Origin of the sequence: Leclercia sp. G3L, from assembly GCF_021117075.1 — a bacterium.
Taxonomy (GTDB): domain Bacteria; phylum Pseudomonadota; class Gammaproteobacteria; order Enterobacterales; family Enterobacteriaceae; genus Enterobacter; species Enterobacter adecarboxylatus_C.
The window spans coordinates 57672-114512 of record NZ_CP088263.1; the positions used below are offsets into that span (position 1 = coordinate 57672).

The 56841-nt window shown below is 53.6% G+C and carries 51 protein-coding genes and 13 pseudogenes (1 of these 64 cut by a window edge); 32 read left to right on the top strand and 32 right to left on the bottom strand.

Translation table 11 applies throughout. The features are described 5' to 3' along the window. Nucleotides 1–119: 119 nt before the first annotated feature. Nucleotides 120–1273, top strand: a pseudogene (locus tag LRS40_RS00325) (IS3 family transposase). Between the two features lie 48 nt (nt 1274–1321). Here LRS40_RS00325 and LRS40_RS00330 read toward each other — a convergent pair. The 3 genes from LRS40_RS00330 to ampH all read right to left on the bottom strand — a co-directional run bounded on the left by LRS40_RS00330 (nt 1322) and on the right by ampH (nt 5352). Continuing rightward, on the bottom strand, nt 1322–2179 hold the full coding sequence (locus LRS40_RS00330) for a class A beta-lactamase LAP-2 (protein ID WP_012477595.1): 858 nt from the start codon (nt 2177–2179) through the stop codon (nt 1322–1324). A gap of 64 nt (nt 2180–2243) precedes the next feature. Then, nucleotides 2244–3974 (bottom strand): penicillin-binding transpeptidase domain-containing protein, encoded by a 1731-nt coding sequence (locus tag LRS40_RS00335; protein WP_032623598.1) that lies wholly within the window; start codon nt 3972–3974, stop codon nt 2244–2246. Nucleotides 3975–4191: 217 nt separating this feature from the next. Continuing rightward, nucleotides 4192–5352 (bottom strand): D-alanyl-D-alanine-carboxypeptidase/endopeptidase AmpH, encoded by a 1161-nt coding sequence (gene ampH / locus LRS40_RS00340; RefSeq protein WP_032635084.1) that lies wholly within the window; start codon nt 5350–5352, stop codon nt 4192–4194. Between the two features lie 275 nt (nt 5353–5627). On the opposite strand from ampH, the gene LRS40_RS00345 reads away from it, so the two are divergent. After that, the gene (locus tag LRS40_RS00345; protein WP_022650051.1) at nt 5628–6497 is read left to right on the top strand and encodes a LysR family transcriptional regulator; all 870 of its coding nucleotides are present in this window, start codon (nt 5628–5630) and stop codon (nt 6495–6497) included. A gap of 8 nt (nt 6498–6505) precedes the next feature. On the opposite strand, the gene LRS40_RS00350 is transcribed toward LRS40_RS00345, so the two are convergent. From LRS40_RS00350 to LRS40_RS00360, 3 genes are all read right to left on the bottom strand, one after another. Beyond that, complete coding sequence (locus tag LRS40_RS00350; RefSeq protein WP_022650052.1) at nt 6506–7012, bottom strand: DUF6622 family protein; 507 nt, start codon at nt 7010–7012, stop codon at nt 6506–6508. A gap of 78 nt (nt 7013–7090) precedes the next feature. Continuing rightward, complete coding sequence (locus LRS40_RS00355) at nt 7091–7576, bottom strand: helix-turn-helix domain-containing protein (protein ID WP_022650053.1); 486 nt, start codon at nt 7574–7576, stop codon at nt 7091–7093. A gap of 138 nt (nt 7577–7714) precedes the next feature. Beyond that, complete coding sequence (locus LRS40_RS00360; protein ID WP_022650054.1) at nt 7715–8518, bottom strand: MBL fold metallo-hydrolase; 804 nt, start codon at nt 8516–8518, stop codon at nt 7715–7717. 364 nt (nt 8519–8882) lie between these two features. Here LRS40_RS00360 and LRS40_RS00365 point away from each other — a divergent pair, with 364 nt between their 5' ends. The 3 genes from LRS40_RS00365 (at nt 8883) to LRS40_RS00375 (ending at nt 11757) form a co-directional block, all read left to right on the top strand. After that, nucleotides 8883–10430 (top strand): cyclic diguanylate phosphodiesterase, encoded by a 1548-nt coding sequence (locus LRS40_RS00365; RefSeq protein ID WP_022650055.1) that lies wholly within the window; start codon nt 8883–8885, stop codon nt 10428–10430. Nucleotides 10431–10549: 119 nt separating this feature from the next. Beyond that, entirely contained in the window at nt 10550–11182 is a 633-nt protein-coding gene (locus LRS40_RS00370; protein ID WP_022650056.1) for a LysE family translocator, read from the top strand. 179 nt (nt 11183–11361) lie between these two features. Then, nucleotides 11362–11757, top strand: a complete 396-nt coding sequence (locus LRS40_RS00375) for a hypothetical protein (protein ID WP_022650057.1) — start codon at nt 11362–11364, stop codon at nt 11755–11757. A gap of 164 nt (nt 11758–11921) precedes the next feature. Here LRS40_RS00375 and LRS40_RS00380 read toward each other — a convergent pair whose 3' ends face one another. From LRS40_RS00380 to LRS40_RS00390, 3 genes are all read right to left on the bottom strand, one after another. Then, entirely contained in the window at nt 11922–12089 is a 168-nt protein-coding gene (locus LRS40_RS00380; RefSeq protein ID WP_154591405.1) for a hypothetical protein, read from the bottom strand. Between the two features lie 13 nt (nt 12090–12102). Beyond that, on the bottom strand, nt 12103–12672 hold the full coding sequence (locus LRS40_RS00385) for an AAA family ATPase (protein WP_022650058.1): 570 nt from the start codon (nt 12670–12672) through the stop codon (nt 12103–12105). Nucleotides 12673–12887: 215 nt separating this feature from the next. After that, nucleotides 12888–14015, bottom strand: a complete 1128-nt coding sequence (locus tag LRS40_RS00390; protein WP_022650059.1) for a multidrug effflux MFS transporter — start codon at nt 14013–14015, stop codon at nt 12888–12890. A gap of 101 nt (nt 14016–14116) precedes the next feature. Between LRS40_RS00390 and LRS40_RS00395 the strand changes: the two genes are divergently transcribed. Then, nucleotides 14117–14902 (top strand): helix-turn-helix domain-containing protein, encoded by a 786-nt coding sequence (locus LRS40_RS00395; RefSeq protein ID WP_022650060.1) that lies wholly within the window; start codon nt 14117–14119, stop codon nt 14900–14902. Between the two features lie 714 nt (nt 14903–15616). Here the strand turns inward: LRS40_RS00395 and LRS40_RS00405 are convergent. The 9 genes and pseudogenes from LRS40_RS00405 to vapB (LRS40_RS00445) form a co-directional block, all read right to left on the bottom strand. Then, nucleotides 15617–16693, bottom strand: coding sequence for an IS110 family transposase (locus LRS40_RS00405; protein WP_000227969.1), 1077 nt, complete (start codon nt 16691–16693; stop codon nt 15617–15619). 224 nt (nt 16694–16917) lie between these two features. After that, nucleotides 16918–17831, bottom strand: a pseudogene (locus LRS40_RS00410) (IS3 family transposase); the annotation flags it as partial. 203 nt (nt 17832–18034) lie between these two features. Next, the gene (locus LRS40_RS00415) at nt 18035–18451 is read right to left on the bottom strand and encodes a type II toxin-antitoxin system VapC family toxin (RefSeq protein ID WP_000754566.1); all 417 of its coding nucleotides are present in this window, start codon (nt 18449–18451) and stop codon (nt 18035–18037) included. Then, complete coding sequence (vapB, locus tag LRS40_RS00420) at nt 18448–18678, bottom strand: type II toxin-antitoxin system VapB family antitoxin (RefSeq protein WP_001261276.1); 231 nt, start codon at nt 18676–18678, stop codon at nt 18448–18450. The genes LRS40_RS00415 and vapB (LRS40_RS00420) overlap by 4 nt, the downstream gene beginning before the upstream one ends. 548 nt (nt 18679–19226) lie before the next feature. Further along, nucleotides 19227–20654 carry a phosphotransferase gene (locus LRS40_RS00425; protein WP_231311747.1) on the bottom strand — a complete coding sequence of 476 codons (1428 nt, stop codon included), beginning with the start codon at nt 20652–20654 and terminating at the stop codon, nt 19227–19229. Continuing rightward, complete coding sequence (locus LRS40_RS00430) at nt 20635–21558, bottom strand: ATP-binding protein (protein WP_333022934.1); 924 nt, start codon at nt 21556–21558, stop codon at nt 20635–20637. Before LRS40_RS00430 ends, LRS40_RS00425 begins: the two co-directional genes overlap by 20 nt. Further along, a complete protein-coding gene (locus LRS40_RS00435; RefSeq protein ID WP_231311749.1) occupies nt 21558–23396 on the bottom strand; it encodes an AAA family ATPase in 1839 nt (612 codons plus the stop codon). Before LRS40_RS00435 ends, LRS40_RS00430 begins: the two co-directional genes overlap by 1 nt. A gap of 186 nt (nt 23397–23582) precedes the next feature. After that, a complete protein-coding gene (locus LRS40_RS00440) occupies nt 23583–23993 on the bottom strand; it encodes a type II toxin-antitoxin system VapC family toxin (RefSeq protein WP_231311750.1) in 411 nt (136 codons plus the stop codon). Continuing rightward, a complete protein-coding gene (gene vapB, locus LRS40_RS00445; protein WP_231311751.1) occupies nt 23990–24220 on the bottom strand; it encodes a type II toxin-antitoxin system VapB family antitoxin in 231 nt (76 codons plus the stop codon). The genes LRS40_RS00440 and vapB (LRS40_RS00445) overlap by 4 nt, the downstream gene beginning before the upstream one ends. Between vapB (LRS40_RS00445) and LRS40_RS24730 the strand changes: the two are divergent. The 4 genes and pseudogenes from LRS40_RS24730 (at nt 24177) to LRS40_RS00460 (ending at nt 26739) form a co-directional block, all read left to right on the top strand. Further along, a pseudogene (locus tag LRS40_RS24730) lies at nt 24177–24678 on the top strand (hypothetical protein). The gene vapB (LRS40_RS00445) and the pseudogene LRS40_RS24730 sit on opposite strands and share 44 nt — an antisense overlap. Nucleotides 24679–24821: 143 nt before the next feature. Continuing rightward, nucleotides 24822–25172 (top strand): hypothetical protein, encoded by a 351-nt coding sequence (locus LRS40_RS00450; RefSeq protein WP_000493378.1) that lies wholly within the window; start codon nt 24822–24824, stop codon nt 25170–25172. 50 nt (nt 25173–25222) lie between these two features. Continuing rightward, a complete protein-coding gene (locus LRS40_RS00455) occupies nt 25223–25966 on the top strand; it encodes a hypothetical protein (RefSeq protein WP_000129823.1) in 744 nt (247 codons plus the stop codon). Then, a complete protein-coding gene (locus LRS40_RS00460) occupies nt 25963–26739 on the top strand; it encodes a site-specific integrase (RefSeq protein WP_000015958.1) in 777 nt (258 codons plus the stop codon). The genes LRS40_RS00455 and LRS40_RS00460 overlap by 4 nt, the downstream gene beginning before the upstream one ends. A 57-nt stretch (nt 26740–26796) precedes the next feature. On the opposite strand, the gene LRS40_RS00465 is transcribed toward LRS40_RS00460, so the two are convergent. Then, complete coding sequence (locus LRS40_RS00465) at nt 26797–27054, bottom strand: hypothetical protein (RefSeq protein WP_000764642.1); 258 nt, start codon at nt 27052–27054, stop codon at nt 26797–26799. A gap of 128 nt (nt 27055–27182) precedes the next feature. After that, a complete protein-coding gene (locus tag LRS40_RS00470) occupies nt 27183–27287 on the bottom strand; it encodes a hypothetical protein (protein ID WP_032409716.1) in 105 nt (34 codons plus the stop codon). A 529-nt stretch (nt 27288–27816) separates the two neighbouring features. On the opposite strand from LRS40_RS00470, the gene LRS40_RS00475 reads away from it, so the two are divergent. Continuing rightward, complete coding sequence (locus tag LRS40_RS00475; protein WP_004118283.1) at nt 27817–28683, top strand: replication initiation protein; 867 nt, start codon at nt 27817–27819, stop codon at nt 28681–28683. A gap of 176 nt (nt 28684–28859) precedes the next feature. Here LRS40_RS00475 and LRS40_RS00480 read toward each other — a convergent pair whose 3' ends face one another. Then, nucleotides 28860–29129: a hypothetical protein gene (locus LRS40_RS00480; protein WP_000339857.1), complete on the bottom strand. Its 270-nt coding sequence runs from the start codon at nt 29127–29129 to the stop codon at nt 28860–28862. Nucleotides 29130–29543: 414 nt separating this feature from the next. On the opposite strand from LRS40_RS00480, the gene LRS40_RS00485 reads away from it, so the two are divergent. Together LRS40_RS00485 and LRS40_RS00490 are read left to right on the top strand one after the other, a co-directional pair. After that, nucleotides 29544–30749, top strand: a complete 1206-nt coding sequence (locus LRS40_RS00485) for an AAA family ATPase (RefSeq protein WP_000368714.1) — start codon at nt 29544–29546, stop codon at nt 30747–30749. Continuing rightward, nucleotides 30749–31723 (top strand): ParB family protein, encoded by a 975-nt coding sequence (locus LRS40_RS00490; RefSeq protein WP_000064119.1) that lies wholly within the window; start codon nt 30749–30751, stop codon nt 31721–31723. Before LRS40_RS00485 ends, LRS40_RS00490 begins: the two co-directional genes overlap by 1 nt. Before the next feature lie 81 nt (nt 31724–31804). Here the strand turns inward: LRS40_RS00490 and LRS40_RS00495 are convergent, their stop codons facing one another. Together LRS40_RS00495 and umuD are read right to left on the bottom strand one after the other, a co-directional pair. After that, nucleotides 31805–33076, bottom strand: a complete 1272-nt coding sequence (locus LRS40_RS00495) for a Y-family DNA polymerase (RefSeq protein ID WP_001754953.1) — start codon at nt 33074–33076, stop codon at nt 31805–31807. Beyond that, complete coding sequence (gene umuD / locus LRS40_RS00500; RefSeq protein ID WP_000776034.1) at nt 33076–33507, bottom strand: translesion error-prone DNA polymerase V autoproteolytic subunit; 432 nt, start codon at nt 33505–33507, stop codon at nt 33076–33078. The genes LRS40_RS00495 and umuD overlap by 1 nt, the downstream gene beginning before the upstream one ends. Nucleotides 33508–33912: 405 nt before the next feature. On the opposite strand from umuD, the pseudogene ltrA reads away from it, so the two are divergent. The 4 genes and pseudogenes from ltrA (at nt 33913) to LRS40_RS00520 (ending at nt 39122) form a co-directional block, all read left to right on the top strand. After that, nucleotides 33913–35400, top strand: a pseudogene (gene ltrA, locus LRS40_RS00505) (group II intron reverse transcriptase/maturase). A 151-nt stretch (nt 35401–35551) separates the two neighbouring features. Then, nucleotides 35552–36249 (top strand): IS1-like element IS1X3 family transposase gene (locus LRS40_RS00510; RefSeq protein WP_223229472.1). Its coding sequence is split into 2 segments (ribosomal slippage): nt 35552–35801 and nt 35801–36249, totalling 699 coding nucleotides; the frame shifts between segments, so codons are not numbered across the junction. Nucleotides 36250–36258: 9 nt separating this feature from the next. Next, a pseudogene (locus LRS40_RS00515) lies at nt 36259–36567 on the top strand (replication initiation protein); the annotation flags it as partial. A gap of 1586 nt (nt 36568–38153) precedes the next feature. Beyond that, nucleotides 38154–39122 carry an IS5 family transposase gene (locus LRS40_RS00520; RefSeq protein ID WP_030005799.1) on the top strand — a complete coding sequence of 323 codons (969 nt, stop codon included), beginning with the start codon at nt 38154–38156 and terminating at the stop codon, nt 39120–39122. A gap of 139 nt (nt 39123–39261) precedes the next feature. Here LRS40_RS00520 and stbA read toward each other — a convergent pair whose 3' ends face one another. Next, nucleotides 39262–39648: a plasmid stabilization protein StbA gene (stbA, locus tag LRS40_RS00525; RefSeq protein ID WP_001039464.1), complete on the bottom strand. Its 387-nt coding sequence runs from the start codon at nt 39646–39648 to the stop codon at nt 39262–39264. A 580-nt stretch (nt 39649–40228) separates the two neighbouring features. On the opposite strand from stbA, the pseudogene LRS40_RS00530 reads away from it, so the two are divergent. Further along, nucleotides 40229–40462, top strand: a pseudogene (locus LRS40_RS00530) (transposase); the annotation flags it as partial. A gap of 32 nt (nt 40463–40494) precedes the next feature. On the opposite strand, the pseudogene LRS40_RS00535 reads toward LRS40_RS00530, so the two are convergent. Continuing rightward, a pseudogene (locus LRS40_RS00535) lies at nt 40495–42246 on the bottom strand (Tn3-like element TnAs1 family transposase); the annotation flags it as partial. 3 nt (nt 42247–42249) lie between these two features. On the opposite strand from LRS40_RS00535, the gene LRS40_RS00540 reads away from it, so the two are divergent. Together LRS40_RS00540 and LRS40_RS00545 are read left to right on the top strand one after the other, a co-directional pair. Next, nucleotides 42250–42642, top strand: a complete 393-nt coding sequence (locus LRS40_RS00540; RefSeq protein WP_001351729.1) for a cysteine hydrolase family protein — start codon at nt 42250–42252, stop codon at nt 42640–42642. Nucleotides 42643–42779: 137 nt separating this feature from the next. Beyond that, nucleotides 42780–43664, top strand: coding sequence for a DMT family transporter (locus LRS40_RS00545; protein WP_000058717.1), 885 nt, complete (start codon nt 42780–42782; stop codon nt 43662–43664). A gap of 31 nt (nt 43665–43695) precedes the next feature. Here LRS40_RS00545 and tet(A) read toward each other — a convergent pair whose 3' ends face one another. Further along, a complete protein-coding gene (gene tet(A) / locus LRS40_RS00550; protein ID WP_000804064.1) occupies nt 43696–44895 on the bottom strand; it encodes a tetracycline efflux MFS transporter Tet(A) in 1200 nt (399 codons plus the stop codon). 105 nt (nt 44896–45000) lie between these two features. On the opposite strand from tet(A), the gene tetR(A) reads away from it, so the two are divergent. Continuing rightward, entirely contained in the window at nt 45001–45651 is a 651-nt protein-coding gene (gene tetR(A) / locus LRS40_RS00555; RefSeq protein WP_000164043.1) for a tetracycline resistance transcriptional repressor TetR(A), read from the top strand. 31 nt (nt 45652–45682) lie between these two features. On the opposite strand, the gene LRS40_RS00560 is transcribed toward tetR(A), so the two are convergent. Beyond that, on the bottom strand, nt 45683–45925 hold the full coding sequence (locus tag LRS40_RS00560; protein WP_000844627.1) for a transposase: 243 nt from the start codon (nt 45923–45925) through the stop codon (nt 45683–45685). Between the two features lie 202 nt (nt 45926–46127). Between LRS40_RS00560 and dfrA1 the strand changes: the two genes are divergently transcribed. The 6 genes and pseudogenes from dfrA1 (at nt 46128) to LRS40_RS00590 (ending at nt 50384) form a co-directional block, all read left to right on the top strand. Then, nucleotides 46128–46601 carry a trimethoprim-resistant dihydrofolate reductase DfrA1 gene (dfrA1, locus tag LRS40_RS00565; RefSeq protein WP_000777554.1) on the top strand — a complete coding sequence of 158 codons (474 nt, stop codon included), beginning with the start codon at nt 46128–46130 and terminating at the stop codon, nt 46599–46601. A 703-nt stretch (nt 46602–47304) separates the two neighbouring features. Beyond that, nucleotides 47305–47652, top strand: coding sequence for a quaternary ammonium compound efflux SMR transporter QacE delta 1 (locus LRS40_RS00570; RefSeq protein WP_000679427.1), 348 nt, complete (start codon nt 47305–47307; stop codon nt 47650–47652). Then, nucleotides 47646–48485: a sulfonamide-resistant dihydropteroate synthase Sul1 gene (sul1, locus tag LRS40_RS00575; RefSeq protein WP_000259031.1), complete on the top strand. Its 840-nt coding sequence runs from the start codon at nt 47646–47648 to the stop codon at nt 48483–48485. The genes LRS40_RS00570 and sul1 overlap by 7 nt, the downstream gene beginning before the upstream one ends. A 127-nt stretch (nt 48486–48612) precedes the next feature. Then, entirely contained in the window at nt 48613–49113 is a 501-nt protein-coding gene (locus LRS40_RS00580) for a GNAT family N-acetyltransferase (RefSeq protein ID WP_000376623.1), read from the top strand. Nucleotides 49114–49433: 320 nt separating this feature from the next. After that, nucleotides 49434–49502 (top strand): annotated as a pseudogene (locus tag LRS40_RS00585) (EAL domain-containing protein); the annotation flags it as partial. Nucleotides 49503–49619: 117 nt separating this feature from the next. Then, entirely contained in the window at nt 49620–50384 is a 765-nt protein-coding gene (locus LRS40_RS00590; protein WP_001389365.1) for an IS6-like element IS6100 family transposase, read from the top strand. Between the two features lie 139 nt (nt 50385–50523). Here LRS40_RS00590 and LRS40_RS00595 read toward each other — a convergent pair. Next, nucleotides 50524–50589: pseudogene (locus LRS40_RS00595) on the bottom strand (EAL domain-containing protein); the annotation flags it as partial. A 135-nt stretch (nt 50590–50724) separates the two neighbouring features. Here LRS40_RS00595 and LRS40_RS00600 point away from each other — a divergent pair. The 5 genes and pseudogenes from LRS40_RS00600 to LRS40_RS00620 all read left to right on the top strand — a co-directional run bounded on the left by LRS40_RS00600 (nt 50725) and on the right by LRS40_RS00620 (nt 53569). Next, nucleotides 50725–51261, top strand: coding sequence for a recombinase family protein (locus tag LRS40_RS00600; RefSeq protein ID WP_019725122.1), 537 nt, complete (start codon nt 50725–50727; stop codon nt 51259–51261). 11 nt (nt 51262–51272) lie between these two features. Beyond that, nucleotides 51273–51979: pseudogene (locus LRS40_RS00605) on the top strand (IS6-like element IS26 family transposase). A gap of 5 nt (nt 51980–51984) precedes the next feature. Next, on the top strand, nt 51985–52125 hold the full coding sequence (locus tag LRS40_RS00610; protein WP_001044210.1) for a hypothetical protein: 141 nt from the start codon (nt 51985–51987) through the stop codon (nt 52123–52125). A gap of 485 nt (nt 52126–52610) precedes the next feature. Then, nucleotides 52611–53348, top strand: coding sequence for a recombinase family protein (locus LRS40_RS00615; protein ID WP_001446887.1), 738 nt, complete (start codon nt 52611–52613; stop codon nt 53346–53348). Next, nucleotides 53345–53569, top strand: a complete 225-nt coding sequence (locus LRS40_RS00620) for a hypothetical protein (protein WP_000743213.1) — start codon at nt 53345–53347, stop codon at nt 53567–53569. The genes LRS40_RS00615 and LRS40_RS00620 overlap by 4 nt, the downstream gene beginning before the upstream one ends. A gap of 17 nt (nt 53570–53586) precedes the next feature. Here the strand turns inward: LRS40_RS00620 and LRS40_RS00625 are convergent, their stop codons facing one another. The 4 genes and pseudogenes from LRS40_RS00625 to LRS40_RS00640 form a co-directional block, all read right to left on the bottom strand. Next, a complete protein-coding gene (locus LRS40_RS00625; protein ID WP_338130773.1) occupies nt 53587–53907 on the bottom strand; it encodes a LysR family transcriptional regulator in 321 nt (106 codons plus the stop codon). Nucleotides 53908–53934: 27 nt separating this feature from the next. Continuing rightward, a pseudogene (floR, locus tag LRS40_RS00630) lies at nt 53935–55152 on the bottom strand (chloramphenicol/florfenicol efflux MFS transporter FloR). Between the two features lie 174 nt (nt 55153–55326). After that, a pseudogene (locus tag LRS40_RS00635) lies at nt 55327–56049 on the bottom strand (DUF3363 domain-containing protein); the annotation flags it as partial. Nucleotides 56050–56283: 234 nt separating this feature from the next. Then, nucleotides 56284–56841: pseudogene (locus LRS40_RS00640) on the bottom strand (IS91-like element ISVsa3 family transposase); its annotated part runs 807 nt beyond the window's last position; the annotation flags it as partial.

Sequence of the window (56841 nt, forward strand, 5' to 3'; positions counted from 1 at the left end):
CTATATCTCCCTACACTTGGAAGAGGGCTAGACTGGCCCCATAGATCACCAGACACTTCGACTCTCTTAAAATAAGAGGTAGTCTTGGAACTATGTTTAATACCAGTCAGAACGATAAGATGGTTGAAGTGTTATCAGGACCTGAGCGGCGTCGGCGTCGTACACCGCAGGAAAAAATTGCCATTATTCAGCAGACTATGGAGCCCGGTATGACCGTGTCTCATGTCGCGCGCCTGCATGGCATCAATGCAAACCAGATATTCAAATGGCGCAAGCAATATTAAGACGGTTCACTGACGGCTGTTGCATCGGGCGAGGAAGTGGTGCCGGCCTCCGAACTCGCTGCCGCCAATAAGCAAATTCGCGAACTCCAGCGCCTTCTGGGCAAAAAGACGATGGAAGCCGAGATACTCAAAGAGGCCGTGGAGTTCGGCCGGGCAAAAAAATGGATTGCGCATGCGCCCTCGTTGCCTGGGAACGACGAATAAGCGACGTTTGCAGAAGTCTTGGCGTGTCGCGTGCGCAGTTGAGCATTCGGGTTCACCGGCCATCTGACTGACAGGATCGCAGACGGCAGCCCCGTTCTGACGATACCACCGTATTGTCCCGGATAAACATGGCGGTGGCTGACCTGCCGACGTATGGTTATCGCCGTGTGTGGGCGCTGCTGCGACGGGAGTCGGAGCGGGACGGCCTGCCTGTGGTTAATGCAAAGCGGGTGTATCGCATTATGAGAACGCATAATCTGCTTCTTGAACGTAAACCCGCTGATCCTTGCCGTAAGCGGGCCCATAAGGGGCGCGTAGCAGTAGCGGAAAGTAACCGGCGCTGGTGCTCAGATGGCTTTGAGTTCCGCTGTGATAATGGCGAAAAGCTGCGGGTGACCTTCGCGCAGGACTGCTGCGACAGGGAGATCATTGACTGGGCAGCGAGCACCGGAGGCTATGACAAAGAAACGGTGCAGGATGTCATGCTGGGTGCGGTGGAAAAACGCTTCGGAAGGCAGTTGCCAACAGTGCCGGCGTTCGCCCGGTTGCTGGGACTGGAGCCTTGTACGACAGCAGTGCGAAGCCCGGAAAGCAATGGCATAGCAGAAAGCTTCGTGATGACGATAAAACGGGACTACATCAGCATCATGCCGAAACCGGACAGCGAGGCAGCGGTGATGAATCTGGCGGTGGCGTTCAGTCATTACAACGAACATCATCCGCATAGTGCACTGGGATATCGCTCACCACGGGAATATATACGCAGGAAGTTATCGCAACCGTAAGAGAGCAAAAACGTCTGGATATATAGGGTCAAATCCACTGTAAATATATTACCAGTTCTTAATTACTGAATCTCCGATCCCTGCAATATGCTCGTTGAGTTCATTCATAGATGAATGAGTATTTGTAATATACAGGACTACTATACGAGATGGCTTGCCTCCGGGGCCCAACAGTGCAACGATGCCCCGAGATCCGTGATCACCTGCTCCTGTTTTATCCGCTATCATCCAGCCAGCTGGCAGTACAGAGCGGAACAGAGGCCCGCCGACTTTATCTTCCTGCATCCAGCTTATTAATTTTTTTCGAGATTTTTCTGTAAGTACACTTTCGTTTAACAATTTTTGTAGCGTTTGAGCCATCGCTGCCGGAGTGGTGGTATCACGCTCATCGCCAGGCTTCGCCTCATTAAGGCTGGGTTCGTGTCGATCAAGCCTTGTATAACTATCACCAGTGCTACGCAGAAAATGAGTTAATCCCTCCGGCCCGCCAATAGTTGATAGCAATAAATTTGCAGCAGTGTTATCACTGGTGGTAATGGCAGCATTGCATAACTCAGAAACCGTCATTCCATCTGCAATGTGCTGACTGGTTAGTGGAGAATAGTCGTCCAGGTCATGCTTATTATAGGTAATTCGGCGTTCAAGTTGTTCAAGCCCTTTATCAACACGTACTAATATTGCTCCACATAACAAAACTTTGAATGTGCTCATCATAGGAAAACGTTCTTCACGGCGATGACTACTCAGAACCTTCCCGGATAAAAAGTCTATTTCAGTAAAACCAACCCGACCTTTGATATGGTCTTCTGTGCTTTGTATTGTATCAGTAACATTGACTGGTGTAGATAATGCTGGAGTACACATTCCAGCCAGTAAAGAGATTATAATAAGGCGGATCTTTTTCATATTAATATCCTTTTTAAAATTAAGTTAAGTAATAATAGATAAATAATGAGTAAACAGGCTCTGTTCAGCCGGACTGTCGGTGTACCACCGGAGCACGTAAAGCATCCGGTGCAATCTTCAGCCGGGTAAGCACCGGACCGATAATCTGGCCGAAGACAGGCGCCGCCACTGAGCCACCAAAATGCTGTCCCGCTTTGGGATTGTTAATAACCACAACCAGTGCCACTTCAGGACGGCTCGCCGGCGCGACGCCTGCCGTATAGGTAATATGCCCCCCGTCATATTTTCCACCGGCACCTAACTTCTCTGCGGTTCCGGTTTTTATTGCCAGACGGTAGCCCGGTACAGCTGCCCTTACGCCACTTCCGCCGGGTAACACATCACTTTCCATCATTCTGATTACAGCATCGGCAAGCTTCGGGTCCGCCACCTGCTCACCGTACACCGGCGCGGATAACCGTGTAACGGATAACGGATGATAAACGCCACAGGCCCCGAGAGTGGCATAGGCTCTGGCTAACTGGAGCGGGGTTACCCGGAGGCCGTAGCCAAAAGCGAAGGTGGCGCGCTCAATATCAGCCCATCGATGGCGACTGAACGGAAAGTAACCAGTACTTTCACCGGGAAGGCCCAGCCCTGTCGGTTTTCCCAGCCCGAAGGATGAATACGTTTTTACCAGCGCATCCGAAGGCATCGCCAGGGCAATATGTGAAACTCCGGTATCACTGGATTTCTGAAGTATGCCGGTCGGCGTCAGCGCCGGCCAGTATCCCACGTCCCGGATAAGATGGCCGTCAACCCTGAACGGCCTTGTGTCAAGAAGCGTGCTGCTGCTGATAATATGGCGGCGCAGGCCTTCAAGAATGACGAAGGGTTTAACCGTTGAACCCGGCTCAAAGCTGTCATTAATCGCCACGTTACGCATTTCAGCGGAAGTGGCACCGGAAAAACGGTTGGGATTAAACGACGGATAGGATGCCATAGCCAGAATTTCGCCGGTGTTTACGCTGACAAGCACCGCAGCGCCTGACTGGGCGTGATGTTGCTCGACCCCCTCCCTTAACCGGCTGTAAACAATATACTGAAGCACACTGTCAATACTCAGCCTGATCGCCGGTGCAGTTTCCGGAGCGTCATACTGGATCACGCTGATGACGCCCCCCCTGGCGTTTTTGCGTATTTTTTTCACCCCGAAGTCCTTTCTCAGAACGGTGTTAAAGCTCTGCTCAATACCACTCAGCCCTCTATTTTCGGCACCGGTCACACCAATGAGCGAGGCTGATGCCTCACCCAGCGGATAGTAGCGATTTTCATTGTATTTCTGACTTATGCCCGGCAGATGCAGCTGTGACACGGCCCTGGACAATGACAGGGGCGACTTTTTCTTCAGAAACAGGAATTCCTTGTCCGAATTATCTTGAATAGTTCTGCGAAGTTCCTCAGGCGTGATATCCAGCAAGTCGGCCAGAAAAGCCCATCTGGCTTCCGCGAAGTCCGGATGAGCGGCAGCGATGCGTTTTGGATCAGCAATGATGTCACGTGCCGGCACGCTCATGGCGAGAACAACGCCGTAACGATCGGTCAGGGTTCCGCGCTGTGCTGGCAGTGCAAGTGTCCGTACGGATCGACGGTCAGCCGCATTTTCCAGGACAGCGTGGTCAAAAAGCTGAAGTCCGGTGAGCCTGGCAACCAGCACGATAAAGATTAATGCGATACCGGCAAGAAGAATATTATATCTGACGTTGCTGAATCCCTTCTCAGGTGATGACGGGCGAATACTTTGTTTATTTTTCATCGCGGAGTTTTTTATCATTTTCGCTGGAGTCTGCTCCCCTTGCAGCAGGCTGCCTTACAGAGCCTCATGCTGCAGGGGAGCAGAAAAAATCGACGCCAGAAGCGGTATATTCAGTGCAGGTGTAATTCTGCGTGGAACCGGGTTCTGGCGAAAACCGGCCATATTTCCGCTCACAGCGCCCGGTCTTTTGCTGAGTCAGATGCTGCCAGCCGACCCGTTATGAAGCCGGACTGACGCGTTCCCCGTGAGCTGCTTTTAACAGGAGCGGGATAAGGCTGTTCGTTTCACGCGTTAAGGTTGAGAACATATCCAGATCCACTTTTGTCACAGAGACAAAGATCCCCGTTTTCTCGCCGGGCACCAGAACCATATAACTCATAAAACCGCCGCCGCCGCCGGTTTTTTGGATCATTACCGGGGAGTCAACCGAAGGCCGGATAAAGACCCAGCCCATTCCCAGCCCCTGCGCTTTCCCGGCTAAATCCAGACCCGTAATGGATTTAAGTTGCTGTCTCTGTACATACATGGCCTGCTGAACGGCCCTGAGCGCTGGCTTATCAGAATGACGGATATTCAACAGATGCTGCATCCAGCTCGCCATGTCCCTTGCGGTGGAATACATCCCGCCGTTGCCGGCGGCTGCCGTCGTGTCCGTGCAGGGACCGGCAGGATCGATGCCAGAGCCTTCCATGAGCCGCTGACACTGAGCCCCGTCAGGCTGGGTGGTGGTGTCTTTCATACCCAGCGGGCCCGTCACATTTTCCCGCATAAGCTGCAGGTAGGGTTTTTTACCGGCAGCTTCCATAGCATCGGCCAGCAGATCGTATCCGACATTAGAGTACTGCGCCTGTTCCCACGGCGCGGTCAGGGTCGGCTTCTGATTCAGCCAGCGCCAGCGGGCAGGCCTGTCCGGCCAAGTGAACGGAGCTGCGCCGGCAGGAGCCTGGCCCGGGATAAGCCGCGGCAGCCCGCTGGTATGTGTGGCAAGCGAAAGCAGGGTAACGGGATTTCCATGGCTCACCTCAGGGACCGTCATCCCCGGGGGAGCATATTTCTGAAGCGGGTCGGTCAGCCCGAGCGCTCCCTTATCGGCAAGCTTAACCAGCAGCTCTGAGGCCAGAATTTTTGACATAGAGCCGACCCTAAGCAGCGAGTCGGGCGTAGGGCTGGTATGGTTGCCTTTAGCCGTTTCACCATAGGCGTGATACGTCACCTGACCATTCTGAATAATGGCCATGACCATAGCCGGAGGATTAGTGTCATGAAATATCTGTGCAGACTTCTCAGCAATTTGCTGCTCGGTGGTCAGCTGGCCAGCATTGACATAACTGGCGGCCAGCAGAGTGGCCACGGCCAGAAACAGTGATTTTCTCTTCATCCGGAATTACCTTAAAGATGTTTTTTAGCGAGCTGAGTACCGAAAGACTATTGAATGCTTTTGGATGTATTCAAAATGTTGTTTCGCAGGCAAACGCGAATGATACTCAGACAGAAATAAAAAGTTAAAATACGGTTTAATTAATATTCAGTGGCGCAATAAATTAATAACAAATATGGCTCACCGGTCAGGTGAGCGGGATTATGTTGATAATCCGGAATGCTGGCAAACAATAAGAATTTGTATTAATTTAAAGAAAATCTAAAGGATGTGCTATGCGAAAAAACCCTCCCCTGAAAGCCCTCAAATCTTTTGAAGCTGCCGCCAGGCACCTCAGCTTTACCCGGGCCGCGAAAGAGCTGTTCGTTACCCCAGCCGCCGTCAGCCAGCAAATAAGAATTCTTGAGGAGCGTCTGGGTATCACGCTTTTCAGACGACAGTCCCGCAGCCTGGAGCTCACAGAGGAAGCCGCGATCCTCTATGACGGACTGCACGAAGCGTTCCGGACTATAGAAAATATTTATCATCAGTTTGAAGGCGGGGAATATAAGGAAGTCCTGACGCTGGGCTGTGTAGGCACGTTTGCCCTTGGCTGGCTTGAGGCCAGGCTGGGGCGTTTCCAGACGCTTCACCCCCATGTGGATGTCCGTCTGCGTATTAACAATAATATCGTCAATATTGCTGCAGAGGGGCTCGATCTGGCTATCAGGTTTGGTACCGGGATATGGCCCTCAACCAATAATGAAAAAATATTCGACGCGCCGTTTGGCGTGCTGTGCGACCCAGAAATGGCCGGACGGCTTCGTGCACCCCGGGATTTGCTGAACGAAAGGCTGCTTCGTTCTTACCGGATGAATGAATGGGAAGACTGGTTTCGTGAGGCCGGGGAGGACGTCGCCGGCATCAGCGGTACGGTCTATGACTCGTCAGGACTGATGATCCAGACCGTCATACATACCGGCGGCGCGGCGCTGGTTCCCCTGAATATGTTTACACGGGAGCTCACATCCGGGCAGGTTGTGCAGCCCTTCGAAACGGTTGTCAATGCCGGCAGCTACTGGCTGACATATTCAAAATCCAGAATCATACGCCCCGTAGTCAGAACCTTCAGGGCCTGGCTTCTCAACGAAGCTCATAGTGATTAAACTATCGGTCAGACAAGTCTTTTATTGTACCACGGGAGAAAAATCCTTAACGTGCCTCCCCAGAATACACCATCAAACAGTCCGGTGAGCCCACCCATCAGCATGCAAAAACTCGCTGACGCCGCAAGACCGGGCTGCAGGAAGATGGCTGAAGTAAGAATGAATTTTGTACAAAAAGTAATAACAATCATTCCCAGCGTCAGCGGCGTCCCGGCCCTGATAACCCTGCCCGGGTTGCCTGAATCCTGCAGGGGAGGTTGTGATCCCCACATCCAGTAGCCGAGTGCTCCTCCCGCGAGTAATCCTGCGATCATCATGGTGAGACTTACCCCTGCCCTTTCTGTTTCAGTCATAATTCCGTAGCCTCCCCAGACAAGAAACACTACCGGGAGCAAAAAAAGCCGTCCGGTTTTCATTTCCCTGTCATAAAGGGCGGTAAAACCACGACGAAGTAAAAAAGCCAGCAGGAGCCAGACCCAGATCGGTACATGACTGAAAAATTCAGACAGGTTCATGGTTTTTCCTTTCCGTTTATTGATGATTACATTTAGCCGTAGAGAATTGCTCCAGCGTTTTACTTGATTGACCCCAGGTTATTTTCCTTTTTTTGTGCCCGGACGGAGGAGATTATTCAACCTGCGCTGTTGCCATGACTTAAGCCGATCGTGAATAACAAACACCCTCAGCCCCCTGAACATAACAAGGCTGCCCCATATGGCGGTCACAACGAGGGACCAGTAGCTTTCCGGAGTCAGCAGATAGTTGATAACCATCATTGCGGTACATGTCAGAAGAGCCGTTGCGAGTATCCGCCAGAACGTCATTTCCCGGGCAACCTGGGCTCTGGCATCACTGATACGTTCATCCAGCGCGTTGACGGCATCCCCGTCCTCTTCCGAGAGCTCAGATACGCTGACGTCAAAGGCAGAGGCAAGCGCACTCAACGTTTCAAGACCAGGTTTCTGCCCTTTTTCAGTGCGCTGAACCGTTCTGACAGAAAGCGAGGCGACTTCTGCCAGCTGCTCCTGAGACCAGGCCTTCTTCAGGCGAAGGGCTTTCACTTTCTCTGCGACGGTCATCGATAACCTCATGTATGTTTGTAGCGGCTAAGATATTCGCATTTCCTGCCCGCACCGTAAACGACACGGGCCTGACAGAAAGACGACACAAGGGCGACAGACGCTGCCTGAATGACGGGATAAGCCTGTATCACAGACTTACTCTTCAAAAATAACGGTATCTCCGCACGCTACAGGATGCGTATTCCTGAGCCACAGTTTTCCCCATCTTCCGGTGCAGTGGCAGCCCAGAACATGCTCAGGTGCGAGCTCACGCAAAAATGCTTTCAGCCTTATCAGCCTGAGCGGTGACGCTGCCCGCAGATGAAATCCCCCGATAAGGGCGTAGACGCGGTTTTCTCCCGTAATGTTCACGCAGTGGCGAACGGTGTTCTCCAGCCCACGGTGGCCACACCCGGTCATAATGACCAGCCCGCGGGACGAGCGCCAGATAAGTGCGCCTTCGTCAGACACATAATCAGGCGTGGCGTTCCTGTAATCGGTATAACCCCAGGGCTCCGGGCTTTCCACGGGGATTTCACCACTCCAGACAAAACGTCCCGCCACGACGCGCGGGGTTTTGCTGTACTCCACGTCAAGACCGCAAAAACGCTCCACGACCGAAAGTTTCTTAAGAGGAATGACCTTTCCCGGCAGCCTGACAGCGGCATACCTTTCCCGTAATACTCCGGGATGACAGATAATCCTCGTCCCTGGGTCAAGAGACGTTATTCCGCCGCTGTGATCGTAATGCCCGTGTGATAATACAACCGCGTTCAGATCTGTCAGCGGCTCGTTGATTAGCCTGGCGTTGTGAGCAACGGTTTCATCCGGGCCGGAGTCAAACAGTATCCGGCTCTCTCCGTCGTCCAGGAGGATGGAGAGGCCTGCACGGGACTGCATTCCTGCAGCCGCGTGAGGCGACAGATGGTTTTCGACCAGAATGGTCATTTTGAGTGCCACAGGTCAGTTCTCCCTTAGCGGTTAATTACCCCATTGTCCCGACAGCAGCGCTGTTACGTGTTTCAGGGCGGCATTTTTCTCACTGCAGCAGATAAAGAGTTATCAGCATGCCAGCCCGCCACATCATGCTCCCCGATAGCAGCCAGATTTCAGCAGTGACAACGAAAATGAGTGATGCTGTCAGAACGATATCAACCCGGTTAAAAAAATAATTAACCTCTTTAAAATCTGCGCTTATATTCATTACAGAGTACATCCCGCTGCGTGCACCTGCTTAAATAACCCTGAAACGTAAAGGGATTAATGATTATCACGTCACTAAACAGTGATAGTGTATTCATGGAAAGACCCCAAAGGACGAATAATGAAATTACGAAAAAGGGCGCTGGCTGCCGGAATTATCGTACCCGCAATCCTGGCTACACTGCTGTCGTCAGGGATGGCCTGGCGCCAGCTGAGCAGGGACACGTCCGTGACGGCAGACATACTGATGAGCCAGGTCGACCACATCACGTCCATTGCCCGCCATGCAAGCCTGGTAACCGCCAGGCTCGCCACTCAGCCCTGTGAAAGCGTCCTGCAGCAGATGACGGAGAACGGCGCCCTCACGCCCTACATCCGCAGCACCGGGCTTATACGGGATGGTAAAGTAATCTGCTCCTCCGTGACCGGAGCCAGACAGCAAAGTGCCGATGAGATTTTTGGTGTTGCCGTTTCAGTACCCACAGGGAAGATAAACGTTATCGCCACGGAGGGGACCAGCAGCGTGCCCGGGCACGTGGCTGTTATCTACGCTTATGGCGCCGGCAACCGGACGACGGCATTCAGCGTGGTGGATGCCCGATACGTTACGGACCTGATGGACTCCCTGGATGATGAGAATCATTCGGTTCAGCAGCTCAGGTTCAGTGATGGCCCCGTCATTTCCGGGCAGGAGAAAATCTCCCCACGTGTGAAAGTGTTCACAGCTGAGTTCCACTCTGCCGCGAGTCAGGCGCAGCTTCAGGTTCTTACACCGACGCTGTCGCTTCGCCATTACATCCTGCGTAATCTGCTTTTCCTCGGTCCCCTGTCCCTGCTACTGACCCTGGCCATGCTGTACATGTGGCATCGCTGGGATTCTAGAAAGATGTCTCTGGCGGAAGAAATCAGGAAAGGGATGGCAGACGGCGAATTCAGCGTGCATTACCAGCCGGTCTGTGACACCGCGACTGGTGCCTGCTCCGGCGCCGAAGCCCTGATGCGCTGGCAGCGTACTGACGGTAGAAGCATTTCACCGGTGGTGTTTATCCGGGCCGCTGAAGAGGAAGGTCTGATTGTCAGCCTGACGCAGCATCTCTTCAGCCTGATAGAAGACGATGTCAGGGCATGGCAGGTGACTGACCCCTTCCATCTGGGCGTGAATATCGCAGCCCCTCACCTGACGGACCGGTCGTTTACCGCTGACGTACTGAGACTGTGGGTTTCTCTCGATCCCGCTTTTCGACTGGTGCTGGAAATTACCGAGCGCAGCCTGGTTGAGGACACTGAAGCGGCATCAGCGAAACTTCATGAGCTACGCCAGAAAGGCTGTCAGGTGGCCGTGGATGATTTTGGTACGGGCTACTGCTCGCTGAGCCTGCTTCAGAGCCTGCCGGTGGATTACCTGAAAATTGACAAAATATTCATCGACAGCCTGACGTCGGCCGGTGCGGACACGCCGGTACTGGACACCATTTTGGGCCTCAGCAGACGGCTGGGGCTGACCACCATTGCCGAGGGCGTAATGGCCGCACATCAGGCTGAATGGCTGATAAAAAATCAGGTACCTTACGTTCAGGGTTATTATTATGCCAGACCCATGCCGGCTGCCGCGTTTTATCAGTGGTACCGGGAGCAGGGCGTGAGACTGAAAGACGACGTTATTGCGTAAGATCAATATTAACCGGATTTTCGCCTGTTTATGTCATGGCGTTGATGTTACATGTATCTCCTTCTTTATATTTTGAATGAGTGATGTCACACCATTTTCTAACTTCAGCCGAGGTCAGCATGATTATTTCCAGCCTGATAGCGATTGCCACCGTTCTGACAATGGGGGTTATCAGCCCGGGTCCCAGTTTTATCTATGTCGCGCGGAATGCGGTCGTCCACTCCCGACGCCACGGGCTTGTGACCGCTCTCGGTACCGGCGTGGGCGCTGCCATTTTTTCGCTGGCCGCCATGCTCGGCCTGCAGAAGCTGCTGCTCATGGTTCCGGAGCTGTTCATGGTGCTGAAAGTTGCGGGCGGGGCCTATCTGTTATGGCTTGCTGTTAAAATGTTCAGGGACGCAACCCGGCCTCTGTATCTGGCGCTTGACGGCGATAAAAATGACGGCAGGACGCTGATGATGACGTTCCGGGATGGCTTACTGACGCAGCTCAGTAACCCTAAAACAGCAATCATTTTTGCATCGATCTTCAGCGCCCTGCTGCCTGAAAATATCCCGGCCCTTTTTTATGTCGCGATCCCGCTGATGAGTTTCCTGATTGATTTTGGCTGGTACGCGATCGTTTCGCTCTGCCTGTCCTCCGAAAGACCGCGCAGGGCTTATCTTCGTCTGAAAACCTCAGTCGATCGGGCATCATCCGCGGTTCTGGCAGCACTGGGTATGCGGCTGATTTATTCCTCCTTTGTTAAATAACAGGACCAGACTGCTTTACCTGTCAGCAGGGTAAAAAGGCTCATAACTGATGAAAAATTTCACAATGCAGAAAGAATGAACTGCAACCTGTGAGATATTTGCCCTGCTTTCCTCAGATTGTCAGGGCTTTTTTTGCGCGATTTAATCAGATTAAAAAGTATCTGTAAGGAATTGATGTCATGATGAAAAATATTTTAGCTGCATTAACTGTTTTCATATCGTTTTCGGCAATGGCTGAGAAAAGGAATATACACAATGAGTGCTCCTTTAGAGCCGCTACGCTTTCGGATATGGTGGCGCTGTATAAAGAGAGGCAATGCAGCAAAAATCAGGCTAAGCAGTTCATCCATGAGGTGGCGACCGGTGAAACTCAAACTCTCAACAGCTGTATCCCAAAAAGCAGATACAAAAACCCAGACTTCATTGATGGCAATAACTTTGAAAAGTGGTCTGATTCTTTAATTGAGAAAATATGGTCCAATACAATGAAAGGCCCTGACAACTACGGTACTTTTATGGATGCGTGCATGAAAAATCCTGACAAGTATATCGGCGGTCAGTGGCTCTACAAATGACATGTGCAGGTTCAATTCATCGCTGAGGGCACATCGGCTAAACCAGCACCGTATATGGTGTCAGTAACCATTGCTGGCGTAGATAAGGCTGGATGACACAATCCAGTCAGTAAGGGGATGATCATGAGAGGATTTTTTAACAGATTAATAGCAACCTTTTAAAGTTAAGTTTGTGTGATAACAAATAAATTCTGAACAAAAAGGATCTGTTCAGCCGGACGGTCCGGTACAACCTTCATCCGGATAAGTACCGGACCGATAATCCGGTCGAAGACTGGCGCCGCCACTTGAGCCACCAAAATACTGTCGCGCTTTCGGATAGTTATAGCCATAACCAGCACCACCTCAGGAGGGCTCGCCGTGGTGATGCCTGTCGTACAGGCTGGATAAAATAATTTCAGCCCGCTCTTCCGGCCCGCAAAGCGGTAACCTGATGAGGTTATAGCCGCATCTGCCGTAGGCCTCAGCCATTGCATGGTACGTCTGAACCGCTTCCCCGAATGACTGCTTACGCTCCGTATCCTGTACGTAGATGTCTTCCCATGGCGGCGCGATGAACACGGTATGAGCATACCGGAACAGTTCAGTCGCTCTCTTCATATGGGGCGGCACCGGCAGATTACAGAGCGTAAGATAGCCAACTATATCCGGCAGCCCACGGTCAAAGAAAAATGGCGTTTCGCTTTGAGCAGCTTCATGCCACGAGCGTAACTCCCAGTTCAGCATCAGCCCGGCGAAAGCTTCCCTGTCCTTCCAGGGCAGCGCATTTCCGCCGATCGCCACCTGGTTCCGTATGATTGCGCGTCCGGCCTCAGCTGCCGTCGGATAACCTTTTGCGCGCAGGGAATTCAGCAGCGTGCTTTTACCTGACCCCGGTCCGCCGGTAATAATAATTCTTTGGTTTTCAGAATACATAAAAGCGTTCCTTTTCGGAAAAAACAACACACTGATGTTGGATACTTCATAATGAAAAGATGAAGACATCATTATACCGGTGCCCTACAGATAGCCTGCAAGCAACATTTTGCACCACTGATTTCCGTTCCCTGCAGATAAAACGTGTCGTCGTGTCTCACTTAATATATCCACGACGCCCGGGCTTTGCATTACAGGCGCTTCCGCCTGTCGGTTCACCCACGTGACACACTGCACAAAAGAGACATAGCAGCACAGATTGTCAGAACCAGTCCCAGTTGCTGCACCATGCCGGCGAGCCCCAGCATCATTCCCAGTAATAAGTAATAGCTCAAGCCGAATAATGCTCCCGCAGCTCCGGTCTGTTCGCGATAACGGTGCAGCGCCTGGCTCAACACGTTGGGTATCGCTATGCCATAGGCAATTACAGTTCCGGCTACCGGTATAAGTATCCACGCCGAGTGCTGCAACCACCAGGCAGCAACACCGGAAAGCAGAGCCAGTGTACATGCATGACGTACCAGCTGTTCCGGTGTTATACCGGTTGTTAACAGTCTCCGGTTCAGGAGGCTGCCCGAGAGTGAAGCAAGTGCCAGTAATATCCCCGTCCATCCGAATGCCCTGGAGCTCCACCCCAGCAGCCTGAAAAGAAACGGAGCCAGGCTGTAATAACTGAACAACATTGTATTCAGCAGGGCTACGAGTATTGCATTTTTCCAGAGCATACCGTCCCGGATCATGCGGGACGCCAGACCGCTCCCCCGGATTCTGAGCGTGTTCTCTGGCCGCGTTTCCGGCAGTAAAACTGCTGCCAGTATTAGCAATATTATCGCCAGTGATGCCAGAGCAATAAATACGCCGGTATGGCCGTACAGACTTACCAGCCAGCCTCCACTTACCAGACCGAAAACCGGACTCAGTGCAAGCGCCGCTCCCATGACGGAAAAGACGCGGGCCAGTGAGGTTGATTCATAACTGTCCCTCAGCATGGTCTGCACTACAACAGACCCGGCGGCAGCACCCGTGGCTGCCACCATACGGGCCAGCAGTAATACGCTAAAATCGGTGGACACAATTGCCATTACAGATCCCGCTCCGTAACAGATGAGTCCAGCCATGATGGCCGGACGTCGTCCGAACCAGTCACTCAGCCAGCCCCACAATGCCACTCCGGCAGCAAAGGAGAAAAAATAGACTGAAAGCGTCTGAGCAGCACGCTCGCTGCTTACCTGAAAAGATCTGGCGATATCTGGCAACGCAGGGCTGTATATAGTTTCTACCAGTTGTGGAAACATAATAAGCAGCGTCAGCAGCCACAGGGGAGGGCGAATAATACTATTCATAACAATATCCAGAGAAACAGAAAACTGGAGGGCATTATTGCTGAGACGATAATGTCTTATTATAATAATAAGGACTTTAAATACTAAATATCAGACATTTTATGAAAATTAGCCCCGACGATAGTTTCGATCCGGATAGTTTTAGTGAGCCGGTAATCGGAATTGCGTCCGATTTAGGTGTACACGATTCAGGACAACACAGTCACCTTCGTCATCAGCTGCTCTTTTCAGCGTCGGGGAGCATCACAATTGAACTTGAACAAACCCTGTGCCAGCTTCCCCCCCGCCGAGCAGCCTGGATCCCTGCAGGAACAATTCATCGCGCCATGATGCGTGGTGTGCTGGCCTATCGTTCCCTCTACTTTTCAACCACGCTTCCGTTATCTCTACTGCCACTGCAAATAGTCGAGGTTAATCCCCTGTTTTTTGAAGTCATAGAACGAATGGCATTCTGGCCATGGGGAATGCTGGCAGAGCAACAGGCCAGTCTCATTAACGTTTTCTGTGAAGAAATACAGACTGCACGCACAGAAAACTGGACATTACAGCTCCCCTCAGACGCTCGCCTGAACTTATGGCTGGATGGAGTACGTACGGGCGAATTACCCCCACGCCTTGGCCAGTTGTCCCAACAGATTGGTGCATCTGAGCGCACGATAAGCCGGGTCTTTATCAGAGATACCGGAATGAATTATCAGAACTGGCGGCAGCAGTGGAGGCTGCTAAAGGCAATGGAAATGCTGTGTGACGGATGGCAGTTAAGCTATGTGGCGCAACAGCTGGAATTTGTCAGCGACAGTGCATTCATCACGTTTTTTCGACAGCATACAGGTACGACTCCAGCACGTTATTCACTTAAGAATATTGCTGAAAAAAGTCCCCGCTGACGGTGATAAATCAATAAAAAAACAATATCCTAAGTTTTTGTATTTTCTATTAAGGTCGATTTTTGACCTCAACGTACAATAATTTTCGATATCCAAACTGGCCCCAATAAATGCGCCGAAGGCGCATGAAGGCGCCCTCTGTCGCTGAATACTGCACCTCCGTAAATGGCGCCGTAGCCCGGCGCAGCCGGTATCAGTTTTGATAGGTTCCACCAATCCATCACTTCGCCCTGCTAAGCCATAACCCGCAGACAGGCGGCACAGGAAATGATGTGCGCCGTCGGAGTGGTCACGACAAGGCTTCGCCGCAGTCGGGGCGTATCTCCGCGTTAGCGGGCCGTTAGGACCGCTTACGGGCGTGTTGCACAGGGTCTGCCGGAGGTGTGAATTAAAGCGGCTCGGGTTCTAGTTACAACACCCATCATTAAAAGCGACACTACTCCCGGCCTTCGGCCGGGGGCGGCGGCGCTTTTCAGTGGTGGGGAGGGGCTCCTGGCTGGCAAACCGGCGCCGGTTTTATGATGAATTTTCATTTGAATGCTGTAACTAACTTGGTTCTCCGGTTGGGGCCCGTCGCGCAGCGATGGGAGCTCTCTCTAGCGCGCGCGGTATTCCTGCACCGTCTGGGTGAAATCAGGGATCGTAAACCGGAAAATCAGAGCTACCGCGCCAGTGGACTGACGCTGCTGACAGCAACTGACGCCCTTCTAAGAGTCAAGCTGTTATCGGGATACTGTTGATCCGCCTGTTTTGATTGCGCAGTAACGTGTAAACTTCGCGGGAGATATATCGCTTTAGACAGCGTATCGCTTCCATTTTTGTATGTCCTTCGGCTACACGCCTGGCGACATATTCCTTTGTTTTTGCGTCAGTTCGTAAGCGTCCGATGGCGATGATGTGAAGTGCACTATTTGCAGCACGATCTCCACCACGATTAAGTCGGTAACGGTTCGTTTTTCCAGAAGAAACGGGGACCGGGCTGACACCACACAGTGCCGCAAATCCTGATTCTGATCTTAACCGTTGAGGATTGTCTCCGGCAGTGATCAGCAACTGTGAAGCGCTTTCGTATCCGATAGCATTACGTTTAATCAGCTCAGGTGCCAACTCGTCGACAATTGCCGCAATCATGACATCCAGATCAGCGATTTCGTCATGTAACTCGAGATAGCGTCGGGCAAGGGACTTTAATGAAATGCGATAAACGTTGGTTACATTGCGGTATTCACTGGCATCAGGTCTCCAGGAACCCAGGGTCCTGATGAGCTGCATGCGCGTCATATTTCTGAGCTGTTCACGTAATTCATCCGGGGCAGAGATAATATTTGAATGGATAATCTGGAGAGCGACTCTGCGGGCTGATATTGCTGTTTTTCGGCAAGTTTTTAATACCCGCAGGGACTCAATCATGCCATCACGCGTTTTGGGAGTAACTGTCCTGATGCCTGAGAATGCTGCATGAGCGGCACATTCAGCATCAATTGTGTCACTTTTACCCCGTTTGCGTCGCTCCATCCGGTCTGGAGCAGTCACCTCAAGAACTTCTAACCCGGCGTTCTGAAAATAACGAAGCAAACCGGAACCATAGGTACCTGTGCACTCAACACCAATTCGCTTTAATGTCCCAAACGAGGTCATCCATGCCAGCATCTGCCGGTAACCTTGTCGTGTTGTGGAGAAATACTGAGTCCCAAGGACTTTATTGTTCTGATCTACGACAGCGGCAACGTGCAAATCTTTATGTGTATCCACGCCACCCACAACGGCAGCTTCGGTAACTTTATCAACCATGACAGAGCTCCTGTGAGGAAACAGAGTTGAATCTCCAGACAGATAACCCGGACAGGACAGTAACGAGACAAGCCGTCAGGCCCTTCTTGAGTCACGCGCATCGGTGAGGAGATGCCTCGCATGAAGGCGCTTCCGGCAACCGACGGGTCCAGGGCAGGACACAAAAGGTCGATCGCTGTGTGAGTCAGGATGCGGGAAGGTCTTCACTGCATCAGTAATCACACCAATCTGGTTAAACGGCAAACTAAGTGGTGGTAAAGACTGACATCGGCATTATTACTATCGCTGTGCACAATGACGTTTTCTTCAGGTTTACGTCGCCAGACCGCCATCAGCAGCGCATCCAGTGCCAGCTCGCGCGACAGTGTCGGCTTCATCGACCAGCCCACCACATTACGGGCAAAAAGATCGATAACCACTGCCAGGTACAGCCAGCCCTGCCAGGTGCGGATGTAGGTGATGTCGGTGACCCACACCTGATTGGGCTTCACTACAGTAAATTCACGCCGCACGTGATTAGGCGCTATCAGTGACGGTCGTCCCCGGCTCCCGCGTGGCACTTTATAACCATGTATAGCCTGAATCCTGTTTTTCCTCATGATTTTGGCAACCCGGTTTCTGCTGCACACTTCGCCAATTTCGCGAAGATCGCCATGAACCCTGCGATAACCGTAAACTCCACCACTCAGCGTATAGGAGTCGCGGATGAGTTCCAGCAGTCGCTGGTTATCCTTTTCTCCGGCAGATACAGGGTTATGGAGCCAGACATAAAATCCGGCACGGGCAACCTTAAGGACCCGACACATTGTAACGATCGACCAGATTTCACGGTGATCGTTGATAAAGCGATACTTCAGTCGGGCTCCCTTGCAAAGTACCGCGCTGCCTTTTTCAGAATATCCCGCTCTTCCTCAGTGCGTTTAAGCTGTGCTTTCAGCCTGAGAATTTCTGTTCTGGCATCCAGTAAATCCTGTGCCTGCTGTCCACTGTTGTCAGGCTTAACAGCCCGGAGCCATTTATATAGGCTGTGCGCCGACACGCCGAGCCGTTCAGATACTTCAGCAATAGAATAGCCCCGCTCGGTGATCTGGCGGACGGCCTCTTCCTTAAATTCAGGGGTAAAACGTGATGTGCCCATAGACTCCTCCTATGCTCAAACTATAGGGCAGATTTGTCTACGGGCTCGGGGTCACTCCATTAAGTGATAACAGGTGTCTGGAAATATAGGGGCAAATCCAGTCGGGAGGATGCGTGATCTGATCCTTCAACTCAGCAAAAGTTCGATTTATTCAACAAAGCCCATTCATGTCTGTCGTCTCCGTCACGGAAATTATTACGGGATTATTTCACCCAGTCTTCCAGCACCAGGCCCGGGACCCGCGCAAACTCTCTCACATTGTTCGTCACCAGGATGGCGCCCGCCGCGATGGCGTGCCCGGCAATGGCCGTGTCATTCGGGCCGATCGGCGTCCCGGCTAGGCGCAGCGCCACCCGGATGTCCGTCGTGGCGTCCACCGCGGCGCGGTCCCAGGGCAGGACGGCATCGAGGCGCGCGCAGAACGCGTCGACCAGCTGAATATGGCGCGGCGAGGCCTTCGGGCCGGTGGCGCCGAAGCGCATCTCGGCATACGTCACGGCCGAGACCACAATGCGATCACCGCGCAGCACCGCCTGCTCCAGGCGCTTCAGCACCGCTGCCGGCTGCTCGCGCATGATGAACGAGCAGATGTTGGTGTCGAGCATCCAGGTTTTCTTCATGGCTCAAAGCGTCCTTCATCGCTGACCACATCCTCACGCTCCGCCATAAAGTCCGGATCGGCCCTGTCCAGCTGCGCGAACGAGCCCCAGGTCGGCCGGACGGGACGCAGAATGATGCTGTCCCCTTCCCGGACGATCTCCAGCTCGCTGACGCCATCAAAATCCAGGTCCCGGGGCAGACGGATGGCGCGGTTATTGCCGTTTTTAAATATCGAAACTGTGCGCATGGTTTTTCCTCATATGCTGAGTGTGCCAGGGAGTATTCCCGCATAGGTGAAGTATATGCCTGCAAGCCCGGCTTGTATAGGTGTTACATATGCAGATGGTAGGTATATGCGTATGTCTTACCTATGCAGATGCCTTACATATGGGTATGTTGAGCCTATACGGGTTTCTCTCTTTTTCCGCGTAGATCCGAAAAAAGGCAAAGTCGGATCCTCACTGAAAAGCCGGTTGAATGCGATTTTGGCGAGGTCTAATAGGAAGGATTACTGCAAGGGACTATCGTCCGGTATGAGCGAAATGCGGACATTGCTTACAGCGTTATGTATTAATCAACGGGGAGAAGGTCACCGCACGCACGAGATTGTGAGTTGCTAGTGTAAACCGATAATCTAAAGCTACTCTGTTGGGGAGGTGTTATGGCGCATGTTCGAAGTAAATAAATCTTAGGGGCTCATCGCCCCTAATATGTTTTCAAAGTCACGAATATACGAAGGCGATGAATACCTAAAATTTAACGCAATCGAATTTTTATGAATGTTTCATATCCGGCTCAGCTCCCCGTTTGGATAGCGTCAACAATTCGTTTTACAAGCACAATAGTCTCATCAGCGCTAACTGTGTCATATTTCAACTGCCTCAATGCGAATGCGTAGCCAGCAGCTAGAACAGATTTATCGTCACCACTTATGTCATAAGCCCAGTCTCGACAGTACTTAATCACCTCTTTAAAAGGATTCTCTTGGCAATACTGATCAATGTTCGGCCAATTTTTTATGAAGGGACGTATCTCATGAGAAATTTCTGATACTACACAGTCAGGATGGAAAATAAGGCTCATCTCTAAGGTTATTGGGTCGAGGCCTGTGTACTTTAAACCGACATCACCAAAATCAATTAGGATTGGAGTTCCAGTCTGATTAACAAGAACATTACCACCATGCAGGTCTCCGTGAATGCACGATTCGAAAATATTCACGTAAATCTCCTCAATACCTTTTATATCTTCGATATCATACTGAGTCGCTAGTTTATTAAAATCAGCATCATCTAATTTAGCCCTTCTAATTTCACCGATTTTAACTCTTGACACTTTTCGCGCAGTAGACCAACGATCCATGCTACTGCGAACCTTTTTAATCACATCTACAGCCTTACATGGATCATTCCGGACAACCTGAAATAAGGTGTCTGTATAACCCTCAGCGAGAGTATAGAAGATTGCGCTATACTCTCTAAGCCCCTTGTCCATACTAAGTAATAAAGGTGTAAATGTATTCATAGGCATAAGTCTAACGTGCCGCGCATATGACTCATTTTCTTTTTGGATCTTTGATGACAATCCCAGTTTGGCTACGAATACACCTATTACATTTAAACGATCATCGCGCACTTCGATTCTGCCGACCAACGATCCAGATAGCCCACTCAATGGATAGTAGACCCCATCAAATCCACCCATGCTTCTTACAAAGCTTTGCAGTGCTCGCTCTTGCCCTCTTCCGAAAGCTATCTTTTTACCTCGGGTATTTATAGCTGTAGCATTTACGGATAATACCTCTTTATAAACTTCTGACAATTCCTTCATCAGCTCTAGGGTTTCATCTTTTCTAAAGTATAGAACGGTAGAGAATTCTCTTACCGCCCCCCAGAGTTTTATCTTTTCTCCGTGTCTTAAAAGGCTCGTAGCAAAACTATCCAGTTCGGAACCAGTGAGAATATAAATAGGGGTACCCGGCATTAATCGTTGCACAGAGTAAAAAAGCTGTTGCCCATTTTCTACGACCTTCTCAAGCCCGGACGGTACGCTTGGCAGGCAAAGATCGAGAATAATAAGATCGTAATAATTTTTATCTAAAAGAGCTTCTGCTGAACTGGAGTTATCGACAACGACCCAAGCTATCTCAGGAAACTTGTCTTTTACAGCAGAAACAAGTGTGTCAGCGTAAGATGAGTTATCTTCAACGAATAATATTTGCATAATCCCTATACCATCTTAATTCGAAACGTGCTCCACCTTCGGCTTTGTTTGAGACGTAAACGTCCCCTTCCATAGAGCGCATTGATAGCTGTGCAGTAGCTAGCCCATAACCGAAATGCCCATCCTTATTTGATGCTCCAAGCTTCAACGCTTCCTCAGGGTTTCCCGAAAATCCTGGGCCGCAATCAAGAATGACAAGCCAATTCTCAGCTCCAGCAGGACCCCAGTTTATTAAAATTTCTGCTGGGTTGAGCCTTGAAAATTCCCTAACTGCTTCGACTGCATTCCGGATTCCATTATCTATAGCCAAACCTAACGAATCCCGATCCGCCTGGACCATATAAGGTTTGATACCAGCAACACGTAACACTATGTTTTCATGGCTAATGTTCAGGGATTCAATACATTCCGTGATAAGCTCTGAGAGATCGAATTCATTAAACGATGGAGTAGCTGCCGCTTTTTTTAACTTTCCGACAGCGTCTAGCAGGCCACTCAAACGTTCTACACAATGTTTGGTTTTTGAGGTTTCATAAGCGTCGAACTCCATTGCTGCGACTAGACGCAGAGACCCTATGAGCGGAGAAAACTCATGCAGAATTGTTCTGGAAACTTCGTCTACAGCCTGCGCTCGGAGATCTTTAAGAAGCCGATCCGAATTGGTATCCATAACGTATTCTTCTGTGCTAGCTTCACTAATCTCTTTTTTAGGTGGCCCAACCTGTAATCTTTCAATAGCGCGCTCAAGCGCTCTTTTTACCCATCTAGCATTTTCTTTCGAAAGTGCTAGCATCAACATAGTCGCATCAGTTGGCTCCGCAGCATTGGTGAAAAAGCGTGCTGCCTCGAGTCGTTCATCTACTGATGAGCTCATGAGTGAAGTAGTTGCTTGTTCACGATCCATCACAGCGAATTATCTTCGTAAAACTTTGCTCTGGTAGCAAACGCAATGGAACCACCCTCCATCACGTTTGTGATAGCGTTTACGGCTTGAGGGTGATTGAGAGGTTTATTTACCTGTACAAATCCATTTCTTCCATCAGAAGTCAACTCAATTATCAAGTCCGCTTCTCCCAAAACCGGAATATTGGCATTATGAGTAGACAAAATTATTTGTCCGATTCCTTTACGGGCATTTAACGTTTTTATTATTGTATTAGCCACAAATGCATTATCTAAGTGGTCTTCAGGTTGATCAATTATCAGTACTCTTTCAGAGTGCTGTAAAACTATAGATAGTATTACTGTGCAGCGCTGTCCAGCAGAGAGTGTTGAAACTTCTTTATAGTCGACACCATCAAGAAGATACATATTTACATCATCTTCAATGTCGCAGGTTAATATATCTGCAAGCCCAAAGTCACGAAGCTGTGCTAGTACCCGAGCAGCCCGCTCTTTAGGTATACTCACAAGGTCTGCCAACTCTTCGAAATCAGCCTTATCTACGATCGCCACTAATTCACGGGGACTAATATTTTCTGAAATCTTTAAGGCCAAGTCATTATACTTTATACCACTTCCTTTGAGCGCATCAGTTAAGGCTTTGGAATACTCACTTAACTGTGAAAATTGCGCAATATCAACTTTAATATAAGGTGTAAGGGCCAAATTGATCTTCTCTGTTACTTCACTCCGGAGGGTGTAGCGTTTAAGGCGAATATCTTCAAGCTCATTTGCAGTCTCATCACGTCGTTTGCGTAGCGCGTCTAGTCTTCTACCTCTTTCATCCAAGAGGCTTTGGCGGATATTTATTTGAGATAATTGTGATTTAATTAAAGAAATATTGCGGCTTAACGCTCCGGTACCTTCGGAGACCTTATCAAGTTCAAGGCGCAATACCCGAGATTTACGCTCGACTTCGAGATTTTGAGTAGTTATCTCTTCCTGCCGTTGCTTACAAATATGCTCAATTTGTTGAAAACTTTTCGATACCTCAGCAATTCTTGAAATAGCAAAGTCATAAGACCCGCGAAGATCCGCAACCGGATCATTTTCTGGCTCACCATTCCAAGCATCTGGACCATAGTTTTCAAGAAGCAAATTATCTAAGGTCATTCCCCATTCGGAAGCATGTTTTCCGAATCTCGCGATGATATCCTCGCGAGCAGAGGCTGTAGCAAGTTCTTCTGTGAGCAGTGATAACTCATATTGTTTTATGGCTACCTCATCTGAATTTCCCTGAAGGTCCCGAAGCTGTCGTTCAAAATCAAGCAACTGTGATCTAAGGTTCGGAACTTTACTAACCTCCTCAGACAGTGAAGCAATCTCCGCCTCCATGGCTAAAATTTCTTTATAAATGCTCTTTAGAGAACTAATCACCTCAGCTTCTGTCGCAGACATAATGTTTCGACCATGGATAAATCCATCAATCAATGACAAGCGACCAGCATCACTAAGCCCCAGAGTCTCGACTTCAGTTTGAGACAAAACTATTGGCGCAACGAAACTAGCAGTAGACCGTGGTTTGTCGTCGTCAGCTGTGCGTGAAATGGTGATATCATCCACCAGATCATTTAGCACGACAGTCACCTCTCCCCCATCCAGTATCGCTCTGGCATGGTCGAATGAGCGGTTTTTTGCCTCGGTAGTGTGGCTACGAGCTGCTAGAGCATACCTGATTAACTCTATTACTGAAGTTTTTCCAGTCCCCCTAGCGCCAATGATCACATTAAGACCTTTGGAGAATTTGAGATCCAAACCATCCAAAAAACCACCTTCGATTTGTAGCCGCTCGATGTCCATTGAAAAGCTCCTGTAACAAAAAATTAGACTCGTTTACTAACTTTAACTACCTGCTTAATCAATCGAATATACCCTGAATTCAGACGCGGACCCACTGTGTTAACTTGCTCTGCGTAGATTAGTAAGTTCCGATGTCAGCAAAGTCCGCTTCTGGCACAAAGCGGACATTCATTGTTCTTTCTGCCGTCAGCTAAGGCATTCTTCCAGCGTCAGGCCCGGCACCCGCTCAAACTCTCCCCCCTTCCCCGTCACCAGGACGGCGCCGGCGGCAATGGCATGCCCCGCAATCGCCGTGTCGTTAAGGCCGATCGGCGTCCCGGCGAGGCGCAGCGCCACCTTAACGTCCGTGGTGGCGTCCACTGCGGCGCGGTCCCAGGGCAGGATGGCATCGAGCCGGGCGGCAAAGGCATCCGCCAGCTGCTGAGTGGCAGGGCCTGACGCCCGGGCGGCCAGAGAAATTTCGGCCCAGGTGATGGCGGAAACCACAATCCGATCGCCGTCCAGGACCGCCTGCTCCAGGCGCTTAAGTAAAGCTGCCGGCTGTTCGCGCAGGATAAGCGCGCAGATCCCGGTGTCGAGCATATAGGTCTTCTTCACAGTTCAAAACGTCCTTCGTCGCTGATAACGTCCTCACGCTCTGCCATAAAGTCCGGGTCTGCTTTTTCCATCTGCGCGAACGAGCCCCAGGTCGGCCGGACGGGACGCAGGATGATGCTGTCTCCTTCCCGGACGATCTCCAGCTCGCTTACCCCCTCAAAATCCAGATCGCGGGGCAGACGGATGGCGCGGTTGTTGCCATTTTTAAAAATGGATACGGTTCTCATGATTCTCTCCCGGGTAAGTGTGGATATGTGGCGCATATCCGGAATGGGGTTCATTGCACCGGGTGTGTGCATATGTTCAGTATAGGCAGATGTAGTGCATATGTATAGGGGATGCATATGCAGATGGTAAGTATATGCGTATGTCTTACCTATGCAGATGCCTTACATATGGGTATGTTGAGCCTATACGGGTTTCTCTCTTTTTCCGCGTAGATCCGAAAAAAGTAAGTTCCGGATCTGATTCAGCCCCGCCGGCGCGCAGCGGCCCGGAAACACAAGATGTAGCGGTGTTTCCAGCTGTCAGTGACCATATATGTTGTGCCCCTCCCCTGCCCCGTGACCGGCCGCTCACCACCCTGAAAGGGCGCTGTGGTTATTCCGTGTGCGTGGTACACTTCCGGAAACTGTGGAATAACATAAAAGTCGGATCCGGCCAGAGCGGCCGTCAGGTAATTTAATTACGTTGTTATATGGCTGCTTATTATTTTAGTATGTGAAAATCACTCTCGTGAAAGTCACTGTCGCGACAGAGTGGCACTCATCTGACGATGATTGAGGTGTGGTAAAATTGCACGGCTAACTATTCAACTGAGGAAAGGACATGTTTACTGCATTCAATGAGAGAAATGATTTCAGTTATGCTTTTGAAAAAATCCGTAATGCGATTTCCGCGCCAGGAGAAAATAATCTTTATGCTGCAACAGAATTAGGTCTTGGCATTCTGCTCCGTAAATACGAGCAGTTTCGCCAGGAACTGGATGCGGCCGGTGAGCTGGGAAACTGGGAATATGATCTCGATACCTACAATCACTGTATTGCGGTGCTGCAACGTTACTTCACCGGCAATCCATCCGGACTGACAGAACGTGATGCCCGGATTTACAGCCATTACCTGCAGACTGAGCACAAAAGGTTTGTGAAACTGGCTGAAGAGCTGGCTGCCGGCCGCTGACTACGGACAGAGGGCGGGATTTCTCAGGAATATAAAGGGGTAAATGATCAATGACTGATATACAGGCCGCAACTGAGAGTATAGTTGCTGCGACATCCCATCCGGTTTCCGTACAGCTGATTAATCAAGGGGCGGGGATCTGGGGAAACGTGGCAACCGGGCTTATCACTGGCCTGCTTACTGGGGGTATAACACTCACTGGCATCTGGCTGACACATTATTTCACGCTTAAGCGTGAGAGACAGGCGTCAGAAGATAAAATGAAAAAGGAACTGCATTACATTGCCACCGAGTTGGTATTCATGCTTGAACGGTATGCTGAGGGTTGTTTCCGGGTTGTCACGGATGACGGCCAGGATGATGATGCCCCCCAGCCTGAGAGAAAAGCTGTCACGAATTACCCTGAACTGAATCTGATCGATGTCTCCGGTGACTGGCGGACTTTAGAGCCACGTCTTATGTATCGCATCCGTGAACTGCCGGTGCTCCAGGATGAGGCCCACAGGGCAATTGCATATGCCGCCGAATACTCCGACCCTCCTTGGCATAAGGACTATTTCAGGGAACGGCAGTATCAGTTCACGCGCTTGGGCATCAACGCTGTCATTCTTGCCGTCCGTCTGCGCAAGGCAACCGGGATGCCCGAAACACGTCTTACAGGTCATGATGAATGGTCTGCAGTTTCCGTGTTTCGTAAAGTCTGGAGGCGCGAAAGAGCCCTGCGCGCTGCTGAAGCTACCCGCAACAGGGAGTGGAATCAATTAGTGATACCTGATGGAATGTCAAACCAATGAGCGGCCTCTTATCATATTCTCACCCGCAGCAGCCGGCGCAAATGCCGGTGGCCATTGACTATCCCGCCGCGCTGGCCCTGCGCCAGATGGCGCTCGTTCAAGATGAACTACCGAAATACCTGCTGGCACCGGAAGTCAGCGCCCTGCTCCATTATGTGCCCGATTTGCACCGCAAGATGCTGCTGGCAACCCTCTGGAACACCGGCGCACGTATCAACGAGGCGCTGGCGCTGACCCGGGGGGATTTTTCGCTGGTGCCACCGTATCCGTTCGTGCAGCTGGCCACGCTTAAGCAGCGCACCGAAAAAGCGGCCAGGACAGCCGGCCGAGCTCCCGCCGGTAGCCAGGCTCATCGTCTGGTTCCGCTTTCCGATCACCACTACGTCAGCCAGCTGCAGATGATGGTGGCCACCCTGAAAATTCCGCTGGAAAGACGCAACAAGCGTACCGGCAGAACAGAGAAAGCCCGCATCTGGGACATCACCGACCGGACAGTACGGACCTGGATTGGCGAAGCGGTTGAAGCGGCCGCCGTCGACGGGGTGACATTCTCGGTGCCGGTCACCCCGCATACGTTCCGCCACTCCTACGCGATGCATATGCTGTATGCCGGCATACCACTGAAGGTTTTGCAGAGCCTGATGGGCCACAAATCGATTAGCTCGACGGAAGTCTATACGAAGGTGTTCGCACTTGATGTTGCTGCGCGGCATCGAGTTCAGTTTCAGATGCCCGAAGCGGATGCGGTAGCCATGCTGAAAGGGAATATTTAAGTACTTAGGAGAATGATGCTGGCGAACGTCCTGCTCGCCGGGGAGGTCTGTCAGACGTTATCTGGACCAGCTGACGGGAATATCTGCTCTGTATTCCTCATACTGCTCATAGATCGCATGCTGAAGCATCGTAATACGTTCTGACAACCTGTTGGCGTCCGACATATGCCGCCATTCCCCCTCAATAGTGGTTTTCTGTCCATCCGGGAGATTGAGCGTGATCAATACCTTTGTATCACGAATAATCACCCCGTCAGTGAAAGAATTAAGACCACTCCTTACGGTATTATCTATCTGTATAGTTTCAAGTTTCATCTTGTTACCTCCTGTTGACCGGATCCCAAGCATAGATATCTGAATTCAAATTGCCTAGTGAAATGTCTGGATATGCCGCATTTTTCCCCTTATACAGCGAAGCTGGCCAAAGGCCAGCCCGCTTGGATTTATCGCTTTTGCCAGTAGATCAGCATGGCAAGGAACAGGATTGTTGCCCCCTGAGAAGCGGTCAGGAAAGTTTCCAGCAATGACATTATCGTAAAACTCCGCATTATTCAGGTGTGTGATTCAGGGGCCTTAGTCCCCCTTTTACAGGACGTAGTGTTCTGTCACGACGGAAGCCAGGGTTAATAAAAACGATTCGAATATGTCTGCAGGGACGATAGAAATCTTCGTGCGGGTTGTCTCGCTGTAGCCGGCTCTGGAGAGCGACTCGGGGGAGGAGTAGTATCTTCCGGCCACGGATATGATCGAGCCAGCAGTGCTCGCCGCAGTCGAGCGACAGGGCGAAGCCCCGAGTGAGCGAGGAAGCACCAGGGAACAAAACTTATAAATTCTGCTTACGCTCAATGCCTGAAAAATCACCTCCCCTCGGGGTTATCCACTTATCCACGGGCATATTTTTATAAAGTACTTTTTTATTCTTTTTCTTTATTTTACATCTTTTAGGGAGCCTGAAAGCCGCGTACAGTGCGGCCTGAGAGGGGGCCTGTATGGGCAACTGGTAAACATAATATGGGAAATTAATCACGTATCAGTGGGTTTTGTGTCAACAAGCTATGGGATACGCATCAACAAGCTATGGGAAAGAGGTCAAGTTCAGTTCTCAATTATCCACTTGTGGATAAAGTGCAGATTTTTCCGGTGGATAAGTATCGCGATAGCTTGCAATTTCTGTTTTCACTGTCATTATGGGTGGGTAAAAATTTACCCATAGGCATTGAAATGGATACTCAAGCACTCTTGCCAGCTACTAAAACGTTTAAAAAACGCGCCAGTATAAAGCAATCTAACGAATTGACCGAAGCTGCATATTACCTGCCTCTTCAGGCAAAACGTGTGCTGTGGTTATGCCTCATGCAGGCCTATTTTAATGACAGCCAGGAAGATGACTCTGACGTATTGCCGCTCTTCAAAATCAGCGTTTCCGATTACGTCAAATACTTCAATGTCGCTACGTCTGTCGCCAGTCGTGATGTGAAGGCTGGGGTAAATGCTCTGGGCGAATCAACGGTTACCTTTTATCCAAAAGAAGGTGAGTTTGAAGAAGTTAAACGTCCGTGGCTGGCTGAAGCAGGAATGAAGCGAGGCCGGGGTTCCTGGCAGATTGAATTTAACTACAAGGTCATGCCATTCCTGGTCGGCTTAACCTCCCAGTTCACTACCTATTCTCTCTATGACTGTGGCCAGCTTAATAGTGTTCGTGTCATCCGGCTTTATGAAAGCCTGTGTCAGTTCCGGAGCACTGGTGTCTGGATCACCACACATGACTGGTTATGTGAAAGGTTTATGCTCCCTGCCTCGCAGAAAAACAATATTGCTGAAATGAAGCGTACCTTCCTGGAACCTGCTCTGAAGAAAATTAATGAGAAGACGCCATTAAAGGTAACATATACCACTGAAGAAGATGGTCGCTTGCTGTTTAATTTTCTTGATAAAAAACAATAGTCTGTAATTTTTATTTCCTCCCCCCTTAGTTTGTTGCTGACATATGGGGGGATACTGAACTTGCTGTGTTTCCCATAGTGCTTGCCTAACTTGACCTGTTTCCCACACTCCCGACCGTCCGAGAAGTTGACCTGTTTCCCATAGTCCGGGCCGTCCGAGAAGCTGACCTGTTTCCCTTAGTCCGGGCCGTCCGCGAAGTTGACCTGTTCCCCACACTCCCGGCCGCCCGCGAAGTTGACCTGTTTCCCACAGTCCGGGCCGTCTGCAAAGTTGACCTGTTTCCCACAGTCCCGGCCGCCCGCGAAGTTGACCTGTTTCCCATAATCCGGGCCGTCCGCGAAGTTGACCTGTTCCCCACACTCCCGGCCGCCCGTGAAGTTGACCTGTTTCCCATAGTCCGGGCCGTCCGCGAAGTTGACCTGTTTCCCATAGTCCGGAGCGTCCATTAAAGTTGACCTGTTTCCCACAGAGGATGGAAAACTCTTCTTGTGCTGAGCGTAAGAGCTATCTGCCGGAACGGTTCCTCTTCGCTTCCTCGCCAGTTCGCTCGCTACGCTCGGTTACATGGCTGCGGCGAGCGCTGATACATAAGGCTCAGCATTGCACTGGTCGTAACTAAAATCAGAATCCTTCTGAATGACTCTCCTGTCTTGCAAGTTGAATACCTTTCTCAAAGCCCTTTTGTATGAGTTGCTGTTGATGGTCAAAAGTGCGTCTGCGTGTTGCTGCAGTGTGATTTAGTAGCACGCCCGTCGAGCTTCATCCCCCTTCTGTTGAGAGCGAAATCAAAACAATATGATTTTTTTCTTGCAACATGACACTTTTTGTTCAAAATGACAAAAAACGTCATGAGGTGATAAATGGACAATATTGAGCAGTTACGGAAAGTCGCTACACGTGCAGGTAAGCTTCTGACATCTTTGAGCGAAAGTATCCGACAGCAAAAAGAGGAATTGAAGCTTACCGAGTTCTATCAGGAATACAGCAAAGCCGCTCTGTATAAGCTGCCTAAGCTCAGTAAAGGCAGTGTTGAGTATGCTGTGTCCGAAATGGAAGCCGGTGGCTACATTTTTAAAAAGAAACCTTCTGGTAATACGATGAAATACGCGATGACGATTCAGAATGTCATCGATCTGTATAACCATCGTAAAGTACCGAAGTACAGGGATCGCTTCGATAAAGCCTTTACGATTTTTGTATGTAATCTTAAAGGTGGTGGTTCCAAGACAGTTTCTACCGCTTCATTATCACATGCTTTTCGAGCTCATCCTCAGCTTCTGTTCGAAGACCTGCGTATTCTGGCCATCGATTTCGATCCGCAGGCATCTCTGACAATGTTCCTGAGCCATGAGAATTCAGTGGGCTTGGTTGAAAATACGGCTGCTCAGGCCATGCTCCAGAACGTGTCTCGTGAAGAATTACTTTCCGATTTTATAGTACCGTCTATTATCCCTGGTGTTGATGTAATCCCCGCTTCCATTGACGATGCATTCCTTGCTGAAGGCTGGAAGGGATTGTGTGAAGAACATCTGCCAGGGAAAAATATTCATGCGGTGCTTAAAGAGAACATTATCGACAAGCTCCAGCATGACTACGACTTTATTTTCCTTGATAGTGGTCCTCACCTTGATGCGTTCCTGAAAAACTGCATTGGGGCGGCAGACCTGATGTTGACCCCTCTTCCACCGGCGACGGTTGATTTTCATTCTTCCCTGAAGTTTGTGGCCAGCCTCCCTGCCCTCATAGATTCCATCGAAATGGATGGGCACACCTGCAATCTCATCGGTAATGTCGGCTTCATGTCCAAGATCCTGAACAAGTCTGATCACAAAATTTGCCATAGTCAGGCCAAAGAGGTTTTCGGTGCCGATATGCTAGACATGGTTCTGCCAAGACTGGATGGTTTCGAACGTTGTGGGGAGACTTTTGACACAGTTATTTCAGCAAATCCAGCAACCTATGATGGAAGTACAGAGGCACTAAAAAGCGCAAAATCAGCAGCGGAAGACTTTGCGAAGGCAGTCTTTGATCGCATCGAGTTCATTCGTACTAACGGAGGTATGTGATGTCGAATGAGAAAAGAAAAACCATCGGCAGACAGTTAAATACCCAGGCGTCAATTGCGGAAATGACGGACACCGGTAGAAGCCAGGTATTTACCTTAAAAACCGGCAGGAAGGTAACGTTCAGGTTTGTTCGGGTGCCTGCATCTGAAGTTGAAAGTAAGACCTTCGTAAACCAGGAAAACAACGGAAGAGATCAACTTGCACTGACCAGGGAATCCCTGAAATCCATTATCCAGACGATTAAGTTTCAGCAGTTCTTTCCCTGTATTGGTATTAAGCAAAGTGAAAGGATTGAGATACTGGATGGTTCAAGACGGCGAGCCTCAGCAATTTTTGTCCGTACAGGCCTTGATGTAATGGTTACCGAAGAGCATTTATCAGCTGATGAAGCTCGCCAACTGGCTAAAGATATCCAGACAGCTAAAGAACATAATCTTCGGGAGATTGGCCTGAGATTGATCGCTCTTAAAGAGTCCGGATTTAATCAAAAGGAAATTGCTGAACTGGAGGGGTTATCTCAAGCTAAAGTTACCAGGGCGCTGCAGGCGGCGGCCGTACCGCAAGACTTGATTTCTCTGTTCCCGGTTCAGTCGGAGCTATCGTTTAGTGACTATAAACTTCTTTTAGAAGTTAATGAAAAACTCAGTGAAAAGGGATTAACGCCTGAAGAACTCATTCAGTCTGTATCAGCTCAGCTCGATGCAATTTTGAGTGAAGGCGAGCGACCAGAAGACGAACAGAAAGCCAGTATACTGAAGCTGATTTCTCAGGCATCTCAGGCATTGATAGATCCATCTCCCAAGGAAAAGTCAGTGGTTTCCCCACTCTGGTCTTTTGAAGAAAAGGACAAGTTCGCGCGTAAGCGTGTGAAAGGGCGTACGCTGACTTATGAGTTTAGCCGTATGTCAAAAGTGATTCAGGATGAACTGGACAAGGCTATCAACGAGGTCCTTGACAGAAATTTGAGTCAATAATTTCGCCATGGCGATTTCACATCTAACTTATTGTAATTAGGCAGTTTAGGCTGAGAATTTCAAGGTGAAATCGCCAAAGTTTTACGCCAGTTTCGCTGAAGGAATATCTGACCATCGTGTCGTATAAGCAGGAGAAAGCATCTCCCGTTTCATCTGCCATTCCGGGGCAATACCCCGCCCCGCAAACCATACTTTACCCAGCCCTGAGTTGTTGATCCCGTCCAGAACCTTCATCAGCTCAGCACTGTAAGGGCGTGGCGGGCGTTCGTCGAACAGCTGCAGCTGCGAAACGCCGGAGCCGGTGAAGTCATTCAGCATAACTCCGGCTTTGGCATACCGGTGCCCATCCCTCCAGATACGCTCCAGAGCCGTTGTAGCGGCTGCAATGATGTCCCTGGTGTCCTGAGTGGGTGTAAGAAGTTTTTCCGTAGCCACGTTGCCGTAGTAAGGCTCTTTAATGGCGAACGGAGACGTTTTGATGAAAACGGAAATATGCCGGCAATACTGGTGCTCTTTACGCAGTTTTTCAGAGGCCCGCTCTGCGTGCTGACAGATAGCCTGACGGAGTGACTCGTACTCCGTGATCTTCACGCCAAAACTGCGGCTGCAGACAATTTGCTGTTTCGTCGGAGGGGCTTCCTCAAGCGAAAGGCAGCTTTCCCCGTTCAGTTCCCGTACCGTTCGCTCAAGGACCACAGAAAAATTTTTGCGGATGAAGGCCGGGTTCGTCAGGGCGAGATCGAGCGCGGTCTTAATGCCCAGTACATTCAGCTTGCGTGCAATACGGTTACCCACCCCCCAGATTTCTTCAACCGGCTGCAGTGAAAGCAGTTTCCGCGTTCTCTGCGGATTTCCCCTGGTCAGAGCAAGTACGCCACGAAACTGTTTCCACTCTTTTGAGGCCCACTGGGCTGATTTTGCGAGGGTCTTCGTTGGTCCGGCGCCCACGCCAATGGTCAGGTGGGTACAGTCATACACGTGCTGACGCAGCTGCCGGCCGAAGTCCTCAAGCTCCATACAGTGCTCCACGCCGGTCAAATCGAGGAACATCTCATCAATTGAATACTGTTCCACTCTGGGGGCCAGTTCCTCCAGGCTGTTCATCACGCGCGCCAACATCGAGGCATAAAGTTCATAGTTACTTGAAAACGCATATATTTTTTCCGGGTATCTTTCGTTTTTTATCTGAAACCACGGAGTTTCCATTTTGATCCAGGGCTTCGCCTCGGCACTGCGAGCGATTACATTCCCGTCGTTGTTGCTCAGGACGACTATCGGCTTTCCTTTCAAATCCGGGCGGAAAACACGTTCACAGCTGGCATAGAAGCTGTTCACATCGGCCAGGGCAAACATCAGTACATCTCCCTCGGGCGGTGGATGATATGCGTGACGACGCCAAAGATATCCAGCTCGTCGGGATCAGGATAAATCGGCGACCAGGAGGCATTCATGGGCTGCAGCGTCAGTCGCGGCGTCAGCAGAAGCCGTTTCACCGTAAACTCCCCCTGCATGCTGGCGACAACGATATCGCCGTGCCGCGGCTTTTCAGCACTGTCCACAACCAGCAGATCGCCATTGTACAGACTGCCGTCGGCCATGCTGTCTCCGCTGGCACGCAGGTAGTACGTCGCGCTCGGATGCCGTATGCAGTAATCATGGAGATCCAGATCGGACTCGACATAGTCAGCAGCAGGGCTGGGAAAACCGCAGCTGGCCAGATCGGCAAACAATGGATGGGCCTGTGGCGGGAGTTCTTTCCCGGTGCTGAAAAGTTGTAGTTTCATCTTTCCTCCTGACACTCTAATTTTACTGGTTATACATACAGTGTTCACCGGGAGACCGGTAGAGATCAAGGGGTGAAAGTCCCCGACCATTGAAGGACCAGCAATCCACAAGGTCCCCGAGTCATGCGTTGCATACCGCGAGGTATGGGGCGAAGCGTTGACAGGGGTGTTGACAGGCCAGCCATTGAGCCACGAAATGTATATTAAATTACCGGGTGCCGACGTTGTACTGTTAACGGAAGGCAACATCATAGGGTGCGATACTGCGAGTGCCACATGGACCCGGCGGGGTCTGAGACCCTGGCATGTCAATACGATCTCTACGCGGGAACCGGGAGATCTCCCCTCTGACCATCTGCCAGTGTCGGAGACGGCCCGCACCGGGAAGACGAGGAGTCATAGCCGGTGATGTACGGAGAGGAGAAGTCGGACTCGCTCATAGTAGCGGCGAAGCAGGCGAACAACCCGAAAGGAGCGGAGTCAGTGGAGCGAAGGAGCGGGGCCAAGGGGAACGCGGAACAGCCACACATGCGCCGGACACAGAGCCGGGAAAGCATGTCACAGAGGCTGTCACGCGTGCGGGAAGCTGCGAAGCAGCGGAAGAAAGAACGGTTTACAGCATTGTTCCACCTGCTGACAGTCGAAGCACTGGAAGCCGCATTCCTCTCCCTGAGCAGGAAAGCGGCCGCCGGAGTGGATGGCATCAGGTGGATGGACTACGCCGGAAACATGAAGAACAACATAACAGATCTGCACCGGAGGCTACATTAGGGCAGCTACAGGGCGCAGCCCGGCAGGCGTCACTACATCCCAAAAGCGGATGGAAAACAACGCCCGCTCGGCATCGCCTCGCTGGAGGACAAGATCGTCCAGTATGCGCTGGTGAAAATCCTGAACGCAGTCTATGAAAACGACTTTATGGGGTTCTCATACGGGTTCAGACCCGGGCGAAGCCAGCACGATGCACTGGACGCACTGGCCACAGGGCTGGTACGCACTAACGTAAACTGGGTACTGGATGCCGACATCAGTCAGTTCTTCGACAGGGTGAGCCACGAATGGCTGATCAGGTTCACAGAGCATCGGATCGGCGACCGGAGCGTAATCAGGCTCATACGTAAGTGGCTCACAGCCGGGACGTTGGAGGAGGGTCAATGGCGAGCAACGGAGGAAGGCACCCCACAGGGTGCGGTCATCTCACCGCTGCTGGCAAACATATACCTCCACTACGTCTTCGATCTGTGGGCGCATCAGTGGCGACGTCGCTATGCCACAGGCAATGTGGTAATGGTCAGATACGCCGATGACATCGTCATCGGGTTCGACAAACGATACGATGCCCGGCGCTTCCGTATAGCCATGCAGCGCAGACTGAGGGAGTTCGGACTCACGGTTCACCCGGAGAAAACCCGTCTGATGGAGTTCGGCCGCTTCGCTGCCGAAAACCGTGCCATCAGGGGAAAAGGCAAACCAGAAACGTTCAACTTCCTCGGGTTCACGCACATCAGCGGGAAAGATCGCAACGGCAGGTTCATGCTGATACGAAAGACCCGCCGGGATCGGATGACGGCAACTCTGAAAGCCATCAAAGACGGTCTGCGAAGGCGCTGGCATTACTCAATCCCCGAACAGGGAAAATGGCTCAGGAGAGTGGTTCAGGGATACCTGAACTATCACTCGGTACCGGGCAACTTCCCCACCATGCAGAAGTTCAGGACACACGTAACAAACCTCTGGCGCCGGGCGCTCAGGCGCAGGAGCCAGAAGGATGATACGACCTGGACGAAAGCAAACAAACTGGCAGCCGCATGGCTACCAAGGGTTCGGGTTCTTCATCCATGGCCTGTGGAGCGGTTCACCGCCAGACACCCGAGGCAGGAGCCCGGTGCGTAAATCGCGCACGCCGGGATCTGTGCGGGGGGTATCCGGTAACGGGTATCCCTACCGCGACATATTTAACAGCGTGACGATAATCCAGATCGCCTGCCGGATAATGGTGCCAACTTACTGATTTAGTGTACGATGGTGTCTTTGAGGTGCTCCAGTGGCTTCCATCTCCATCAGTTGTCCCTCCTGCTCAGCTACTGAAGGCGTGGTGCGTAACGGTAAAAGTACTGCCGGACATCAGCGCTATCTCTGCTCTCACTGCCGTAAAACATGGCAGCTACAGTTCACTTACACCGCCTCTCAGCCCGGTACGCACCAGAAAATCATTGATATGGCCATGAATGGCGTTGGATGCCGGGCAACCGCCCGCATTATGGGCGTTGGCCTCAACACGATTTTACGTCACTTAAAAAACTCAGACCGCAGTCGGTAACCTCACGCATACAACCGGGCAGTGACGTCATTGTCTGCGCGGAAATGGACGAACAGTGGGGCTACGTCGGGGCTAAATCACGTCAGCGCTGGTTATTTTACGCCTATGGCAGGATGTGCAGGACGGTGGTGGCACGCGTCTTTGGTGAGCGTACTCTGGCCACGCTGGAGCGTCTTCCGGGCCTGCTGTCGGCCTTTGAGGTCGTGGTATGGATGACGGATGGCTGGCCGCTTTATGAATCCCGCCTGAAGGGAGAACTGCACGTTATCAGCAAGCGATATACGCAGCGAATTGAGCGGCATAACCAGAATCTGAGGCAGCATCTGGCAAGGCTGGGCAGGAAGTCACTGTCGTTCTCAAAATCGGTGGCGCTGCATGACAAAGTCATCGGGCATTATCTGAACATAAAACACTATCAGTAAGTTGGAGTCATTACCAACCAGTTCACCACCTACTCGCTCCGCGATTGTGGCAGTCTTCGAAATCCCCGGACGATCCGCCTTTATGAAAGTCTTGCTCAATTCAAATCTTCAGGCTTATGGGTTACTACTCATGCTTGGTTAAATGACCGTTTCGTCTTACCGGAATCCCAGCAGAAGAACTTGGCAGAGTTGAAACGATCTTTCCTTGATCCTGCACTCAAGCAGATAAATGAGAAAACACCTTTACTTGCTAAGTATAGTATTGATGATTCAGGAAAATTTCTGTTCTCAATAATTGATAAGCAAAATCCCGTCTGACATAAATCAGCACACATGAGCCTGTCATTTGACAAATTTTTGTCATGAAGATGGGCGGATTTCCACACAGCACCGGCGCCCGGTAAGGTGGGCGGATTCCCACACGGCACCGGCGCCCGGCAAGATGGGCGGATTTCCACACAGCACCGGCGCCCGGTAAGGTGGGCGGATTTCCACACAGCACCGGCGCCCGGCAAGGTGGGCGGATTCCCACACGGCACCGGCGCCCGGCAAGATGGGCGGATTTCCACACAGCACCGGCGCCCGGTAAGGTGGGCGGATTTCCACACAGCACCGGCGCCCGGCAAGGTGGGCGGATTCCCACACGGCACCGGCGCGCGGCAAGGTGGGCGGATTCCCACACGGCACCGGCGCGCGGCAAGGTGGGCGGATTTCCACACAGCACCGGCGCCCGGCAAGGTGGGCGGATTCCCACACGGCACCGGCGCGCGGCAAGGTGGGCGGATTCCCACACGGCACCGGCGCGCGGCAAGGTGGGCGGATTTCCACACAGCACCGGCGCCCGGTAAGGTGGGCGGATTCCCACACGGCACCGGCGCCCGGTAAGGTGGGCGGATTCCCACACGGCACCGGCGCCCGGTAAGGTGGGCGGATTCCCACACGGCACCGGCGCCCGGCAAGATGGGCGGATTTCCACACAGCACCGGCGCCCGGTAAGGTGGGCGGATTTCCACACAGCACCGGCGCCCGGCAAGGTGGGCGGATTCCCACACGGCACCGGCGCCCGGCAAGATGGGCGGATTTCCACACAGCACCGGCGCCCGGTAAGGTGGGCGGATTTCACACAGCACCGGCGCCCGGCAAGGTGGGCGGATTCCCACACGGCACCGGCGCGCGGCAAGGTGGGCGGATTCCCACACGGCACCGGCGCGCGGCAAGGTGGGCGGATTTCCACACAGCACCGGCGCCCGGCAAGGTGGGCGGATTCCCACACGGCACCGGCGCCCGGCAAGGTGGGCGGATTCCCACACGGCACCGGCGCGCGGCAAGGTGGGCGGATTTCCACACGGCACCGGCGCCCGGCAAGGTGGGCCGATTCCCATATCGACATGTATGTAGCTTGTGTTATCTGTGGATTGTGCAGCTCAGCGGGTCGCTGGTCGTATGGCGGAGTGTCCCCCGTAACCGGCCGCGTGCGGCCGCTAACGCGCAGTACGGCGCCGCGTCCCGCAGACGGGCCGCCGTTCCCGCGCGCAGCACTGCGCACCCCCGTGGGGGACGTACGGCAGCTGCGTGGCGGTGAGCGGGATTAGGGCTTTGCAGCTACCGTGTTAAGTTCCCTGGTGTCGCTGAAATAGTTGATGAACATCCCCCTAAGCGTCAGCAGCAAGCTGCCGCCGCTTAGGCCCCGGAAATCACGCCCTTTACGTCGTAAACGCCGTAAAGCCCGCTCACCGGGGTTAAAAGGGATTACTTTGACTTCTTCATTGCTGTTCGCGAGTTAAGGCTAATCAGGGCAGGGGGTAGGGTGGCAGAATTTATAGCCCGGCAACCGGCTACGCCGGGCTTTCGGCGCCATTTTACAACACAGACGGCTTTGTTGAATAAATCGAACTTTTGCTGAGTTGAAGGATCAGATCACGCATCTTCCCGACAACGCAGACCATTCCGTGGCAAAGCAAAAGTTCAAAATAACCAACTGGCCCACCTACAATAAAGCCCTCATCAACCGTGGCTCCATAACTTTCTGGCTGGATGATGAAGCTATTCAGGCCTGGTATGAGTCGGCAACGCCTTCATCACGGGGAAGACCTCAGCGCTATTCTGATCTCGCCATCACCACCGTTCTGGTCATTAAACGCGTGTTCAGGTTGACCCTGCGGGCTGCACAGGGTTTTATTGATTCCATTTTTACACTGATGAATGTTCCGTTGCGCTGCCCGGATTACACCAGTGTCAGCAAGCGCGCAAAGTCGGTTAATGTCAGTTTCAAAACGTTCACCCGGGGTGAAATCGCGCATCTGGTGATTGATTCCACCGGGCTGAAGGTCTTTGGTGAAGGCGAATGGAAAGTCAAAAAGCATGGCCAGGAACGCCGTCGTATATGGCGAAAGTTGCATCTGGCAGTTGACAGCAACACACATGAAATCATCTGTGCAAACCTGTCGCTGAACAATGTGACGGACTCAGAAGCCTTCCCGGGTCTTATCCGGCAGACTCACAGAAAAATCAGGGCAGCATCGGCAGACGGCGCTTACGACACCCAACTCTGTCACGATGAACTGCGGCGTAAGAAAATCAGCGCGCTTATCCCGCCCCGAAAAGGCGCGGGTTACTGGCCCGGTGAATATGCAGACCGTAACCGTGCTGTTGCGAATCAGCGGCTGACCGGGAGTAATGCGCGGTGGAAATGGACAACAGATTACAACCGTCGCTCGATAGCGGAAACGGCGATGTACCGGGTAAAACAGCTGTTCGGAGGTTCACTGACACTGCGTGACTACGATGGTCAGGTTGCAGAGGCTATGGCCCTGGTACGAGCGCTGAACAAAATGACGAAAGCAGGTATGCCTGAAAGCGTGCGTATTGCCTGAAAACACAACCCGCTACGGGGGAGACTTACCCGAAATCTGATTTATTCAACAAAGCCGCGCGGGGCTAACAGGTAAGATGAAATTAAGGTTTTACGAACACTGCCACTGTAATTAATTACCGCTACTTTCATAAATCACCTCAGAATTTTTTGTTGAACTTCTTAGGGTCGAAATTCTCACCGATTTTCTTGAAGAATTCTTTATCAATAATGCCGGGACTCTCTGCTTTTTTACTTTCCTGCACTTCAGGCTCAGACGGTTGTGTATTGTGCAATACACTTTCCGCTGCACCCTTCGCGCTACTCTTATCATGCGTATTGTGCAATACATTTTTTCGGTTTTGCCGCGTTCTATACAGTGCCATCTCAAGCCCTTTGGCTGTTACCGAAAAGCTGTATTCGCTGTCGAGGATTTCAGCAATTTCATGCCGCGTTAGCCCTCTGTCCAGCCAGTTCTCGATTTCATTTAGGCGCAATCTGACAGCAGCCGATAAGTTGCGGGGTTTCAGATCTGCTGGTTTATTCATAACCCCCTCCGTTGTATGAAAATGACTCTACAACACTCGTAAGAAGGGGTCAATCGAGTTTTGTAGTTTATCTGTAGTTTTATTGTAGTCTATTTGTAGTCTGTCACGTTTTTTGTAGTTTATTTGTAGTTTTATTGTAGTCTATTTGTAGTCTTACAACACTAAGGCAAAACGTTTTTTGTAGTTTATCTGTAGTTTATCTGTAGTTTTTGGTTGCTCAGATGGTCATGCAAGCATGACCATCAAAGAATAGGACGCTTTTTAGCCAAATGCCCCTTAACCTACGGAGATCGCCCTACCAAAAAAAGATGATTTTTTATCCCTTAACCTGCTATACACCTAACGCAGCGTGATAAATCACGCTATCGCACTGATTTAAAAGAAAAAAAACAAAATTTAGCCATGCTGCGGTATTACCCAGGTATTACAAATCAAATCTAAATTACTGATTTAAATAACTTTTTATTTATTACTTTGGTAATACTATGATTTCACCGTATTAGACACCCTTTTTTCGTTTAAAAAATGCACAAATTGAGGACTGAATGGGCTTTGTTGAATAAATCGAACTTTTGCTGAGTTGAAGGATCAGATCACGCATCTTCCCGACAACGCAGACCGTTCCGTGGCAAAGCAAAAGTTCAAAATAACCAACTGGCCCACCTACAATAAAGCCCTCATCAACCGTGGCTCCATAACTTTCTGGCTGGATGATGAAGCTATTCAGGCCTGGTATGAGTCAGCAACACCTTCTTCACGAGGCAGACCTCAGCGCTATTCTGACCTTGCCATCACGACTGTGCTGGTCATTAAGGGGAGCCCGCAGAATTCGGAAAAAATCGTACGCTAAGGTTTTCCGGGCATCCGTAAGGGCCGAAACTTCCCGTCTTCCAGTCTGCGGCTCTGCCGCCAGACGTAATCGCCGGTTAGGTTGATGTGCTCCCAGCCCAGCGGCGACAGGAATTGCAGCAGCTCGCCGTCCACCGGCTTGCCGGCCTCGACCAACCCCTGGGTGGCGCGTTCCAGGTACACCGTGTTCCACAGCACGATAGCCGCCGTCACCAGGTTGAGGCCGCTGGCCCGGTAGCGCTGCTGCTCGAAGCTCCGATCCCTGATTTCCCCAAGGCGGTTGAAGAACACCGCCCTGGCCAGCGAGTTGCGCGCCTCACCTTTGTTCAGGCCGGCATGCACGCGGCGGCGCAGTTCAACACTTTGCAGCCAGTCCAGGATGAACAGCGTGCGCTCGATCCGGCCCAGCTCGCGCAGGGCCACGGCCAGTCCGTTCTGGCGCGGGTAGCTGCCGAGCTTGCGCAGCATCAGCGAGGCGGTGACGGTGCCCTGCTTGATCGAGCTGGCCAGGCGCAGGATGTCGTCCCAGTGGGCACGCACGTGCTTGATGTTCAGGGTGCCGCCGATCAGCGGGCGCAACGTCGGGTAGGCTTGCACGCCCTGCGGCACGTACAGCTTGGTTTCGCCGAGGTCGCGGATGCGCGGCGCGAAGCGGAAGCCTAGCAGGTGCATCAGGGCAAAGACGTGATCGGTGAAGCCGGCCGTGTCGGTGTAGTGCTCCTCGATCCGCAGGTCGGACTCGTGGTACAGCAGGCCGTCGAGCACATAGGTGGAATCGCGGACGCCGACATTCACCACGCGGGTGCTGAACGGCGCGTACTGGTCGGAGATATGGGTATAGAACAGCCGTCCCGGCTCGCTACCGTACTTCGGGTTGACGTGCCCGGTGCTCTCGCCCCGGCCACCCGCGCGGAAGCGCTGGCCATCGGAGGATGAGGTCGTGCCGTCGCCCCAGTGGGCGGCAAAGGCGTGGCGATACTGGTGGTTGACCAGCTCGGCCAAGGCCGCCGAATAGGTTTCGTCGCGGATGTGCCAGGCTTGCAGCCAGGACAGCTTGGCGTAGGTCAGGCCGGGGCTCGACTCGGCCATCTTGGTCAGCCCGAGGTTGATCGCATCACCGAGGATTGCGGACAGCAGCAACGTCCTGTCTTTGGCCTCGGCCCCGTCCTTCAAGTGGGTGAAGTGGCGGCTGAAGCCCGTCCAGTCGTCCACGTCCATCAGCAGTTCGGTGATCTTGATGCGCGGCAGTAACTGGCTGGTTTGGTCGATCAGCGCCTGCGCCCGATCCGGCACCGCCGCATCCAGCGGGGTGATTTTCAGCCCTGACTCGGTGAGGATGGCATCGGGCAGCTCGTTGTCCTTGGCCAGGCGGGTGACGGTGGCCAACTGCTCGTCCAGCAGCTGCAAACGCTCTTCCAGGTACTGGTCGCTGTTCGGGTTGATCGCCAGGGGCAGGGCCTGCTCGCGCTTGAGTGCGGCGAACTTCTCGGCCGGCAGCAGGTAGTCGTCGAAGTCGCGGAACTGCCGCGAGCCCTTGACCCAGATGTCGCCGGAGCGCAGGGCGTTCTTCAGCTCGGACAGGGCGCAGATTTCGTAGAATTTCCGGTCGAGGCCTTCCGGGGTGATCACCAGCGGCTTCCAGCGCGGCTTGATGAAGGCCGTGGGTGCATCGGCCGGCACCTTGCGCAGGTTGTCGGCGTTCATCTCACGCAGGGTCTGCACGGCTGCCAGCACGCCTTGCGCGGCCGGCCCGTGCTGTTCCCCAACTTTTCGCTCGGCGAAGAGTATGAACATGCGCCGCCGGCGACGAATCGCCAAATCTCACCGTATCTCCCGAGCGGACGATTTCGCACCGGTCTGCCCGTCGAAGGGCTTGCGATCGAACGGGGCGACCTTTTCTATGCATGTCCGCGAGCCAGCGTCTTTTATGGCACGGCGCTCGACGCCGACCTTCGGACGCGCGGCGTAAGCACGCTTGTCATGGCCGGGATAAGCACCACCGGCGTTGTTCTTTCAAGCGTCGCCTGGGCTAGTGATGCGGACTACGACGTGCGTTTGGTCCAGGACTGCTGCTACGACCCGGATCGGGATGCCCACGAAGCTCTGTTGCGTTCCGGGTTCGGCGGACGTGTACAGGTCGTGTAATTTTCGGGCCTCGCATGATCGCGGCCATAGCCGCAGGTGGATTGGTGCGAGGCAGGGCCAGTCCAAGTCAGGGTGCGGTCATCGCGGCGCCTGCAACTCTCAAAAACCCATCGCCGTAGCGGAGGTCTTGTAATCGCATGTCATTACGCACGCCCGATTTATTGTTCACAGCGATAGCACCTGCCATTTGGGGCAGCACCTACATTGTCACCACCCAATACCTGCCGAACTTCTCACCGATGACGGTCGCGATGCTGCGGGCGTTGCCGGCGGGTTTATTGCTCGTGATGATCGTCCGACAGATTCCAACGGGAATCTGGTGGATGCGCATCTTCATCCTCGGCGCACTTAATATTTCGCTATTCTGGAGCTTGTTGTTTATTTCGGTCTACCGCCTGCCGGGCGGGGTCGCGGCGACGGTAGGCGCTGTGCAGCCGCTGATGGTCGTGTTCATCTCTGCCGCTCTGCTAGGTAGCCCGATACGATTGATGGCGGTCCTGGGGGCTATTTGCGGAACTGCGGGCGTGGCGCTGTTGGTGTTGACACCAAACGCAGCGCTAGATCCTGTCGGCGTCGCAGCGGGCCTGGCGGGGGCGGTTTCCATGGCGTTCGGAACCGTGCTGACCCGCAAGTGGCAACCTCCCGTGCCTCTGCTCACCTTTACCGCCTGGCAACTGGCGGCCGGAGGACTTCTGCTCGTTCCAGTAGCTTTAGTGTTTGATCCGCCAATCCCGATGCCTACAGGAACCAATGTTCTCGGCCTGGCGTGGCTCGGCCTGATCGGAGCGGGTTTAACCTACTTCCTTTGGTTCCGGGGGATCTCGCGACTCGAACCTACAGTTGTTTCCTTACTGGGCTTTCTCAGCCCGGGGACCGCCGTGTTGCTAGGATGGTTGTTCTTGGATCAGACGCTGAGTGCGCTTCAAATCATCGGCGTCCTGCTCGTGATCGGGAGTATCTGGCTGGGCCAACGTTCCAACCGCACTCCTAGGGCGCGTATAGCTTGCCGGAAGTCGCCTTGACCCGCATGGCATAGGCCTATCGTTTCCACGATCAGCGATCGGCTCGTTGCCCTGCGCCGCTCCAAAGCCCGCGACGCAGCGCCGGCAGGCAGAGCAAGTAGAGGGCAGCGCCTGCAATCCATGCCCACCCGTTCCACGTTGTTATAGAAGCCGCATAGATCGCCGTGAAGAGGAGGGGTCCGACGATCGAGGTCAGGCTGGTGAGCGCCGCCAGTGAGCCTTGCAGCTGCCCCTGACGTTCCTCATCCACCTGCCTGGACAACATTGCTTGCAGCGCCGGCATTCCGATGCCACCCGAAGCAAGCAGGACCATGATCGGGAACGCCATCCATCCCCGTGTCGCGAAGGCAAGCAGGATGTAGCCTGTGCCGTCGGCAATCATTCCGAGCATGAGTGCCCGCCTTTCGCCGAGCCGGGCGGCTACAGGGCCGGTGATCATTGCCTGGGCGAGTGAATGCAGAATGCCAAATGCGGCAAGCGAAATGCCGATCGTGGTCGCGTCCCAGTGAAAGCGATCCTCGCCGAAAATGACCCAAAGCGCGGCCGGCACCTGTCCGACAAGTTGCATGATGAAGAAGACCGCCATCAGGGCGGCGACGACGGTCATGCCCCGGGCCCACCGGAACGAAGCGAGCGGGTTGAGAGCCTCCCGGCGTAACGGCCGGCGTTCGCCTTTGTGCGACTCCGGCAAAAGGAAACAGCCCGTCAGGAAATTGAGGCCGTTCAAGGCTGCCGCGGCGAAGAACGGAGCGTGGGGGGAGAAACCGCCCATCAGCCCACCGAGCACAGGTCCCGCGACCATCCCGAACCCGAAACAGGCGCTCATGAAGCCGAAGTGCCGCGCGCGCTCATCGCCATCAGTGATATCGGCAATATAAGCGCCGGCTACCGCCCCAGTCGCCCCGGTGATGCCGGCCACGATCCGCCCGATATAGAGAACCCAAAGGAAAGGCGCCGTCGCCATGATGGCGTAGTCGACAGCAGCGCCGGCCAGCGAGACGAGCAAGACCGGCCGCCGCCCGAAACGATCCGACAGCGCGCCCAGCACAGGTGCGCAGGCAAATTGCATCAACGCATACAGCGCCAGCAGAATGCCATAGTGGGCGGTGACGTCGTTCGAGTGAACCAGATCGCGCAGGAGGCCCGGCAGCACCGGCATAATCAGGCCGATGCCGACAGCGTCGAGCGCGACAGTGCTCAGAATTACGATCAGGGGTCTGTTGGGTTTCACGTCTGGCCTCCGGACCAGCCTCCGCTGGTCCGATTGAACGCGCGGATTCTTTATCACTGATAAGTTGGTGGACATATTATGTTTATCAGTGATAAAGTGTCAAGCATGACAAAGTTGCAGCCGAATACAGTGATCCGTGCCGCCCTGGACCTGTTGAACGAGGTCGGCGTAGACGGTCTGACGACACGCAAACTGGCGGAACGGTTGGGGGTTCAGCAGCCGGCGCTTTACTGGCACTTCAGGAACAAGCGGGCGCTGCTCGACGCACTGGCCGAAGCCATGCTGGCGGAGAATCATACGCATTCGGTGCCGAGAGCCGACGACGACTGGCGCTCATTTCTGATCGGGAATGCCCGCAGCTTCAGGCAGGCGCTGCTCGCCTACCGCGATGGCGCGCGCATCCATGCCGGCACGCGACCGGGCGCACCGCAGATGGAAACGGCCGACGCGCAGCTTCGCTTCCTCTGCGAGGCGGGTTTTTCGGCCGGGGACGCCGTCAATGCGCTGATGACAATCAGCTACTTCACTGTTGGGGCCGTGCTTGAGGAGCAGGCCGGCGACAGCGATGCCGGCGAGCGCGGCGGCACCGTTGAACAGGCTCCGCTCTCGCCGCTGTTGCGGGCCGCGATAGACGCCTTCGACGAAGCCGGTCCGGACGCAGCGTTCGAGCAGGGACTCGCGGTGATTGTCGATGGATTGGCGAAAAGGAGGCTCGTTGTCAGGAACGTTGAAGGACCGAGAAAGGGTGACGATTGATCAGGACCGCTGCCGGAGCGCAACCCACTCACTACAGCAGAGCCATGTAGACAACATCCCCTCCCCCTTTCCACCGCGTCAGACGCCCGTAGCAGCCCGCTACGGGCTTTTTCATGCCCTGCCCTAGCGTCCAAGCCTCACGGCCGCGCTCGGCCTCTCTGGCGGCCTTCTGGCGCTCCTGCTGCGGCGTCCGCTCGTGGGCCGTGGCGCGGGTCCGCGCGCCGGCCTCGTGCGCCTGGCGCTCGCGGGCGAGGTCCAGGGCGGCCGTCTTCACGTTCTGCCTTGCGCAGATGAGATAGGGGCGCAGTGGCGGTTTTCATGGCTTGTTATGACTGTTTTTTTGTACAGTCTATGCCTCGGGCATCCAAGCAGCAAGCGCGTTACGCCGTGGGTCGATGTTTGATGTTATGGAGCAGCAACGATGTTACGCAGCAGGGCAGTCGCCCTAAAACAAAGTTAACCTCTGAGGAAGAATTGTGAAACTATCACTAATGGTAGCTATATCGAAGAATGGAGTTATCGGGAATGGCCCTGATATTCCATGGAGTGCCAAAGGTGAACAGCTCCTGTTTAAAGCTATTACCTATAACCAATGGCTGTTGGTTGGACGCAAGACTTTTGAATCAATGGGAGCATTACCCAACCGAAAGTATGCGGTCGTAACACGTTCAAGTTTTACATCTGACAATGAGAACGTATTGATCTTTCCATCAATTAAAGATGCTTTAACCAACCTAAAGAAAATAACGGATCATGTCATTGTTTCAGGTGGTGGGGAGATATACAAAAGCCTGATCGATCAAGTAGATACACTACATATATCTACAATAGACATCGAGCCGGAAGGTGATGTTTACTTTCCTGAAATCCCCAGCAATTTTAGGCCAGTTTTTACCCAAGACTTCGCCTCTAACATAAATTATAGTTACCAAATCTGGCAAAAGGGTTAACAAGTGGCAGCAACGGATTCGCAAACCTGTCACGCCTTTTGTACCAAAAGCCGCGCCAGGTTTGCGATCCGCTGTGCCAGGCGTTAAGGCTACATGAAAATCGTACATTACGAAGCGAATGCACCATGGATAGGAAGAATGAAATGCCCAAACCCAAAGTGTGGGAAGGAAACTCCTGCCTGGCAATCGAGCGGCATGAGCGACAGTTGCCCGCATTTTTTCTGTGATACTTGCTCGAATGTAATCCATAGAGAGCAGGACCATGCATTACTGTATGAAAATGAAATCAATCAAGAGCTCTTGGATCGAATAGCAGCAACTCTTCCAGATTGCCCTTGCGGGGGTAGGTTTGTTCCTGGTGCAAACCCAAAGTGTCCGAGTTGCAAGACCGAGTACGTGCACCAATGGGATGCAGTGAAAAGGTTGAATGTACCTTTTATGCCAATCTTGGATGGTTCCTGCTTGATTCGAGATAGGCTGTATTCGTATGAAGTATGCATTGGTTCTAAACCAAAATACTGGTGGCGTTTGTTCACAAATGCCTTAACAAGTTTAGGCAAGGGACGCTCCTGACGTCGCGCCCCTGCTAAAAGCGTTAGATGCACTAAGCACATAATTGCTCACAGCCAAACTATCAGGTCAAGTCTGCTTTTATTATTTTTAAGCGTGCATAATAAGCCCTACACAAATTGGGAGATATATCATGAAAGGCTGGCTTTTTCTTGTTATCGCAATAGTTGGCGAAGTAATCGCAACATCCGCATTAAAATCTAGCGAGGGCTTTACTAAGCTTGCCCCTTCCGCCGTTGTCATAATCGGTTATGGCATCGCATTTTATTTTCTTTCTCTGGTTCTGAAATCCATCCCTGTCGGTGTTGCTTATGCAGTCTGGTCGGGACTCGGCGTCGTCATAATTACAGCCATTGCCTGGTTGCTTCATGGGCAAAAGCTTGATGCGTGGGGCTTTGTAGGTATGGGGCTCATAATTGCTGCCTTTTTGCTCGCCCGATCCCCATCGTGGAAGTCGCTGCGGAGGCCGACGCCATGGTGACGGTGTTCGGCATTCTGAATCTCACCGAGGACTCCTTCTTCGATGAGAGCCGGCGGCTAGACCCCGCCGGCGCTGTCACCGCGGCGATCGAAATGCTGCGAGTCGGATCAGACGTCGTGGATGTCGGACCGGCCGCCAGCCATCCGGACGCGAGGCCTGTATCGCCGGCCGATGAGATCAGACGTATTGCGCCGCTCTTAGACGCCCTGTCCGATCAGATGCACCGTGTTTCAATCGACAGCTTCCAACCGGAAACCCAGCGCTATGCGCTCAAGCGCGGCGTGGGCTACCTGAACGATATCCAAGGATTTCCTGACCCTGCGCTCTATCCCGATATTGCTGAGGCGGACTGCAGGCTGGTGGTTATGCACTCAGCGCAGCGGGATGGCATCGCCACCCGCACCGGTCACCTTCGACCCGAAGACGCGCTCGACGAGATTGTGCGGTTCTTCGAGGCGCGGGTTTCCGCCTTGCGACGGAGCGGGGTCGCTGCCGACCGGCTCATCCTCGATCCGGGGATGGGATTTTTCTTGAGCCCCGCACCGGAAACATCGCTGCACGTGCTGTCGAACCTTCAAAAGCTGAAGTCGGCGTTGGGGCTTCCGCTATTGGTCTCGGTGTCGCGGAAATCCTTCTTGGGCGCCACCGTTGGCCTTCCTGTAAAGGATCTGGGTCCAGCGAGCCTTGCGGCGGAACTTCACGCGATCGGCAATGGCGCTGACTACGTCCGCACCCACGCGCCTGGAGATCTGCGAAGCGCAATCACCTTCTCGGAAACCCTCGCGAAATTTCGCAGTCGCGACGCCAGAGACCGAGGGTTAGATCATGCCTAGCATTCACCTTCCGGCCGCCCGCTAGCGGACCCTGGTCAGGTTCCGCGAAGGTGGGCGCAGACATGCTGGGCTCGTCAGGATCAAACTGCACTATGAGGCGGCGGTTCATACCGCGCCAGGGGAGCGAATGGACAGCGAGGAGCCTCCGAACGTTCGGGTCGCCTGCTCGGGTGATATCGACGAGGTTGTGCGGCTGATGCACGACGCTGCGGCGTGGATGTCCGCCAAGGGAACGCCCGCCTGGGACGTCGCGCGGATCGACCGGACATTCGCGGAGACCTTCGTCCTGAGATCCGAGCTCCTAGTCGCGAGTTGCAGCGACGGCATCGTCGGCTGTTGCACCTTGTCGGCCGAGGATCCCGAGTTCTGGCCCGACGCCCTCAAGGGGGAGGCCGCATATCTGCACAAGCTCGCGGTGCGACGGACACATGCGGGCCGGGGTGTCAGCTCCGCGCTGATCGAGGCTTGCCGCCATGCCGCGCGAACGCAGGGGTGCGCCAAGCTGCGGCTCGACTGCCACCCGAACCTGCGTGGCCTATACGAGCGGCTCGGATTCACCCACGTCGACACTTTCAATCCCGGCTGGGATCCAACCTTCATCGCAGAACGCCTAGAACTCGAAATCTAACGTCCGTTCGGGCATCGAGGTCCATGTCGGGGTGGGACGGGCCCGTGGCTTCAAGATCACTTGCAGTCCGACCGCGATGTCTTGGTTGCGCGAGAGGTTGTCGATATCCTCCACTTCCATCATCAACCCTGGATAATGCCGCCGCCGTCATCGCCGCCGACGCCCGTGCCGGGCTTTTCGGGCCTGTCAGGCTTGCTCGGCCTTCAGCCTGCCTGGGCGAGATCTCCGGCGGACGGATTAACGGCGGAGCTTCGCCGCCTTTCGTGCGTGTGAAGGCCGAAGATAGTTCTCTCAAAAACATCCGTTTATGAGAGATACCAAATGTCATTTTCAGAAGACGACTGCACCAGTTGATTGGGCGTAATGGCTGTTGTGCAGCCAGCTCCTGACAGTTCAATATCAGAAGTGATCTGCACCAATCTCGACTATGCTCAATACTCGTGTGGGCTCTGTTGCAAAAATCGTGAAGCTTGAGCATGCTTGGCGGAGATTGGACGGACGGAACGATGACGGATTTCAAGTGGCGCCATTTCCAGGGTGATGTGATCCTGTGGGCGGTGCGCTGGTATTGTCGCTATCCGATCAGCTATCGCGACCTTGAGGAAATGCTGGCGGAACGCGGCATTTCGGTCGACCATACGACGATCTATCGCTGGGTCCAGTGCTACGCCCCGGAGATGGAGAAGCGGCTGCGCTGGTTCTGGCGGCGTGGCTTTGATCCGAGCTGGCGCCTGGATGAAACCTACGTCAAGGTGCGGGGCAAGTGGACCTACCTGTACCGGGCAGTCGACAAGCGGGGCGACACGATCGATTTCTACCTGTCGCCGACCCGCAGCGCCAAGGCAGCGAAGCGGTTCCTGGGCAAGGCCCTGCGAGGCCTGAAGCACTGGGAAAAGCCTGCCACGCTCAATACCGACAAAGCGCCGAGCTATGGTGCAGCGATCACCGAATTGAAGCGCGAAGGAAAGCTGGACCGGGAGACGGCCCACCGGCAGGTGAAGTATCTCAATAACGTGATCGAGGCCGATCACGGAAAGCTCAAGATACTGATCAAGCCGGTGCGCGGTTTCAAATCGATCCCCACGGCCTATGCCACGATCAAGGGATTCGAAGTCATGCGAGCCCTGCGCAAAGGACAGGCTCGCCCCTGGTGCCTGCAGCCCGGCATCAGGGGCGAGGTGCGCCTTGTGGAGAGAGCTTTTGGCATTGGGCCCTCGGCGCTGACGGAGGCCATGGGCATGCTCAACCACCATTTCGCAGCAGCCGCCTGATCGGCGCAGAGCGACAGCCTACCTCTGACTGCCGCCAATCTTTGCAACAGAGCCTCCGTCGCCATGCTCACCTCGCTTTGGTGCACACGAGTATTGAGCATAGTCGAGATTGGTGCAGATCACTTCTGATATTGAACTGTCAGGAGCTGGCTGCACAACAGCCATTACGCCCAATCAACTGGTGCAGTCGTCTTCTGAAAATGACAATTCGGGCTATCTGTGGCGATGTTCAGAAAACGGTGGTTTTCTGGACAGGTCTGCAGGGTTTCGCTTTTTCATGGCCGGGCATACCCAAAACCGTTAAGATAACCGTCAATTTTTCTATGTTCAGGCACTGTCAATGAATCAACGCATTGGATACGCCCGCGTTTCGACGGACGACCAGCACCTAGACCTGCAGCGCGACGCGCTCCAGCAGGCCGGGTGCAGCGTGATCTATGAGGAAGCGGCCAGCGGCAAGAGCGCGGCACGCCCGGAGCTTGAGCAGTGCCGCAAGGCGTTACGGGCCGGGGATACCCTCGTGGTGTGGCGGCTTGATCGACTCGGGCGCAGCCTGCATGACTTGGTGCAGATCGTGGCCGAGCTTGAACAGCGCGGCGTGCATTTCGAGAGCCTGACCGAGAAGATCGAGACGGGCAGCGCATCGGGCAAGCTGCAATTCCATGTTTTCGCGGCGCTGGCCGAGTTCGAGCGCGGCTTGATCCGTGAGCGGACGCAGGCCGGGCTGGCAGCAGCCCGCGCCCGTGGCCGGGCCGGTGGCCGCAAGCCGAAGTTAGACGACCAGCAGGTGCGAGAGATCAAAGCCCTGTTGCGCGATCCAGATATGGCACTGTTGCAAATAGTCGGTGGTGATAAACTTATCATCCCCTTTTGCTGATGGAGCTGCACATGAACCCATTCAAAGGCCGGCATTTTCAGCGTGACATCATTCTGTGGGCCGTACGCTGGTACTGCAAATACGGCATCAGTTACCGTGAGCTGCAGGAGATGCTGGCTGAACGCGGAGTGAATGTCGATCACTCCACGATTTACCGCTGGGTTCAGCGTTATGCGCCTGAAATGGAAAAACGGCTGCGCTGGTACTGGCGTAACCCTTCCGATCTTTGCCCGTGGCACATGGATGAAACCTACGTGAAGGTCAATGGCCGCTGGGCGTATCTGTACCGGGCCGTCGACAGCCGGGGCCGCACTGTCGATTTTTTTATCTCTCCTCCCGTCGTAACAGCAAAGCTGCATACCGGTTTCTGGGTAAAATCCTCAACAACGTGAAGAAGTGGCAGATCCCGCGATTCATCAACACGGATAAAGCGCCCGCCTATGGTCGCGCGCTTGCTCTGCTCAAACGCGAAGGCCGGTGCCCGTCTGACGTTGAACACCGACAGATTAAGTACCGGAACAACGTGATTGAATGCGATCATGGCAAACTGAAACGGATAATCGGCGCCACGCTGGGATTTAAATCCATGAAGACGGCTTACGCCACCATCAAAGGTATTGAGGTGATGCGTGCACTACGCAAAGGCCAGGCCTCAGCATTTTATTATGGTGATCCCCTGGGCGAAATGCGCCTGGTAAGCAGAGTTTTTGAAATGTAAGGCCTTTGAATAAGACAAAAGGCTGCCTCATCGCTAACTTTGCAACAGTGCCGCGCGACGAGCAGCAGCACCAGGAGCAGAAGCACGTCGAGAAAAAGCAACAGCAGATCGAGCAGCGCCCACGGCGGGCCGCTCGCATCGGATAAGTCGAAAAATCCGGCTAAAGTGGCCGAGCTGCACATCAGGCCGCGCGGTTTTCCTCCCTGATCGCCGGCGCGGTTTCTTCCTCCCTGAACCGCATGCAGACTTGCCGCCTCGGACACCCCGAGGCGGTTTTTTTTCGCCTCGCTCGAGCATCGCCGCATCCGACGATGCCGAGACGACCAGGCCGCGCACGTCGAGCTGCAGCATCGCCATTGCCGACGATGGCACCAGGTCGCCGGCGGTGGCCACCGACCTCGAGCTCGCATCGCCACATCCGACGATGCGCGCCGGCGTCGACCATCGCCAGGTCTGACGATGGCGGCCGCCCTGCCCTGGATCTCGCATCGCCATTTCTGGCGATGAGATCCACGGAGCGGCCATTTAGACCCGCCAATAACGACCCGGCCAAGATAAATCGCATGACGGCCTTTTTGGCCGGGGGTAGCATGACCGGACACTTTGCGTATGCCCAAAGGAGCCCGCAAGTATGCGCAGGACGAAGCCAGTAGCCGCGCCGATGGTGGCGCGGGTCTATCTGCGCGTCAGCACCGACGCGCAGGACTTGGAACGCCAAGAGGCGATCACTACGGCCGCGAAGGCCGCCGGCTACTACGTCGCCGGCATCTACCGTGAGAAGGCATCCGGCGCACGCGCCGACCGGCCTGAGCTGCTGCGCATGATCGGCGACCTACAGCCCGGCGAGGTGGTCATTGCCGAGAAGATCGACCGCATCAGCCGCCTACCTTTGCCCGAGGCCGAGCGCCTGGTGGCCTCGATACAGGCCAAAGGCGCAAGCCTGGCCGTCCCTGGCGTGGTCGATCTATCCGACCTGGCGGCCGAGGCCCAGGGCGTCGCCAAGATCGTGCTGGAAGCCGTGCAGATCATGCTTTTTCGCCTGGCCTTGCAGATGGCCCGCGACGACTACGAGGACAGGCGCGAACGCCAGCGCCAAGGCATTGAGTTGGCCCGCCAGGCCGGGCGGTACAAGGGCCGCCGTGCTGATCCGAAGCGCCGCGCCCAAGTTGTCGCGCTGCGCAAGTCCGGCTACAGCATCAACAAGACCGCCGAGCTGGCCGGGTACAGTGCGGCCCAGGTGAAACGGATATGGGCCGAGGTCAGCCAGGCCGAAGCGAAGCAGCACGGCGCGTTCGTGGAGGACGCATTGACGGAAGCCGATGCCCTGGCCGCTGTCGGCCAGGATGAGCGCCAGGAGGAAAGGGCATGAAGAAGCCGAACCAAGACGACGAGCCGTTTTTCATCACCGAGGAGATTGCGGCCGAAATGATCGCCGGCGGCTATGAGTTCGAGCTGCCGCCCATTCCTTGCACCATCCGCCTACGCGACGTGCTGGAGCGCATGACCGATGCTGAGCTAGCATTGCAGCCGGGCGAGATCGCCGACCAGGAGCGTGAACGCTGCCGGCGCAAGCCGTGTTCAACCTCATGATCTGGTCATGGTATTTTTCATGGCACTGAGCCTGATAGTTCTTGCAAATTGTTGTCACTAAAGGGTTTTGTGTGCTTGTTTACAATCGAGTGGGAGTGACGGGCACTGGCTGTTAGCCGAACGCCCCGCGCATGGCGCTCAAATAGCAGGACACCAAGGTTATCCTCCAGCGCTTTCACACGCGCGCTGACGCTCGACTGGCTGATACCAAGTGCCTTGGCCGCATGCCGAAAATTCAGATGCTCGGCGACGGCGATGAACTGAACAAGGGAAATGAGCGGTATCCTGCCAGACAGGATACCGACATTCACGAGGTTTCGATGGTTAGTGCGCCGCATCGGAGCGGGCCTGCTACCAGTCGTCGGTTAGACGACTGGCGACTTCTCGGTGGCAGCCCCACGGAGCCGAAGGAGCACCAGCCCCAACGAAACCAGTACCGCCATCGCCGTGGCGTAACAGATCACGGGCCACGCTGTGTCACCGTTTAAAAAGTGCCACCGCCAATGTCCCGACAATGCTGACTATCAGGCTTTGAACGCAGAAGTAGAACGCGACCGCTGATCCCGCGATGTCGTCGAACTCTGCCAAAGCGCCGTTCGCGGTAACGGACACCGTGAAGACAATACCGACCGCGACAACCCACATCGGTAGGATGAAGGTGAGGAATGACGGCGAGCCGTAAAGTTCGCCGATCCCCAACAGGACCGCTCCGCAAACAAGCAACGCCATCCCACGCGCCACGCATCCTGCGATGCCCCATCTGGCGACAAAGGACTTCGCGAAACGGGTTGTCACGATCATTACAAGCGCGACAGTGGCGAAGGCAAAGCTGAATCCGATCTCGGAATATTCCGCTTGGCCTATGAGCACACGGGGAGCCGTCGAGAAGAAGACGAAGTAGGTGCCCATACCGGCGCTAAAGCCGACAGTGTAAACCCAAAAAAAGCCGGACTCGCGAAGATCGGCAAGACAGATCGGCGCGTCTTGACTTGATCCAGAGGGCGGGTTTCGTGCCACCTGAAACCCGCATTTAGGAGTGCGAGCATCGCCAGTATAGCCAAAGTAATGAATATCGCCTGCCATCCCAAGAACTCGCCGATCCATGCTCCGGCGATAGGGCCGAGCGCAGGCACGAACGCCAGCACCGAACTGAAAAGGCCGTAGATGACGACACCCTCAGGACGGTTGGCATAAACGTCGCGAACCGTCGCGAACGTCGCCACCAGCATGGCCGACGCGCCCACTGCTTGAAGTAGACGGAAAGCGACAAAGGCCGGTGCAGTTGAAGACCAAGCTGCTCCCAGAGACGCAATGACGAAAGCCGTTGCGCCCGCAAGTAGAATTGGCCGTCGCCCGATTCTGTCTGAGAGCGGACCAAAAATCACCTGGCCCACGCCGAGCATCACCATATAGAGGCTCAACGTGAGTTGGATCATAGCGGGCGTCGTGTTCAGGATGCCGGGCATCGCTGGAACGACAGGGAGATAAATATCCATCGCCAGTGAAGCGAGGATGTCGAAAGGAGCCATCAGCAGCAGTGCTGCCGGCAGCGTATAGGCCCACGCGGGGCGTGTGGTGGTCATGACGAATCAACCCTCGATTAAGGAATACCGGGCGACGTCTGCTCGTCAGCAATCAGATGAGACTAGCCTTACAGAGCGCCGCAACAACAATACTGGTTGTTGCGGCTTACTTGTCTGCTGACTTGGAATTTCCCATCTGATTACTCCACGCTTACGAATATGAATTGCTACATTTTATCCGATTATCTTTTTGCTTCGCAATGCGGCATGGGCGCACTCAGCGTTCCAGCCCCTCTGCCGCCCTAACTGCCACGACACCGACCCGCCCTGCACGATGCCCATAACCTCGCGGCCGAGTTGGCGGTCGATGATCGGCCGCCACGGGACAAGGGTGAACTCATGGGATTTCTCGACCACGGCGAACTTGCCGCTCGATAGATGCACGGTTCCGGTAAACTTGCCGCTGACGCTCTCGCCGTCCGTGGCGGCGCGGAACGGCAGGCCCTTACTCAAAGCCATATCCGATCCGACGCCGGCTACCTCGCGCTCCCGCAGGATGGCGAGAAGGTTGCGCCGGTAGAAGACGCGGCTGTCCCGGCTGCGGGTGGCGTCGCCCTGTTCGATATGGTGCTCGCGGCGCTGGTCCATGGCTTCGCGGACTTGTTGCCCGAAGCCGGTTGGCGCAAGGTCGGCCGTCTCGCCGTGGATCAGCCGCCGGTCCAGCCAGGTCGCGCCGTCCGATCCGATCTGTTTGTTCAGATCGACCGGGGAAAGGACGCGAACGCTGGCCTGACTGTCTCGGCCGGCGTCATGGGCGGCGGCACGGCTGACCAGATCATCGGGGATGCGCCATTGGTCGGCGTCGATCCGCTCGACGATACCGGCCCGGCGTAGCGCCTCCAGCCGGCGCACATGGGCATCGACATAGCCCTCATAGTCGCCGCCTGGAACGCGGCACGTATAGGAAGAATAAACGCCCTTTTCACCCAAGTCCAACAGCTTTGGACCGCAGTTGACTCTTTCGACACCCCTGCGATGCAACCCAATCCGGCTGACGGGGAGCCAGCAACGCTGAAAATTTACCCTCCTCTTTCCCACTAGCGGCTCCTTTTCCGACAACCAGCACGGCGGATCCCTGCCGCGGCGCTGTGAACGCAGCATTTTGATTGGTATCGTTGGCCTTCAGGCTCGTCAGTCAAACAGACCCAGGAGCAGCTCAGCCGGTGGCGCCCGGCTTTCGGGTAACGCCCTGGTCCCGCTGGTTTCGGCTTTGTGCTTCAGGTGATCAAGGATCTGCTTGATCACTATAGGGTCTTCAATGCAGGCGATGACTTTCATGGCGCCGCCGCAGCCGCTGCAGGTCTCGATGTCGATATTGAAAACACGCTTGAGCCGTTGCGCCCATGTCATCGACGCTCGCCGTTGTGCTGGTGTTGCCGGTTCATCAGCCACCCTGACCTTGTTGCCCCTGCCCCGTTTTGCCGGCGTGACCAACGCCCGGTGCCGACTGTTGGGTGCGAACACCCCGTGGAAGCGGGTTAGGTTGACTCTGGGCTTCGGTACCAGGGCGGCCAGCCTTGCAATGAAATCCAATGGTTCGAAAATGACGTGCGTGGTGCCGTCCCGGTACGGCGTCTTGAGCTGGTAGCGCACGTTGCCGCCTCGTGTTAACGACAGCCGCTTCTCGGATACCGCCGGGCGGCTGATGTACCGGCACAGCCGTTCGAGCTTCTTGCGTTCATCGGCCCT

Coding starts and splice junctions, on each gene's coding strand:
- LRS40_RS00415 (WP_000754566.1), bottom strand. CDS start 18,451: ATGAAGAAAACCTGGATGCTCGACACCAACATCTGCTCGTTCATCATG.
- LRS40_RS00425 (WP_231311747.1), bottom strand. CDS start 20,654: ATGCAAATATTATTCGTTGAAGATAACTCATCTTACGCTGACACACTT.
- LRS40_RS00435 (WP_231311749.1), bottom strand. CDS start 23,396: ATGGACATCGAGCGGCTACAAATCGAAGGTGGTTTTTTGGATGGTTTG.
- LRS40_RS00625 (WP_338130773.1), bottom strand. CDS start 53,907: ATGCGGCGCACTAACCATCGAAACCTCGTGAATGTCGGTATCCTGTCT.
- LRS40_RS00380 (WP_154591405.1), bottom strand. CDS start 12,089: ATGGCTATAACTATCCGAAAGCGCGACAGTATTTTGGTGGCTCAAGTG.
- LRS40_RS00490 (WP_000064119.1), top strand. CDS start 30,749: ATGTCGAATGAGAAAAGAAAAACCATCGGCAGACAGTTAAATACCCAG.
- LRS40_RS00465 (WP_000764642.1), bottom strand. CDS start 27,054: ATGAAACTTGAAACTATACAGATAGATAATACCGTAAGGAGTGGTCTT.
- LRS40_RS00455 (WP_000129823.1), top strand. CDS start 25,223: ATGACTGATATACAGGCCGCAACTGAGAGTATAGTTGCTGCGACATCC.
- LRS40_RS00355 (WP_022650053.1), bottom strand. CDS start 7,576: ATGACCGTCGCAGAGAAAGTGAAAGCCCTTCGCCTGAAGAAGGCCTGG.
- LRS40_RS00330 (WP_012477595.1), bottom strand. CDS start 2,179: ATGAAAAAGATCCGCCTTATTATAATCTCTTTACTGGCTGGAATGTGT.
- vapB (WP_001261276.1), bottom strand. CDS start 18,678: ATGCGCACAGTTTCGATATTTAAAAACGGCAATAACCGCGCCATCCGT.
- LRS40_RS00475 (WP_004118283.1), top strand. CDS start 27,817: ATGGGAAAGAGGTCAAGTTCAGTTCTCAATTATCCACTTGTGGATAAA.
- LRS40_RS00495 (WP_001754953.1), bottom strand. CDS start 33,076: ATGTTTGCCCTGGCCGATGTGAACAGCTTCTATGCCAGCTGTGAACGT.
- LRS40_RS00395 (WP_022650060.1), top strand. CDS start 14,117: ATGAAAATTAGCCCCGACGATAGTTTCGATCCGGATAGTTTTAGTGAG.
- LRS40_RS00365 (WP_022650055.1), top strand. CDS start 8,883: ATGAAATTACGAAAAAGGGCGCTGGCTGCCGGAATTATCGTACCCGCA.
- LRS40_RS00390 (WP_022650059.1), bottom strand. CDS start 14,015: ATGAATAGTATTATTCGCCCTCCCCTGTGGCTGCTGACGCTGCTTATT.
- LRS40_RS00615 (WP_001446887.1), top strand. CDS start 52,611: ATGCGCAGGACGAAGCCAGTAGCCGCGCCGATGGTGGCGCGGGTCTAT.
- LRS40_RS00570 (WP_000679427.1), top strand. CDS start 47,305: ATGAAAGGCTGGCTTTTTCTTGTTATCGCAATAGTTGGCGAAGTAATC.
- LRS40_RS00590 (WP_001389365.1), top strand. CDS start 49,620: ATGACGGATTTCAAGTGGCGCCATTTCCAGGGTGATGTGATCCTGTGG.
- LRS40_RS00620 (WP_000743213.1), top strand. CDS start 53,345: ATGAAGAAGCCGAACCAAGACGACGAGCCGTTTTTCATCACCGAGGAG.
- LRS40_RS00350 (WP_022650052.1), bottom strand. CDS start 7,012: ATGAACCTGTCTGAATTTTTCAGTCATGTACCGATCTGGGTCTGGCTC.
- LRS40_RS00450 (WP_000493378.1), top strand. CDS start 24,822: ATGTTTACTGCATTCAATGAGAGAAATGATTTCAGTTATGCTTTTGAA.
- LRS40_RS00485 (WP_000368714.1), top strand. CDS start 29,544: ATGGACAATATTGAGCAGTTACGGAAAGTCGCTACACGTGCAGGTAAG.
- LRS40_RS00375 (WP_022650057.1), top strand. CDS start 11,362: ATGATGAAAAATATTTTAGCTGCATTAACTGTTTTCATATCGTTTTCG.
- stbA (WP_001039464.1), bottom strand. CDS start 39,648: ATGAATAAACCAGCAGATCTGAAACCCCGCAACTTATCGGCTGCTGTC.
- LRS40_RS00345 (WP_022650051.1), top strand. CDS start 5,628: ATGCGAAAAAACCCTCCCCTGAAAGCCCTCAAATCTTTTGAAGCTGCC.
- LRS40_RS00370 (WP_022650056.1), top strand. CDS start 10,550: ATGATTATTTCCAGCCTGATAGCGATTGCCACCGTTCTGACAATGGGG.
- LRS40_RS00470 (WP_032409716.1), bottom strand. CDS start 27,287: ATGCGGAGTTTTACGATAATGTCATTGCTGGAAACTTTCCTGACCGCT.
- LRS40_RS00405 (WP_000227969.1), bottom strand. CDS start 16,693: ATGGTTGATAAAGTTACCGAAGCTGCCGTTGTGGGTGGCGTGGATACA.
- LRS40_RS00600 (WP_019725122.1), top strand. CDS start 50,725: ATGAATCAACGCATTGGATACGCCCGCGTTTCGACGGACGACCAGCAC.
- LRS40_RS00430 (WP_333022934.1), bottom strand. CDS start 21,558: ATGGATCGTGAACAAGCAACTACTTCACTCATGAGCTCATCAGTAGAT.
- umuD (WP_000776034.1), bottom strand. CDS start 33,507: ATGAAACTACAACTTTTCAGCACCGGGAAAGAACTCCCGCCACAGGCC.
- LRS40_RS00545 (WP_000058717.1), top strand. CDS start 42,780: ATGTCATTACGCACGCCCGATTTATTGTTCACAGCGATAGCACCTGCC.
- LRS40_RS00460 (WP_000015958.1), top strand. CDS start 25,963: ATGAGCGGCCTCTTATCATATTCTCACCCGCAGCAGCCGGCGCAAATG.
- LRS40_RS00385 (WP_022650058.1), bottom strand. CDS start 12,672: ATGTATTCTGAAAACCAAAGAATTATTATTACCGGCGGACCGGGGTCA.
- sul1 (WP_000259031.1), top strand. CDS start 47,646: ATGGTGACGGTGTTCGGCATTCTGAATCTCACCGAGGACTCCTTCTTC.
- LRS40_RS00335 (WP_032623598.1), bottom strand. CDS start 3,974: ATGAAAAATAAACAAAGTATTCGCCCGTCATCACCTGAGAAGGGATTC.
- LRS40_RS00580 (WP_000376623.1), top strand. CDS start 48,613: ATGGACAGCGAGGAGCCTCCGAACGTTCGGGTCGCCTGCTCGGGTGAT.
- ampH (WP_032635084.1), bottom strand. CDS start 5,352: ATGAAGAGAAAATCACTGTTTCTGGCCGTGGCCACTCTGCTGGCCGCC.
- vapB (WP_231311751.1), bottom strand. CDS start 24,220: ATGAGAACCGTATCCATTTTTAAAAATGGCAACAACCGCGCCATCCGT.
- LRS40_RS00480 (WP_000339857.1), bottom strand. CDS start 29,129: ATGGACGCTCCGGACTATGGGAAACAGGTCAACTTCGCGGACGGCCCG.